This is a genomic window from Anaerosolibacter sp., assembly GCF_029240175.1.
Lineage (GTDB): Bacteria > Bacillota > Clostridia > Peptostreptococcales > Thermotaleaceae > Anaerosolibacter.
On record NZ_JARBTM010000019.1, the window covers coordinates 1 to 52,306 of the forward strand.

Consider the following 52,306-nt stretch of genomic DNA (forward strand, 5'->3'; position numbering starts at 1 on the left):
GTAATACAAAAAAATGAAAAAGGCAGTGAATAAAATGCATTCACAACCTTTTTCTGGAGCCGTACTTGCAATCATCAAGCTAAACTTAATGACATTGCCTTTATCAGTCCGCTATCTTTATATATTATTTTTTGGAATGAAACGCTCTATTTAGAAGGTATAAAAACCCACCTCCATAAAAACCTAAGGTAATTGTCATCATAATAATCGAAGTTGTAGACATTTCCTTACCTCCTTTATTCCATGTCTTCTTCAGAAGCCATGATGTCTCGCCCTTGACCAATTTTATTTGCAAGCCAGTTGTTTGTCAGGAATGCAACGGCGAGGAGAATCGCAAATTGTAATGCGATGGTTCCTACACTGAATACTTCCATTGGATTCCACCAATTGTCTGGATACCATGTGATGGCTTGCCATAACCACCATCCGATAATGGTAATCACGAACACAGGGAACAAGGATATACTGATCGTCCACCATTTATTAATTCTAAAATCTGACCATGGCGTGTTAATATCATTATTTCTAATCTTTTCCAAGCCATTTTTCATAAGGGCAATAGATACAAATAATCCACTAAAGAGCAAGCCTACCCCCCAGACCCAGTCTTGATTATCATTAAAGTTCAAACTATATGCCGATGGTATTCCTAGGAGGAATCCCGCAATAATCACAATCAGCGTTGCTTTTTTTCGATCTATTCCTGCATCCATAAGGTTTCTTACACCAACTTCTACCATTGGGAGTAAAGATGTTAAGGCTGCAATAGACATGGCTAGGAAGAATATTGAAGCCAATATTGAGCCAAATGGCATCGTTGTAAACAATTGAGCCAAATAGATAAAGGTAATACCCGTATTTCCCGCAGATAGCGCCTGTTGTGCTGCTTCTGTACTACCAGAAAGAGCAAAAATCGCTGGCAAAACTGTCATTCCACAGATGAGAGCCCCTACATTGTCACTAAAGCCCATGATCATACAGTTCCCTGCCACATCTTCCCTTTTCTTAGTATAGACCGCATAAGTGATAATAAATCCCCACCCCGCCCCAGTAGACCATGCAGCTTGGGTAAAGGCTTCAAGCCAAATTTTAGGATTCGCTAACATATGGAACTTAGGACTAAATAGATACTCCAATCCTTTTTCTGCCCCCGGCAAGGTTAAAGTTCTTGCTGCCATTAAAAGAATAAGTGCAAACAGCGTCGGTATCATAATTTTAGATGCCTTCTCTATACCTGAAGTTACACCTCTATAGATAATAAATCCTGCAATCGACATGGATACAAAGTGAAAGAATATGGTTTGAGATGGTGCAGTAGTAAACGTCTTCCAAATATTTTCTGTGACTTCAGTGGTTACAGGACTACTGAATGCACCAGTAAGCGATAAAGTAAAGTATTTTACACACCAGCCCATAATTACTGAATAATAGAACATGATTAATAGACATACGGCAGCAATCCAGGTACCCATCCAAGTATACTTCTTCCCTACATAGTCCCGAAATGCTCCAATCGTACCAAGACCTGTTCTTCTTCCCATAACCATCTCTCCCATGAGAAGCGGTATGGACCATACAAACAAAGCAATTGTCCAAGCGATAATAAATGGGCCTCCGCCATTGGCTGCTGCAACCCTTGGAAATCTCCAAACGTTACCTGTTCCTATGGCCATACCAATGGATGCTGCGATAAATCCCCACCGGCTTCCCCACTGTTCATTTTTTCCTGACATCTGAGTTCCTCCTTTACATTGTGTAATATTTTCATCTAGATTATAATCTTTCCCTTTACAAATACAAAAAAACCCTCATCCCTGAAAGGGACGAGAGTTACCCGCGGTACCACCCTAATTAAATCAACTGTGCACATTTGATTCATCTTGTCTCTTCGTAACGGGATGAGTTCCGTGTGGCTTATTCACCACCTGCTCCAGAGCGGGTTTCAAAAAGCTGGTTTGCAAGTCTCTCACCAATGACTTACTCTCTGTAAAACATGACTTTTCTACTTTTCTCTTTCTCTGCAATTCCATATATTTATGTTTATACAATATCATATATAAAAATTACATTTCGGTCAATTCTAAAGTTTATTTTTTATGTAAAAAAATAATATTTTGCACCTGATCGCTTTGATTGGACGTTAATATTCATTGATCGTATCCTTACTTTGGCATTTTTTTCTGCATGCCAGTATGATCAATATAGTATTCCTCTTTTATAATCAGCTGGGAAATAGGTACAATCTCATACCCTTGCTTCTGTAGCCTTTCAATTACAAGGGGAAGATATTCCAGAACATATTTTGCATTGTTATGGAATAATACGATAGAACCTTTCTTGACATTTCTCGTAACCCGATCTACAACCGGCTGAGCTCCTAATTCCTTCCAATCTAAAGAATCCACATCCCACTGAATTGTATAATAACCATTTGCTTTTCCTGTCTCTATGAGTCTATTGTTGTAATCTCCAAAAGGAGGTCTGAACAATGTCGGTTTTTTCCCTGTTATTTTTTCAATCTTATCCCCGGTAGTATTTAATTCCGTCGCGATTTGTTCTTCTGTAAGCTTCGACATATGGGGATGGGTCGTCGAATGATTTTCTACCTCGTGGCCCCTCTCACTGATTTTTTTCACTGCATCGGGATATTTATCAACCCAGAAACCAACCAAGAAAAAGGTAGTTTTTACATTATACTTGTCGAGAATATCTAAAATTCCATCTGTATATTGATCGCCCCATGCTGCATCGAAGCTAATTGCAACCTTTTTCTCCTCCGTATCCACACAATAAATAGGCAAAACTTTATCTCGATTAAAGACGGCCAACAGCTTATTGCCAAACTCTCCTGAATGTATCAATGCTGCTCCTGTAAATAAGATGATTGCGATAAAAACCAAGGCTATCTTTTTATTTACTACAAATATTCTCATTCCTACTCCCCCTTTGTTGGCAACTATGGTTTCTATACTAAATTTATTCCAGCTTTTATGTTATATGCATGAAATTATTTTCTACTTTTAGCATAGGATTTTCGCTCTAGCGATACATATAGTATGAAAGATAAATTTAGGGGGATATCTTATGCTGATTTCAATGTTATTGGGTCTTATCGCAGGTTTGACCATCTTTTTTATTGCAATTATTGTCATGTCCAAAGCTGTCAGTAGAGCGGCCGATTATCAATTTAAAAAGTGGATTTCCATGCTTACCACCAACCCTATTATGGGTATTTTGGTAGGCAGCATCGTTACTGCGATCACCCATAGCAGCAGTGGTACCACGGTGATGGTCGTAAGTTTAGTAAACAGTGGCGTGATGAACCTATATCAAGCCACTGCTGTGATCATGGGTGCTAATATTGGTTCTACCTTTACCGCCCAGCTCATAAGCTTTAACTTTTATGCGTTCGTTCCTCATTTGCTTTTTATTGGTGTTTTGCTTTATTATTTAAATTTTCATCCTGCCATGAAGCAGTTAGGAAAATTCACCATAGGGTTTTGCTTATTGTTTATTGGTATTGAAATCATGAGCAATTCCATGGATCCATTAAAGCATGTACCCAGCTTTCAGCAGCTGATGCTCTCCATCGAAGATCACAGCTTTAAAGGGGTGCTGGTAGGGTTATTCACAACAGCCATTATTCAGAGCAGCAGTACTGGTGTTGCCATCCTTCAAAGCATGGGTTTCCAAGGCCTGATCAATCTTACCCAAGCCCTGCCCATCCTACTGGGACAAAATATAGGTACCTGTATCACTACAATCATAGCATCTTTTGCTGTGGATAAAAATGGAAAAAGAGCTGCCATTATCCACTTGTTCTTCAATATCCTTGGTGTGGTCCTTTTATATCCATTTTTAGATCCATTTGCCCAGTTCATTTCCCAGCTGACACCCTTGAATCCTGTACGGCAGATTGCCAATGCCCATACAGTTTTCAATATCCTAAACACCTTAATATTAATTCCATTTATTCGCCATATGGTATGGATTTCCCAAAAAATAATAAGATAGCCAGAATGGCTATCTTATTATTTTTCTAATATATATGTTTTTACTTCACGATCTCCTACCTTTGATGCCTCTAAGGCTTCCTTAAAATTCTCTGGCACTGTTACAACGTCAGGGTCTCCATCGGATATGAATCGCGTTCGACTTCCCTTTTCAAACTGTTCCAGCCAGTTGTACATCCCCACGTTCTGTACGTATTTCTCCAGCTCACTTCCACGAATCCTATGGATTGCCAGCGGATTAAAATCTTTGTGGTACGGAGATTTATCTGGATCCCATCCTACATTCAGAATAGCAATATTCTTATAGTTTATGCCTTCATGGACACCTTGCTCTAAATAAGTATATAGACTCTTATCCTTTGGTCTAGAACCAAAGGGAAGGGCTAAAGTATTCACCTCATAGTCAGGCAGATGTGTACCCAGCATTTTTACAATACCCGCCAGCTCCTTTTGCATTCTATCAGGATCAGCTTTGGTAAAATCCACATGGGTAGCCGTATGATTTCCAACATCCATTCCCTTCTCTACAATATATTTTAACTTATAGGTTAGATGTTCTTTTTGACCAAATGGAACGTTGTCATTCACAAAGAAGGTTGCTTCCAGTGGGAAATCCGGGTGCTCATTATGGAATTTTTCTAGTATTCCTACGGCACTGTTAGGGTCAACGACCCACTCACCCTTACTGTCTTGAATCAAGCTAAAATTATTTTGCCATCCATCATCAAATGTTAAGACAACCGGTGTATATCCTGCCTCTATTGTGATATTTCCTGCAACATAATCCTTTAAGCTAATGGGTCTATATCCTTTATCATACAGCACCTGTAAATCTTTTCGAAAATTATCCGGCGTCCTTGTCCACTCAGCCTCAGGCTCTGAAATATTGTGGTACATCAATACCATAATCTGTCCGGCTTCATTGGGCTTAACTGCTTGTAAATCAATTTCCTTTTTTTCGACTACCGGTGCTTCTTTCATCTCTTCTTGGCTTGTTTCAGACTTAGCTCCTGGTTTTTCAGTCGTAGGTGCTGGATTCTGAGATGCTGAACTGTTACATCCAGCTGTAAGTATCATAGATGCAATCGCTAGTGCAATGATTTTTTTATTTCTAGCCAAAATAATGTCCCCCTCTTATTCTATCTATATGTCAATTATATATCAGCCTTGTCCCATTTTCCAGTCGACGAATTTTACCAATAGTTTCCTTCTCTAAAACTCTCTGTATTTACATATTTTGAATCGTGAAACTGTGGAAATCTCAACATATTTTTGCCTCAGCAGGCTACAATAATAATGAGTATTGTGATAACAATATTCTTGAACAAAAGCATTTCATGCTCTAAAATCTAAGGAAATGCTTTTGTTCTTCACAGGGAACTAATAGTTCCCTATGACGCTTCGCTGTAACCCTCCAAATATTAGACATAAAGGGGTGAACCCCTTTAAATAGAAGTCAATTCACCACTGTAAAAGGCGAACGAACAGAGTTTGGCAGAAGAACTTTCAAGGTTGAAGAAAGACATTATCATAGGGAAGCAAAATCCCAACATGCTCAATTGGAAAGTGTCCATCAACATGGAACAAGAAAAGATGTCAAAATCAAAATGAATCGCAAGCTAACATAGGGTAGAAATTTCTACCCTATCTTTTTAGCACTTGTTGTCCTTTAGGACATGTTTTGATGCAAATTCCACACACAGAACCTCTGCCGATATGCTGGTAATGCTGATGCATATGGGCACTGCAAGCTCTAGGATCTACAATCTCAGCCCGCGCTATTCCAGGCTCCCAAAGTTTCCCACGCAAAGCTAGGGCAGGGCAGGCTTGTACACATTTTTTACATGCACCGCATCTTGATGCTGTGATAGGCATGGCATAGGGTACATTCATATTTGTTAATACAGTGCCCAGTCTAACTCTGGGACCAAATTCCTCTGTAACCAAGCATCCATTTTTCCCGATCCATCCCAGTCCTGCTCTGGTAGCTGCCGTTCTATGCTGGAAAATGCCCTGATAATAATTACCCTCTTTATTTACTGATTGGGATGCGGCAATGGCCATAGCCAAGTAACCCCATTCTTGCAGCTGCATCGTGATCCTTAAACAAATATGGTCGATCAATGCATTTACACTCCTATAGTGATGAAAATAAGTGTGGGTAGGCGTTGAATCAATTTGGCTGATAACTTCATCCGATAATCGTATCCCTATAGATATCCCAGTTTTCAAATGCTTGTATTCAACGGGCAATAGATCTTCTAGGTCTCCATAACCGACCTTAGAAGCACCCCATTCTACAATCTTATTTTTTAGAATAATATCTTTATCCATTTATACCCCATACTTTCTTCATTATATTTCACTATCTATTTTACCTCGTGTTTCTTGTTTTTAATAGCTAATAATAAGGAAAATTATAGTTATATGTATTTTTTCCAATAATTATACGCTCTAACACAAAGTGCTAACATATTTAATTTCTTTCCTGGTTAAATTAATAGTACAACATCGAAAGGTGTTGTGCAAACCAACACAATATAAGACAACTTAGGAGGGATAATTCATGGCAAACAGTAACAGAAATAGAGTAGTTGTTCCGGAAGCAAGAGCTGCGTTAGATCAAATGAAATTAGAGATTGCTGGAGAACTAGGACTTTCTAATTATGCTACAACTGACAAAGGAAGCTTAACTTCAAGACAAAATGGTTATGTTGGTGGATATATGGTTAAAAGATTAATTGAAACTGCTGAAAGAAGTATGGCAGGTAAACAATTCTAATCATACAAAACGAAAAGGAGAAAGAAATCATTCTTTCTCCTTTTCGTTTTTTGTACACTTTTCTAGGTCATTCTATGCTATAATTTATTATATTAAGCAAATATATTTGATACATGCAAAAGTAGGTGAAATGATGTTCTCCAACAACACACAACAGCAAGCCGAGCAAAAGCTGATTCTGTTGCATATTCTCCATGAGTTTAGTATTCCTCTTACCAATACCCAGATCACTGAATTCGTCATGGAAAAAGACTATATAAATTATTTTTCCCTTCAGCAGTACTTAGGCGAGCTCGTTTCCTCCCATATGCTAGAATATAGTGCAAGCAATAATCAGTATTTTTATCTTCTAACTGAAAAAGGAAAGAATACCCTTCATTATTTTAAAGATCGTCTGTCTTCAGATATGGTTGTATCCATTCAAAAGTCTGTAGACTTGAAGAAACAAATGCTTTTAAAAGAAATGCAAATAACTGCAGAGTATACAAAAAGAAAAGAAAATGAATATATTGTTGATCTGAAAGTGGTAGAGAGTGATATTACCCTGATTGACTTAAAATTAAGCGTCGTTACAAACAAACATGCAAAACAGCTTTGTGAGAAATGGAAAAATGAAGCGCCTAGCCTATATGGTGAGATTATCAACCTTTTGATCCAATGAAAACCCTTTATTTCGAAAAGAAATAAAGGGTTTTATATGCAAAGAATACCACCGGGCTCTATGCCTGTTGTAATTGTTTCTATTACCTTCCATTGCCTCATATCTATTACTGTCAGGGTATTATCTTGAATATTTGAAACAAGGATATACTGATTATGCCGATCCTTCATAATGCTGTTGGGCATTCGACCAACATTAATCCTGCCCACTAATTTCCGATCTTCAATTCTCAATATGTGTACCGCATTGAGATCTGCATCTGTAATAAATAAATGCTTTTCTCCCTCATCCAATACCCCCTCCATGGGCATCCTGCCCAATCGAATCCGCTCCACAATCCTCATATAATGGGTATCAAAAATGGTGACACTTCCACCTTCTATGGCTGAAAAGCTCGTATTTACGATAAATAGGAGATTTCCCTTATCATTAAGAATAAGATGATACGGATTTAGATTTACACGAATAGATTTTTCAATATCATTAGATTCCGTATCAATCACAGTCAAAGCATTGCTATCTAGATTGGTAACATAGATTCTCTGTCCGTCACGACTCAGCTTTACATCATGGGGCATGCCGCCCACGGGAATCTGTGCCTGCAACACTCTGCTTTCCAAGTCAATGACCGATATAGAATTGGAATCCGCATTTGATACATACATGCTTTTATTTTTTTTACAAATCTCCATATGGGTTGGACAACTGCCTACATAAATCTCGTCAACCACTCTGTTAAGAATCAAATCAATGATACTAATGGCTCCCGCATGGGTATTTGTTGTGTACAAATACTTATTATTATAATCAATGGTAATGTGGTGGGGCCCTAGTATCGGTTTTTTGATTGTTCTGAAATAACGTCCATGATTGAGGTAAATCTTATTTTGCTCCTTCATATCATTCAAATCTACAATCGATATGGTGTCTTCTCCCATATTGCTTACAAAAACGATATTTTCAAAACCCATTACCATCCCATCACCCCATAGCAAAGTTGCGCCTTCCTGTTTTTGTCACTTTATATCATAGTATGCTTAAGGCTTGTTGTTGTGAATTGTTTTTATTGACCTTTATGTCCTGTTGTATTAATATATTGAATGAACTACATAAGGGAAAACAGGAGGATTATCATGTATATCTATAAGACAACGGGTGTTTGTTCAAAAGAAATTGAGTTCCACGTAGAAGCGTCTGTTTTGAAAGAAGTGAAATTTTACGCAGGATGTCCTGGCAGCCTTCAAGGAATCAGCAAGCTGATTTCTGGTATGGATGTTGATACAGCTATCGAAAAATTACAAGGGATTACCTGCGGTGGAAAAAACACATCCTGCCCAGACCAGCTGGCAAAGGCATTGATGCTCATGAAAAAAGAGATTGCATAGAAGAAAAGGATTCATATAAATAAGGTACCGATCTGGATCGGTACCTTATTTATATAATATTCTATGATATAGATTTTCTTTGGAACAGCTTATACCTCTAAATTTAGCTTCACGGATTAATTGACTACACCGTTGCAGCGTTTCATCACTATATGCATCCTGAGCACGCATAAAATCAAAAGTATTGTGAATTTCAATAAGCAAATCATAATCCCTCAGTTTTTTATAGGGCCTAAAAGCCAGTATCTTCATGATTTCTCCCCCGCTTCCTATTTCTATTATATTCTGCAAGGGATAAATTATGATTACTATTGTTTATTTCAAGTCCAAGATACCTACGCTATTTCTTCTCTTTTAAAATACTGCGTACATCACCAATCATATACAGAGACCCGCAAAAAACAATCAAATCATCTGGTGTTGAGCAATCTAAAGCTTCTTGTATTGCATGGAAAATACTTATGGACTTCTTGGCTGTCTTTCCATAAACCCCAATCATTTCTGCCAATTTATCTAACGCCATCGCCCTAGGATTATTTGGCTTTGTTAGAATGATGCGGTTTGCTAAAGGGACAATTTCTCCCAGCATTCCTTCCACATCCTTATCCCCCAAAATACCGATCACCAAGGTCATTGATTTTTCAGTATATAGTTTTTTAATAGTCTTTGTTAAGGCTTGCATGCCGTGGACATTGTGGGCACCATCAATAATCGTCGTAGGATTCCTTGTAATGATTTCAAGTCTTCCCGGCCATTTCGCATTCATAAATCCATCATATAAAGCTTTTTTAGAAATGGGAATTTGATGAACCGATGCTAAAATATTTAATGCAGTTAAAGCAACCGCAGCATTTTCAATTTGATGTTCACCTAACATAGAAATTTTTAAATTCTCTATTTTTTCATTTCCATAAAATCCATGAAAACACTGACCTGAATCATCATAGGAAACCAGTTCAATCTGCTTAATTGGTGCTATGTTTAAGGGAGCATTAACTGCCCTGGACACCTCTTCAATAACCTCCATGGCCTCATCTTTTTGAAGATAGGTAACTACAGGGCAATTGGCCTTGATAATGCCTGCTTTTTCAAATGCGATTTTCCCTAGGGTATCCCCTAAGTAATCCATGTGGTCATAGGCGATCGGCGTAATGACAGACACCAAAGGAGCATCGATAACATTGGTAGAATCACCCCTGCCGCCAAGCCCAACTTCTAATACCAGATAATCGATTTTTTGTCGTTTAAAATATTCAAAGCCGATGGCCGTCACCACCTCAAACTCTGTGGGGTGGTTTTTTCCATGGGACAGCATCAGCTCAACCTTTTCTTTTACAAAGGTGGTTATTTCTGCCAGATTTTCCTTGGGAATATTTACACCATTGATTTGTATTCGCTCTGTGAACTCCTCAAGATATGGAGATGTATACAAGCCCACTCTAAATCCTTGTTCCGCCAGTACACTACGGATGTAAGCGCATGTGGAGCCTTTTCCATTGGTACCCGCAACATGGATTACCTTTAATCCTTGCTGGGGATTCCCCATGAGTTGAAGAAGATAGTTTATATTGTCTAACCCAAGCTTGCTCCCAAATTTATAGATGCTGTGGATGTAATCCAATGCCTGTTCATAGTTCATCCTCTTTTTCCTCCGCTTTTCCCTATTTAGAACAGCCGGGTCTTAGACCCGGCTATTTTTACTATATTTTCTTTTTCAGTTGTTCTAATCTCTCCACTACCTTTTCCATCATGTTCTGATAGTTCCTTTGCTTTTCTGTTTCCTCTTGGATTACCTCTTGGGGTGCTTTTGCCAAGAACCCTTGGTTAGAGAGTTTTCCACTTACCCGCTTCAGCTCTCCTTCAAGCTTTGTCTTCTCTTTTTCCAGTCTTTCAATTTCCTTTTCAAAGTCTACAAGGTCATCTAACGGTAAAAAGATTTCTGCACCCTTTGTTACTGCTGATATGGCATCTTCTGGGATATCCTTCTTCTCATTCAAAATCACAACATCAGATGCACTGGCCAAGGTAATAAAATACTCTTTCCCTTTAGATAAGGCCTCAAAAGCTTCACCAGATGCCACTGCAATTACCCTTGCTTTTCTAGAAGGAATAACATTCATCTCTGAACGAATATTACGAATGCTTCGAATCGCCTCCATAATAATTTCCATGTTTTGTACTTCTCCAGGGAAGTTTAACTCTCCTGTATATTGAGGCCATGCCGCAATCATGACACTCTCTTCCTTTGTAGTCGGAAGATGCTGCCATATTTCCTCCGTGATAAATGGCATAAAAGGATGCAACAGCTTTAATATATTCTCTAATACATAAGTTAAGGTATATAAGGCTGCTCTTCTTGTATTTATCTCTTGCCCATAAAGCCTTGGCTTTACTAGCTCAATATACCAGTCACAGTATTCACTCCAAATAAAGTCATAGACTTTCTGAACAGCCATTCCCAACTCAAATTTATCAAGATTCTCCGTTATTTCCCTGGTTACGGTATTCATTCTGGATAAAATCCACTGATCTGCCAAGGTAAAATGGGGCTTGCTTTCCTCCATGCTGAGTCCTTCTTCATTTAAGTTCATCAATACAAATCGTGTTGCATTCCATAGCTTGTTGGCAAAATTTCTGCTGGCCTCTACTCTTTCCATGTAAAAACGCATATCATTTCCCGGGGAATTTCCTGTAGCTAAGGTAAACCGTAACGCATCTGCCCCATATTGATCAATAATGTCTAATGGATCGATTCCATTACCCAAGGATTTACTCATTTTTCTCCCCTGTCCATCTCGAACAAGCCCATGAACAAAGACATATTTAAACGGAATATCTTCCATTTGCTCTAATCCTGAGAATACCATCCTTACAACCCAGAAGAAAATGATATCATATCCAGTTACCAATACATCGGTAGGATAGAAATACTTGAGATCCTGCGTTTCATCCGGCCATCCTAGGGTTGAGAAAGGCCATAGGGCTGAACTAAACCAAGTGTCCAATACATCTTCATCCTGCTTGAATGTCTTACCTTGACATTTATGGCAGTTTTCAGGCATTTCCCTCGATACCATAAGTTCCCCACAATCTTGACAGTAATATGCAGGAATTCTGTGTCCCCACCACAGCTGTCGAGAAATACACCAATCCTTGATATTTTCTAACCAATGAAGGTATATTTTACTGAAACGGTCTGGGACAAACTTTAATCGACCATTATGAATCACTTCGATGGCTGGTTTCGCCAGTTCTTCCATCTTAACAAACCACTGATCAGACAGCCTTGGCTCAACAACAGTATCACAACGGTAACAAATTCCTACATTGTGCTGATGCTCTTTCACTTGCATTAGGAATCCTTGGTCTTCTAAATCCTGTACCAATGCCTTTCTACATGCATAACGATCCATGCCCTCATATTTTCCGGCATGCTCATTCATGGTAGCATTTCCATGCATCACAGTGATCTGCGGTAGGTTATGTCTTAATCCTACTTCGAAGTCATTTGGGTCATGGGCTGGTGTGATCTTTACAGCCCCCGTACCAAATTCCTTGTCTACATATTCATCAGCAATAACAGGTATTTCACGATTTACAATCGGTAATATCAAAGTTCTTCCAATAAGGTGACCATATCTTTCATCCTCTGGGTGAACGGCAACCGCTGTATCTCCCAACATTGTTTCCGGTCTTGTTGTTGCAATTTCAATATATTCATCTGAATCCTTTACTGGGTATTTAATATGCCAAAAATGCCCTTGCTTCTCTTCATGTTCTACCTCTGCATCAGAGAGGGAAGTCATGCAATCTGGACACCAGTTAATTAAGCGATTTCCTCTGTAGATATATCCTTTCTCATAAAGCTTAATGAATACTTCCATAACTGCTTTACTGCAGCCTTCGTCCATGGTGAATCTTTCCCTGGACCAATCACAGGAATTTCCAAGTTTCTTCATCTGATCTACGATTCTGCCGCCGTATTCTTCTTTCCATGCCCATGCACGCTTTAAGAATTCTTCTCTGCCTAAATCTTGCTTACTCAAGCCTTCCTCTTCCTGGATCTTTTCTACTACCTTTACCTCCGTGGCAATACTGGCATGATCTGTACCAGGCAGCCATAGTGCCTCATAACCCTGCATTCTCTTCCAACGAATGAGAATATCCTGTAAACTGTGGTCTAGGGCATGACCCATATGGAGCTGACCCGTGATATTCGGTGGCGGCAACACGATGGTAAATGGCTTCTTATTCTCATTTGCCTCTGCTTTAAAATAGCCTCTTTCCATCCATTCTTCATAAATTCTTTTTTCAAAATCTTGGGGACTATAGGTTTTGTCCAAGTTTCTGATTTCCATAAAAACACTCCCTTTGTCAAATTTTAAAAATTATTCTTGTCCACGTAAATAGATTGGAATATCATTTCTAAAAAGAATTATCGCACCTATCACTGCACAAGTAAGGCCAATCAGTTTAATTTTTATTTCCTGATTCTGTCCCCTGCCAGGGACAAGTCTTGTGATCAGTTTGCTGCCATATACCAAACACGCGCCCACCAATAGCAATATCAATCCCACAATAAACATATCCTTCACCTCAATGGAACAAAATAAAAAAACCCTTCAATCCTCAATTTAAGGACGAAGGGTTACTCGCGGTACCACCTTAATTCCAGAATAAACTCTGGCGCTTTGATGATCTATAACGGGATTACCCGGCTGAACCTAATCAAACGTTTCTCAGTTCAGCAACTCAGAAGCTACCTTCGACTACACTTACCTAAGGAACCTTTCAGCCCATGAATTCCTCTCTCTAAAGGTAGTATATAATCTACTCCTCTTCATCAACGTCATTGATAAAATCCTTATTTCCCACTATTATATATGATGTACTTCAAAAGTCAAGATGGTTAGTGATATTTCATGTATTGATATGTGATAATATCGTTTTCTTTTGATTTAAGATATTAAACTATAAGGGTTTGATTCCTATTTGGTTAGAAGTTAGACGTTAGATGTATCAAGGTCAGTCTAATAGGTCTAAAACTTCTAAAAGCTCAACAGATAGACATGAAAACCTCTAACTTCTAACTCCTAATCCTATGCATCTGCCTAAAGCTTGATAAATAATTATAGAAGGCCAATAGGGTAAAACAAACTGCCAAAACCATGATATAAATAGCAAAGGGAAGATGGAATACCACAGCCAATATTGCTACATACATCATTACCGTTGCCATTTTGCCGTAATGATTGGCTGGTATAACCACTTTGTCTCCATAATAATAGAGTATCAATGCACCAAGGATCATAAACAATTCTTTCATCCCAATCACAACAATGACCCACAGGGGAAGAATTCCTTTATCCGTAAAGGCAAACAGTACCGTTAACTGCATCAGTTTGTCTGCCAAAGGATCCATCGCCTGACCCCATTTAGTAATCATATTATATCTTCGAGCGATATATCCATCTAATACATCTGTAAACCCTGCAAACAAAAAAATTCCGGTGGCTGCCATTATATTTCCTTGTCCATTTCCATACAAAACATATATAAAAGCAGGAATCAATAGAAAACGAATAAAGGTCAATAAATTTGCTATATTCATCTGCCACCCCTTTCTTGCCTATCTTACATATTTTACCTATATTATTATTATACACCAGAATTTACGATTGTGCCTAAAATTCCTCTATTCTATCATGCCTTGTTATGAAAAATTTAATACAAAGCCAAGAAAAAAACTATCCCTGAGAGGATAGTTTTTTTGATTATTGCACGCTTATTGTTAACTCCATAAATTTTCCTGCCTCTTCAGCAGCGTTTATTACTTCTTCGGTAACAATCTGGCCTTCGTAAGCGATGAGCACCTCACCATCAAGGATCGTCTTCACCACTTCTCGACCTAACAAATACTCTTTCTGTTTTCTTTCAATGGCCTCTGCTGTATCTTCTGAATTTTGTTCCCATGCTGATTCCTCTGCTTTACTGCCTTTTAAAACCTCCTCTATGGAGGCCATCAGTTTATCATGGATATCATGTTCCGCGATGGTCACTTCTTTTCCAAAGGTAATAATGGATTCGGAGGATATAAACTTCTTATCCCCATCTTTGCTAATTTCACAACCCAATATTCTTCCATCTTCATCATCGATGAAGATTTCAGTAATCAATCCAAGGTTCTTCCCCTTTTTGGTGAAAATTTTAGAATTGACGACAGCAACGTTTTTGCCTAAAAGCTCCACCACTTTTTGATCCTTTTGGGCATCAACAACCAAATCAGATGTTTCAATCATCAGCGCTTCATCGCCAACACCCATTATTTTGCTCATAGGTACAACCTTTACATTAAACATTGACTGGTCATCCACAAGAAAATATTCTAATCTGCCATTCTTCGGTTCAATGACAACATCCTTAATTTTACCAACCTCTTTGCCCTCAAATACACTGATAATTGGCAAATGAATGATTTCTTTTAAGCTCTTCACTTCCTTTTCCCCCTTATATCCTAGCTTTTCAAAATGTTTGCAATTTCTTCTATTTGCTGACTCTGCATCACTTCTCTATGCTGCTGTACAAAGCAATACAACACATTTTCCGCCTGCTTAGATTGGCCGATTTCTTTGTAAATAGCTGCAATATTTATACAGCTGATATATTCTTGATCAAATGTAGCAGCGCCCTTTAGCAATGTCATAAATCCTTCCAATGCCTTTATGTAATTCCCTTCTTTTTTGAATATAATGGCTTGTTCATAAGGATCTACAACAGCTACAGATACTACTTGTTCTATGCTTGAAACATCCTCAACCTGTTCCTGATTGATTTCTTCCATATAGAGGGAATCGAAATATTCTCCGAACAGCGCCATATCCTCATCTTGAATCTGAGGAATTTCTAAAACTTCTTCCACCAACGATGGTGATTCAATGATAGATGCATACTGAAGTTCAGTCAATAATTCTATAGGGGGCGGCAACATTACACGTTCTTGGAACAAGGACGGCTTCGATGCTAAATTGCCCATTCCTTCGGGCACCAATATAGAATGCCTACTGTTTAGCATAAATACAGCAGTAACGATTACTATAGTATATAGAATTGTAACATTTTTGAAATTGTAATAGATTGCAAGAAAGGGAAATGTAAATCCGGTAGTCGTACCTAATAATGTGCTATTCATAAACAATTTTTTGCTGATTCCCATTCTGAAAAAGATTTTGTCATATGAAAAATAAAGCAATACATTTACTACAGCAATAAACAACACTATCCCATTTATTAACCCTCCTTTTTAGACAGATTTCTCACATTATCACTGTTCATTTCTACATAATACAACAAATTCCTTTGATTATCTGCCAATTCATGAAATATGAGTCCTTGTGCCCATAAAAAAACAAGCCATAGGTCCTATGACTTGTTTTAATAATCTGTGGTTCCCATTTTATCCGACATGATCAAAGGCTTTTTAGCATCATCATAATCAGCGGCCAGCACCTCCGCTATAAAAAGGGTATGATCCCCTGCTGTAAGGCTATCCTTTACACGGCATTCGAGGTTAGCGACAGCACCTTTAATATGAAAACCCTTCACCAACTGAGCTTCCTTCGTCATGATATCCATATCATCGAACTTGTCTATTGTATAAGCTGTCTTTGTGCCGCAAGAAAGGGCCAAACCATCTTGATCTTCAGAAAGCAGTGCTAGGACAAACTCCCCTGTTTCCTGAATCAATGGGTGAATATACCTTTCTGGAGCAATACTAACCATAATCAAGGGCGGCTGATTAGAAACCTTTGATATCCATGCAACTGTAGTTGCATCTCTTTTCTCATCAGTTTTTGCAACAACCAACCCCACAGGATTTACAATTTTCCGAAGTCCTTTTTTAATCTGATCGTCATTCATCTTTTGAACCTCCTCTTACTAAACGAAGTGAATATCTTCTCTCCAAGTAATCTACCAATTGTTTCACCATGCCCACATAATTACTATTCAATACATCCCACTCTCTTTTGTAGTTGGCATAGATGTAACGCTTCACACTGGTAGGCGGTAGATATCGATTTGGCTTTTCCTCTCCAAATTCCTTATATACACATAGCCTCGAAATTCTCCCATTGCCGGTCTGCAGATTCATGGGATTGATCCCATGCTCAATCTCACTTCTGTGGACCAATGCATACCAATAAAAATCTCCTACACTGCCTCTTACATAACCATACTTATATTTACCATCATCAACTTTAATATTATAATTATCCACTTGATGCTCTACCTCCTGCTTTAGACGATATTTCTCTTAGTGTGCTATAGTTATATTCATTATTCTTGCCATTTAGGCATATTTTTTACCATAGCAGCTAAATTTTATCCATCGTCATCAGTGAGGAGTGAATAATATGATGAATCTCTATGCTATCGGACGCAGCTTATTGCTCTACCCCCTAGGAGTTTGTTGTATCTATTATAGTCATATTCTCCTTTCATTGGATTACTTGGTTTGGTTTGATGTTGTAACCGAAAAAAAGAATACCTTCTTTATCTATCTCTTAGCAAACCATGCCATTGGCGGTATAGTAATGGCTATTACAGGCTTCGTTCTCCTATTCTACCTCATCTTTAAGGCAGTATCCACGCTCCTGACTCACCAACATATGCTCCCATGGCTTCAAATGATGATTTTATTATGGATTTCCCTATTATCCATATCATTGATCTATCACTCCATATTTCTTTACGAAATTTCTATTTCCCTGCTTTTTTTCTGCATCAGCATTTTTTTCTTTTTTCTTATTTCTCATTACTTTATGTTTTCATCAAAATAAAGGCAAAAGAGCGTATTTAAAAAGTAAATCCACTGTCATTTTTACAGTGGATTAAAAAGATTATGCGATAGATTTTAAGAATTCCTTTTTCCTACTAGTCATTTCAGTATACTCGGCTTCAGAGATTCTTCCGTTTATCAGCAGATCATCACATAAGCTGATAAATCTCTCAATGATATCCGCAAGTTGTTTTTCTTCCATTTTTTTCCCCCTCACTGTATTTCTAACGTTAATCAACATTAGTAGATTATACGCCAGTGAAAGAGAAAATATACCTTATTCATTGATGATTTTTGATTTTTTTACATTTTTCGCATTTTTAAATGCAGTTTTTATAGCGCTTATTGTATATGCACATCTAAACTTCCTGCACCCATATCCATATCTATATTTATTTTCTTTTCCGCATCTTCATAGTTGGGTGAAAGATAGACCCCCTCTTGGTTGTTCCATCCTAGTTCCTTTAAGTTGCTGTCCTTTAGTGCCCCATCCAGTTTTACCTTCACCCCTACCGTGTCTGGAATCGTCATGTTAATGTTTGCAGCCCCTGCATCTATTTTCACATTTGCCATTTCAATTATATTACCAAAAACCAATTCCAAATCCACCGCTCCTGCATCGATGTCAATATCCTTAACATTTAGCTGACTAAAATCAACTGTCCCATTGGCTGCACCCATGTCCATATCTATATCCCATAACATATCTTCATTTAGGCGAAAGTGGTAATCCCTATCTTTTCTTTGGATTATAAATCTATGTTTTTTTTCTTTGAACTGCACATCCACAGTCTTTCCTCCATCACGGTGGCTCACCTTATTCTGTATATACGCATTGGGAACGTTGGCATCCACTAGAAATTCCTTTGTATTTCCGATAAATACATTACCAGCACCAAAATCCAAATCTAATACACCTCTACTGGCGCCAGTTTCTTTGGTTATCTGAACATTCCCACCATTTATGGGTGACAATTGCCCTAATCTTTGCCCTTGGAAGAATCCATAGCCTATCAATATGAGAAAAAATAATATCCATGTAATCATAGGCACAAAAGCATTCTTTTTAAATATTATATTCACGCCGATGATTACAAAAACTAAGGGCCATAAATCATTGATTCCATCCCATAAAGACCAAGTGATAAACCCTAGATTTTCAAGCATCCAGAATATACCTAATAGGATCAGTATAATCCCTGCGCCTATATTCTTATTTTTCACCTTATTTCTCTCCCTTCCCTCTATAGATGACATAGATACCGCCTCCAATTAATAAAAGCGGCCATAGTCTGCCTATATCTAACCAGTGAAAAAATTGCTTTGAAAAAAAGAACAATCCTAAAACGATCAGTATAGTTCCAGCCAACATTCTATTTTTATGGCTTATTTCCTCCGGTGTACGATTCTCTCCGTGGACAATAAATGTTTTTTCTTGTGTATGACTCGATACGCCTATTTGCTGTGGATTTTCAGGAATGATAATGATACTGACAATATATGCAATAAAGCCAATACCTCCTGGAATTGTGATAAGAACCCACAATAATCTGATAAGGGTTGGATCTAAATCTAAATATTCAGCAATACCACCGCATACGCCGCTAATGACACGATTATGTTTTGAGCGATATAATTGTTTTGACATTTTACTTCCCCTTTCTTCCTTTCACAAGCCCGGGTGGGCGTATTCGTATAAGTTTCTTTCATAATATAGTACGGAGAAAAATCATAAAAGTATGCTGATAATTAATTGTTTAGAAGATAATTTAAATAACGGGCAGGATTACCCTGCCCGTAAGAATCTGTGTTCATCAATAGGGGCGGGGTTTCCCCGCCCGATTTGTATGTGTTACTCGTTTATTTCTGATTGTTTGACCCCTACATTAACAATTTTGGGTGAACTCATATATCTGTCAATATTCATTGTCTTCACTTCCACTACCTTACCACTCTCATATACCTCTTTTATAAGCTTTGACTGATATCCCACATGACCTGGATCTATTACTTTTTTTTCGCCGATAAACATTGTTTCGTCGACAATTTCTTTGATAGGCGCTGGAACTGTGGAAATTGTTTGAGAGATTAGCTTTACTTCTTTATTATCATCTGTACTGAATAATTCAAAAACGACTTGATTTCCTCTCACTTCACCATGAATAAAAATGTTGTAGGGCGTGTTATTTACAAATTTGAAATCCTTCGTTCCCCAAGATACAGCAGCATCACGGCTTAAAGGTACGTAGGGAACTGTAAGACTATGGTTATGTCTTTCTTGAATCTCTAGATCTAATAACAATACCGCATTGTATAATGTAGTTGATACTTGGCATATTCCTCCGCCTAATCCAGTTGAGACTTGACCATTCACATAAATTCCAGCCTCTTGGTAGCCATTTTCGATTGTTCTTTTGCCTACAATCTGATTAAAAGAAAAGACTTGTCCTGGCAGCAATACGGTTCCATCAATCGTACTTACAGCTTGTTTTAAATTGTTTGTTCTTGTCCGATTCTTTGGGTCAAAGGTGGTACTGAAAACAGACACACGTTGTTTTACACCGCCCAGTTCTAACTGACTCTTTGGTATCGCTGGTAGGATTTCTTTTAATGGCATCTCCAGGGTAATATCTTTTTCGATGGAAGAAGGATCTATTATGGGAAATAGCTTCTCTTTATCGAATTTATATCCAGACTCTCCTCCTTTGATAACAACCGTTCCGTTTTCGTATGCATAGTAAGCATTTCGTGGCTCACTCAACGCTATTTGATCAAAGTAACTTAGTGATTCCACAAATTGTTCTTCGTTTTTTGTATACTCTATGCTATAGGCTTTCCCTTGTTTATTGATTTCGTTATATAAAGTAACCTTTTCAAGCCATGTCCCCTTATTCTCAAGGATCTCTCTGATTTCATTCAGTATGTCTAATTTATTGGTTCCATATCCCAACATACTTAATTCATATTCATGTGTATACGTTGTATTGCCATTTTCAAATATAAAAACAATTTTTTTATCCATCATTTCTCTTTCAATTTCATCCAAAACCTCTTGAACTTCATCAATGTCTTTTTTTCCAATGGATATATCATTCACCATCACATTTTGCGGGAGAACCCTATATATCTTTCCAACACTGTTCATACCAAATGTTACAACGGGCATTGCCAATATAATGACGATACTTAAAGTAATAAAAAGCTTTAGCTTTAATATCTTTTTCATAGGTTTCACCTCCAGGAGAATTCAATCTGTGTTTGCTTTTACTCAATAAATAAGTCCATATACCGATTATTAAAGGGGTTGTATCCTGTTCCTTATGTATTAGACTGATTAATTTATGAAAAGTTTCAGAGATATCTGCTCCTCTTATTTGAATATAAACCAATAATACCCATGATCTGATAATTAAAGAAGATCCTTGGCAAACCCAAGGATCTTCTTTAATTATCAGATTTTCTCTATCCTAATGCCACATCCAGTGTCATCATTACAGCAAAACCAAGCATGGCGCCCATGGTAGCGATATCTGTATTTTTCTCCATCTGAGACTCAGGTATCAATTCTTCTACAACCACAAAGATCATAGCCCCGGCTGCAAAGGATAATGCATAGGGTAAAATTGGCTTCATTATTATGACTGCAGCTGCTCCAATAACACCCGCTATGGGTTCTACCATCCCCGACATTTGGCCATACCAAAAGCTTTTCCATCGTGAAAAGCCCTCCCTTCTTAGAGGAACAGATACGGAAGTTCCTTCTGGAAAGTTTTGTAGTCCAATCCCTACAGCCAGCGCAATAGCACCTGCTAAGGATGCAGAAGGAAGTCCTGCTTTCAAAGCACCAAATGCTACGCCTACAGCCAATCCCTCAGGTATGTTATGAAGAGTTATGGCCAAAACCAATAAAATACTTCGATGCCAGCTAGTCTGGATTCCTTCGCTTTCTTCCTTTGGAAATCCAGGATGCAGGTGGGGTAGAAATTTATCTACAATGCGAAGGAATATTCCTCCCAATAAAAAGCCAGTAACAGCAGGAATCCACGGCGCCCCACCAGACTCTTCTGCCATTTCAATGGCAGGAGCCAGTAACGACCAAAAGCTTGCTGCGATCATTACCCCTGCAGCAAACCCTAACATCGCATCTAATACCTTACGATTTACAGTCTTAAATACAAAAACAACTGCAGCTCCTAATGCGGTAACGAACCAAGTGAAGCAAGTTGCTAAGAAAGCTTGGTATATAGGGTCCAGTTGAACAAACCATTCTACAATCAAATAATCGCCTCCCCTGAAGTTAGCCTTAGCTAACGAATCATTCCTCAATCCCATCATATGCCGTACCAAAAAATATGGTCACCTGAAATTACTGTGGTACAATGGTTTTTTGGCATGGGGGGATTCCCGTGGGATTAAGTAACCATTATTTTTTTCCTGAATATAATGGCACTATATACCCAAATTCTAAATCTATGTTATTGGAGGGATTTTTTGTGAAAAACTTTAAAGCAATTGCTTTACTGTTAACCTTGGTGATGCTTCTGTCTGTTGCACTCACAGGCTGTGGCGAGAAGGAATTGATCAAGGTTAGACTATCAGAGGTAACCCACTCTGTATTCTATGCGCCTCAATATGTGGCGATCTCAGAAGGGTTCTTTGGGGAAGAGGGCCTTGAGGTTGAGCTAATTAACGGGCAAGGTGCTGACAAAGTAATGACTGCACTATTATCTGATCAAGTAGAAATCGGTTTTATGGGCCCTGAAGCTTCTGTTTATGTGTACAATCAAGGCAAAGATGACTATGCAGTGAATTTCGCCCAACTTACCCAAAGAGATGGTTCTTTCCTCGTAGCAAGGGAGCCTATGCCTAACTTTAGTTTTGAAGACTTAAGAGGCAAAAATATTATTGGCGGTAGAAAAGGCGGCATGCCTGAAATGACCTTTGAATATGTTCTCAGGCAACATGGCATAGATCCTGTAAAAGATGCAAATGTTCGAACAGACATACAATTTGCAGTGATGGCTGGAGCCTTCACAGGTGGTGAAGGAGATTTCGTTACATTGTTTGAGCCGGTAGCTGCCTCTCTTGAGAAAGAAGGTAAAGGTTATATCGTGGCATCCATCGGTGCAGAAGCTGGGTATATCCCATACACCTGCTACTCAGCAAAGAAAAGCTATATTGAGAAGAACCCAGAAGTGATTCAGAAGTTTACAAATGCTATTTATAATACTATGTAGTACTATTCGTAAAATACATTTTTAAGACATGGCATAAAAATAATGTTGTATTTTCTTATTTCATGGTACTATTACTAGATTTTCTCGATTTATTATTGAAATTTGATATATAATACAATTAATGGTAATATATTCCTAATAATAATAAAGGAGCGTGATTATCACATGGGTGTATTTATCCCTACATTAGTGCTTTTCACTCTATTTTGGTGCTATATATTGTACATGAGAAAAAACAAGTAATGTAGACCCTTTTTTCGGTTAATGCCTTGGTGTTGTATGAAGCATTCATGCTGTGTCAGACTCAATTTCTACTTTTTATTTGGAATATCTTTGCTCTTTAGCATATTATAAAAATAAATGAACTTTGGAGGGCCAATATGGATCATGTAATATCTGGTATAATGCTTACTTTAATCGGTTTTTTCCTTGGATTTATAACATATAAAAGATATAGCTTTTTCTGGGACTTCTTAAATACAAAATTACTACGCAAGCTTTTAGGAGATACTGCCACGGTCATAGCATTATATGTGGTTAGTATCATGTTTATAGCTACAGGTATTCTCGTATCTTCAAGCATTCTTAAATAATATTTCTTAAAGCATAGCAAAATCTTATATTAGCCACACACCCTAGCTTCATTACGTCACAACTTCAATAAAATTCTATTTCATCAATTCTTTCAATTGGACTTTGCTGCTTTTTAGCGGCAGAAAGGCAGCATCATCCACGATAAATACTCAGCTACACCCACTTCCTTGGTCCATTGGTTTTTTGTATCACTACTTGGTCTATTGTTATGAGAAATGTAACTAAATACTCATTGAATCCACAAATTCTATAATTAAAGAGTGCCTAAGCACTCTTATTTTCATTGGCTTGACCCTTTTTCTAAATGATTTATCAAATGTTGATACATCTCCACCTGCTCTGCGTCAGAGAGGTTGTTGTCTCTTGCATATTCGCTTATTCTATTCCTCAGCATGTAAAAAATCTGTTCAGAAAAAAGCTGCGCTACGTACTCCGAATTTTCCATATGAACAATTACTTTCACGAATATGCCCCCCTTCTATTTCTATATCCTATGAAAGTACCGGGATGTACTATTAATAAGTTGATTAAAATAATCAATGCTTCATTACGTTTGATGCATGAAAATTTTGCATTATCTCATACTCGCATATTAGAAATATTTGCAGTATGAGATAATGCAGACACTATAAATAAAGCTGTGGGTCTAGTAAATACTAGACCCACAGCTTTATTTATACTAGCTCATTTTTCTTAAGGAATTTTTTAATATCCTCGCTGCTAGCTGGTTTGCTAAATAAATATCCCTGTACAAAGCTGCAGCAGTTGTCTTTAAGGAATTCACATTGCTCTTCTTTTTCAACGCCCTCTGCCACAATGTCCAGGTTGAGGCTCTTCGCCATGGATATGATCGCTGAAACCAATTTCGTATTATTTGTATCCGTATATATGTCTTGAATGAATGATTTATCAATTTTCAGTTTGCTGATATCTAACCGCTTTAATTGACCTAAAGAAGAATAACCTGTTCCAAAATCATCTATGGAAATCTTTATACCCATCTGATTAATATCTTCCAAGACCTTTAAAATGTTCCCTAAGTTCTCCATATAAACGGTTTCAGTAATTTCTAACTCTAGATATTTTGGTTCTAAACCCGTTTCTTCAAGTATGGTCTTAACAACCTCGGAGAATCCAGGGGATTCTAATTGATGAACAGATATATTAACAGATGTAAAAATTGGACTATAGCCATCTAGCTGCCATTTCTTATTTTGCTTACAAGCTTCCCTTAGTATCCATTCACCGATTGGTATGATCATTCCGTTTTTTTCAGCGATGGGTATGAACTTCAAGGGGGAAATTATTCCTAGTTGGGGGTGTTGCCATCGAACCAGCGTCTCTACACCTACTATCTTCTGCGTAACAGTATCAACGATGGGCTGATAAATAAGAAACAGTTCACTATGCTCCATCGCATGTCTCAAATAGTTTTCCAAGGTAAAATCTTCTTCCAACTGTTTATTTAAGGCTGGTGAATATACTTTTATCCTGCTTCCTTTACTATTTTTTGCTTCATACATCGCTATGTCCGCATGTTTAATAAGCGTCATAGCATCGAGGGCATCATCCGGATACACTGATATTCCAATACTTGCACCTAAATATAATCGTTTGCTTTCATAATCAAATGGTTCCTTAAAACTATCTATAATTCGTTCTCCAATATTCATTACCTTATGTATATCTGTGCCTTTAGAAAACATGATAACGAACTCATCTCCACCGATCCTTGCAATGACATCTGATTCCGTTACACACTTTCTCAGTCTCTGGGAAAAAGACCTTAATATTTCATCCCCCGCAAGATGACCTAGATTATCATTTATTCTTTTAAAGCCATCTAGATCAAGAAACATCAATAGCAAACCTTCACTTTTGGCGCTGCTTTGAGCAATCTCATATTCTAACTTCTGTATAAAATAACTTCTGTTGTATAGTTCCGTCAAGTTGTCTTTAAACGCAAGAAACTCAATCATTTCTTCTTTCTTCTTCTGTTCTGTAATGTCACTGGTAATTGCAACATAGTGTGTCGGTTTACTATTTTGATCATCGATTGTAAAGATATTTAACCATTCAAGATAGAAAGTACCATTTTTCCGTCGGTTCCATATCTCACCTTGCCATTTCCCTGTGTTGTTTAGGGCATACCACATTTCTTCATAGAAAGCTCTATCATGTTTTCCTGATTTTAATATTCTTGGATTATTGCCTTTTAACTCATTCTCCTTAAACCCTGTCATTTTTGTGAAGGCTTTATTTACCCATTCGATACTCCCATCCATATCTGTAATGATGATTCCTTCGGTATTATGATTATATACACCTGCAAAAACCTTTAGCTGCTCTTCATATTGTTTTCTCTCAGTAATATCACTATAGGTTGCATATATCCCTACTGGATTACCATTGCTAGAGATAGGATATGCCAATAATTCTACATGCGTAAGCTTTCCTAGTTTGTTTTTTCGCAACACTTCTTTTTTTACTATTTCATTTTTATTGACTATTTTTAATATATCCAGGAGTTCCTGGTCATCATCCGTAGGGTAAAGAACCTCATTAATCTTTCTGGCTACAATTTCACTTAATTGATACAAAAATAACTCTTCAAAAGACTTATTAATGCCAATGATTCGGGCATGGGTATCTAAGATGGCAATAGCTTCTGGAGAATTTTCAAACAGCTGCTTAAAGTATGTTTTTTGAAGCTTCAGTTCATTCTCGACTGCGATTCGTTGGGATACATCATGTACAACCAAATATAATAATCGGTTTCCATTGATTTCAATTGGGCCGCTATAAACTTCAATATCATGCACTTCCTTGTTGGCCAATCTATGCTTCACATTGAATAAGTTTTCTTCTTTCAAACTCGCTTTCATGATTTTTCTTTCTACGTCTTCTGCTGTGGATATCGTTAAATCTGTTAACTGTAAATTTAATAATTCTTCCCTGCTATAGCCGTAGTATCTAGTAGCCATTTCATTTACATCTAGAATATCTTTCGTTCTTGGATCAATAATTAACATTACTGCATGGTTATTTTCAAACAATATTTTGTATTTTGCTTGGCTTTCCCTTAGTTTAGCATTCATTTCATTTAGTTTTGTTGTATTATGTATAATTGCACATAAACGGGCAGTTGATACTTTATCAATGGTTATTAGGGTAACTTCTACTGGGAATTCCTTGCCAAGACTATTTTTGTGCAGCCATTCAAATCTAACGATTCCATCTATGATAGATGTCTGTAAAATTTCTTTAGATTTTAACTCAGAGTCTACTCCATCCGGTTGTTTCAATGGCGATATATCCAGAGGTGTCATCCCACTCATATCGCTTATTTTTTCGTAATTAAACAATTTAAGTGCCGCTGTATTACAGTTTACAATTTTGAATCCTTCAAATATCAGAACGGCATCGGGTAGTTTAAGAAATACATCCTCACATGCATATTGATATTCGGACATCTTTTCCAAAATTTTATTCCTTTCTTTGTCTGATATTGCTTCTGAACAATATTTTTTCATTCATTCCATCCTTTGTTTTTCTTTTAAGTAAGTTAGCATTAACCACGTTCTAAATAAGTGATATTATAAAAGACACCTTGAATAAAAGTGTCCGCTCAAAATTGCCCTTATGTATGGAAGTATTATGTCGGTTGGCACCTGGCAACATGAAGAATTATTTCATTTAAAGCTATATCTTTTTGACATCATCAATCGATGAGTTGATCTAATTACGATAAGAATTGTTCGTATCAAAATAGATATTTGATTTTTTTCGACATATTTCTACTATATTTTACATTTTTCTTCCTTTTATTGCAAGTGAAATACAATTTTTTTGGTTGGATTTAGATAAATACATTAAAATAATGCAATAGCAATATAGTAGATAGTTTGACGGAAAAAGATAAGTTTGTTAGGTGGAAGATTCCATGGGAAACATATAATATTTTTTAAATCATGATGAATATTTTTTAGGTCCTACAACCTTGTATTTAAGCAGTATCCAGACATTTAATTCGTAAAGTTACTATCTTTAAGAATAACATCATAAACGACAGGTTTCTAGAAAATAATCGGTTCTAATCATAAATTATGGGCCAAATTTCACATTGAGTATCTTTGTTAGTTTTGCTAAAATCTACTTTAGATAGAAAAAATGAGTACATAATATTTCACCCTATGAAGCGCATGAGGGTATTTTTTATTGCTTTTTAATCTATATATAGTACATAATCCACATCAATACACAATATATAGAAGGAAGGAAGTTGAAAATGTTAGATAAGATAAAAAAAAGAGACGGACGAATTATTAACTTTGTTCCTCAGAAAATTACAGCAGCAATTTTTAAAGCAGCTCAGGTTGCAGCGAAGCAAGAAGGCCGAGAAGCAGACTATGAGGTTGCTGAAAAACTAACGGAAGATGTCATGGCCTTGCTAAATAAAAAGTACATAGGTGAAATTCCCACTGTTGAGCAGGTACAGGACGCAGTTGTTAAGATTTTGATCGAAGCAGGACATGCAAAAACCAGTGAAAATTACATCCTTTATCGGGCAGATCGTACAAGAAGCAGAGAGTCAAGGTCTCGTTTGATGAGAACCATAGAAGCCATCACCTTGCAGGATGCCACAGAAAGCAATACGAAAAGGGAAAATGCAAATATCGATGGAAATACTGCTATGGGTACAATGCTTCAGTATGGAAGTGCGGTTTCAAAGGAATTTTGTAAGACCCATATGTTAAAGCCTGCCCATGCCTTTGCCCATGACAATGGAGATATCCATATTCATGATCTTGATTTCTTCAACATGGGCACATTAACCTGTGCACAAATAGATATTCTTAAATTGTTTGAAGGCGGATTCTCTACGGGACATGGGTTTTTAAGGGAACCTCAAGATATCATGAGCTATGCTGCTTTAGCTGCCATAGCCATTCAGTCCAATCAAAATGATCAACACGGCGGGCAAAGCATCCCCTTCTTCGACTACGGCCTCGCACTAGGTGTAAAAAAAACCTATACAAAGCTTTATAAGACCAATATGGCCAAAGCCATTTCTTTATATTGTAGTCTTGAAGATGAAGCACCAGAACAATTCGCTGAAGAGATTATTCATGAATCTCAGCAAATTGCTAATCTTCCATTGATCATGGAAGATACGCCTGCCTATATGGATGTAGAAATTGATCTATTAGTGAAAAAATTGAATATCGATAGGGCTCAAGCTCTAAAAATACATAAATTTGCAAAAAAATATGCTTTCCAAGAGACGGATAGAAGAACCTATCAGGCAATGGAAGCTTTCATACATAATCTTAATACAATGCATTCAAGAGCAGGTGCCCAGGTACCTTTTAGCAGCATCAATTTTGGAACAGATACTTCCACAGAGGGCAGAATGATTTCTAGAAATCTTCTTCTGGCTACAGAATCAGGTCTAGGAAATGGCGAAACAGCCATATTCCCAATACTGATTTTTAAGGTTAAGGAAGGTGTGAACTATACCACTGAAGATCCCAACTATGATTTGTTTAAATTATCCTGTCGGGTATCTGCCAAAAGATTGTTTCCTAACTTTAGCTTCTTAGATGCACCTTTCAATGCTCAATACTATGTTCCAGGCCGTCCTGAAACAGAAGCTACTTATATGGGTTGTCGAACCAGGGTAATCGGGAATGTCTATGACAAGGAAAGAGAAATCGTTACAGGTAGGGGTAATATTTCCTTTACTTCGATTAACCTGCCAAGAATAGCAATCAAACATGGCATTACAACAAAAGCAAGTCCAGATTTTGAAGGTTTTTTCACCGAATTAGATGAAAAAATTGATTTGGTCATTGATCAATTAATGGAGAGAATGAAGGTTCAACAGAATAAGAGAGTAAAGAACTTTCCTTTCTTGATGGGTCAGAGCATTTGGCTGGATTCTGATAAATTAGACTGGAATGACCACTTGAGTGAAGTCATAAAACATGGTACCCTAACCGTTGGATTTATCGGATTGGCAGAAACATTAAAAGCTTTGATTGGAAAGCATCATGGTGAAAGCCAGGAAGCTCAAGAACTTGGACTAAAAATAGTAAAGTTCATGCGAGATAAGTTAGATGCTACGGCAGAGAAGTATAAGCTTAATTTTTCACTGATTGCTACGCCAGCTGAGGGATTATCAGGAAGGTTTACCCGAATCGACCGCAAAGTGTTTGGAGAAATTCCAGGAGTCACTGACAAGGATTATTATACGAACTCATTCCATGTGCCAGTCTATCACAAGGTGAGCGCTTATGAAAAAATACAGTTAGAGGCTCCTTATCATACCATGACAAATGCAGGTCATATCACATACATAGAGTTGGATGGAAAACCCTCTGATAATTTAGAAGCCTTTGAGACAATCGTGCGAGCAATGAAGGAAGCAGGGGTTGGATATGGCAGTATTAATCACCCTGTCGATCGTGATCCTGTTTGTGGCTTTAATGGTGTGATCGATGATATTTGTCCAGGCTGTGGCCGTTCGGAAGAGGACGGAGTAAAATTTGAAAGAATTCGGAGAATAACAGGCTACTTGGTAGGAACAATTGATCGTTTCAATGATGCAAAGCTTGCTGAAGTGAAACAAAGGGTAAAGCATAACTTTAAAGGTATGTAAAGGATGTGGTAGAATGCTCGTCCGTTTGGCGCATAAAATGACGAGGGATAGTATAGTTGATGGACCCGGTCTTCGGGCCGTAATATGGACCCAGGGCTGTAGACATAATTGTAAAGGCTGTCACAATCCTGCCACCCATGATTTCAATGGTGGATTTTTCATGGATATAGATGATATTTCATTAGAATTGGAAACTTTAAAGTTGAATCGCGGTATTACCTTCAGTGGTGGTGAACCCTTTGAACAACCTCTAGAATGTCTTGAAATTGCAAAGAAGGCAAAAGAACTAGGTCTGAATGTCTGGTGCTATACGGGTTATACCTTTGAGGAATTGATCAATACGAAAGGCTTCAGATATAAAGAAGGATGGATCGAATTTCTAAAATCCATCGATGTACTCATTGATGGCCCCTTTATCCTTGAAAAGAAAAATCTATTGCTTCGATTCCGAGGATCAGAAAATCAAAGAATTTTGGATGTACCTAAATCTTTGAAATTGAAGATGCCTGCTTTACATGAGGATTATCATGAAATCCATATAGAAGAAGCAGCTATAGCGAGCCAACCGAATTTTTCTAAGTGCATATAAAAAACATAAACCCATGGAAAGACATATTCCATGGGTTTTGTATTCCCAAATTTACACAAGTATTTACATACATCCCAAGTAAGACTAAAAAACATCCTTTGTTAAATTGCTCATTTTTCATCATTTATTCTGAGAAATTGATCAAATATATAGAAACTCATTTCTTTTATAAATATATGTCTGAGAACTCAATATTTATCTTCTCTACCTTATCTATGGTCATCGGTTTTTCTTGAATGCCAGCACCAAGATTTAAATCTTGGGATTTGTCTGGTAGATATATAATAAATTCACTGCCTTTTTCTTGTATACTCTTAACTTTTATGTTTCCATGATGCATCTCTACTAAAGATTTTACCAGTGATAATCCAATGCCACTACCTTCATGGTTTCTCGTTAGTGATTTGTCCACCTGTCTAAATCGATCAAATATAATTTTCAATTTGTCTTTTGGTATTCCAATTCCAGTATCTTTGACAGATATTTGTATACCTCTCTTCTTTTCATAAATAGAAACAGTAATCTGATCCCCACAGTTGGTAAATTTGATTGCATTAGATAAAAGATTTAATATGATTCTCTCTATGGCATCAGGATCAACGGGGATGACCTTTTCTTCTATCTCTGTATCAAAAACCAATTTTACATCTCGATTTGCTACATAATCAGCTACAGAGAGGGTTATATTTTCAACAACTTGAACAATATCACACTTGCATAGATTTAGATGATAATAATTCGAGTCCATCTTTGTAATATCAATTAAGTTATTGATTAACCGCAGCATTCTATACGCATTTTGTCGTAGTATTTTTGTAAAACGGTGTGTATGAATATTTTCCTGGCTATATAGTTCAATCATCTGGGTGGAGCTAAAAATCAAATTTAATGGTGTTTTCATTTCGTGGGATAGATTAGCAAAAAACTCAACCCGTAAACTCTCGTATTCTTCAGTTTCCTTTCTCTGTCTTTCTTGCTCCTCAATGATGATCTTCAATTTCTCATTTTGCTTTCTAACGGTTATGTCTCTGATAATACTCAGCATCAATTTATTATCTCGTTCCTTATATATTGTAGATGTTACTTCAGCATTTATGACCACGCCATCTCTTCGTACAAATAAAACTTCACGGGTTGGAATCATACTTCCTGTTTCCAATGCATTTACAATCTTTTGATGAAAATTTTCTTGGGATGACTCAGGTATGACTTTGTAGATACACATATCTGTCATATCTTCTGGATTTTCGTAACCAAATATTTTTGCAGCTGCAGCATTAACGTAAGTAAAAGATTGTTCATCATGAACTACAACACCATAGGGTGCAATTTTTATTAGATGACCAAACCGTCTTTCTGCTTCAAGTAGTGTCTTTTCTGCAGCTTTTCTTTGCCTTATGTCTCGGACGGTATTGACAATATACTTCTCCTCATTGATAAAGAATATCTTGCTAGTACCTTCCACAGGAATATCTGTTTGGTCTTTTGTTCTGTAGTTAATTTCAAAAGTGATCTCGTCTTCTCTTAAAAACTGATCTACAATATACCCCTTATCCTTGATTTCAGGATATAACTCAGATGGCTTAAGTTTTAGTATCTCCTCTTTCGTATACCCAAGTATCTTACATGCAGTATTATTTACCTCAATATATTGTATATTGCCATCAGCCATATATTTTTTAACAAATATCATATCCACGGAATTATCAAATATTTGAGTGAATTTTATTTCTCGTTCCTTAAGCTTTTCTTCGTCTTCTTTTCGTTTTGTAATATCATAGCAAGTACCGATATATCCTTCAAAATCACCATTTTGCTCATATAAAGGAGTACCATAATCAATAATCCAGCGGTATACCCCACTGTTGTGAAGAAGCCGATACTCCATCTCAAAAGGTTCTCGTCTATTAAAATGCTCAACAAATATTTGCATACACTGCTCAGCATCATCTGGGTGTACTCCTTTAACCCATCCATATCCTATTTGATCCTCAAAGGTCTTCCCCACAAAATCCAGCCACTGTTCGTTAAAATAGTTACATTCTCCTGCAGTATCAGACCTCCAAATCATACTTCTTAGAGCATCTAACGAAGCTACATTTAACTGCTTCTTCTTAATTTGTATATTTTTCTGATCATTCGATTCTTTTTTTCGCTCTATTGACTCTGTTTTTAAATCGTCAATGTTATCAGCATTGTTTACTTTTCTTAACCCTCTCATTTTTCTCATGATGACCTCCATAATAAGGCATATGAGAAATTTCAATAATTTTCTTGAAATTCCTTCTGGAAATTTATATATTATTATTTTTTTATAGGCATTTAAACCAAAGGGCAGCACAAATTCTGCCTATTCCTGTTCCATTATTAGTAAATTTATTGCAGCTCTTTTAATATAATTAATCTGAGGTGATATCATGAAAGCTGCTATTTATTCGAGAAAATCAAAGTTTACTGGTACTGGAGAGTCCACTCAGAACCAAATCGATTTATGTAAAGAATATGCAACCAATTATTTCAACATAAGTGATTTTATTATCTATGAAGATGAAGGTTTCTCTGGTGGTAATACGGATAGGCCTCAATATCAAAAAATGATTGCTGATGCTATAAAAAAGAAATTTGATGTGCTACTCTGCTATCGCTTAGATAGGATCAGTAGAAATGTATTAGATTTTTCAAAAACCATAGAAATGCTGCAGACTAACCATATTTCTTTTGTCAGCATCAGAGAACAGTTTGATACCTCCACGCCTATGGGTAGAGCGATGATGTATATTTCTTCCGTATTCGCCCAGCTTGAACGTGAGACCATTGCAGAAAGAATCAAAGATAATATGGAGAGACTGGCCCTAACTGGTAGGTGGCTTGGCGGGAAAAGACCTTATGGATATAGAAGTAAACAGATACAAAGTATAGATATTGAAGGAGAAAAAAGAAAGCTCTATCAGCTCTTCCCTATTCAAGAAGAAATAGATGTTGTTAGACTGATTTTTGATAGATATCTGGAGTTAGGTACATTTTCAAAAGTTGAATCCTATCTTATACAGAATAATATCAAACGTACCGGATCATTTTTTAATAAATCTACCCTAAGTTATATTCTCAGAAATCCGGTCTACTGTATAGCAGATAAGCTGTCATATGAATATTTTAAGAGCCGTGGTGCCTCTATTCCTAGCGAAAATGAATTTAATGGCATCAATGGTCTAATGGCATATTCAAAACGCTGTGAGAACACCTGGACTGTTAGAGAGGAAAAGGATTGGATCCTAGGGGTGGGTAAACACGTTGGAGTGATTTCCTCTAAAGATTGGATTCAGGTACAAAATATTGCTGAAGAAAATCATAGCAAAGCAATTAAGACCGGTACCAGTTCCATAAGCCTCATCACTCCTTTGTTAAAGTGCAAGTGTGGAGAAACCATGAAATCTTCTAGTATACAAAAAAATACTGATGGCAGCGTTAAGTACTTCTATTACGTTTGCAGAAGGAAAGAACGAACGAATTCTGGTTTATGTGACAACATAAACTTAAATGGATTTGAATCAGATCAGGAAGTTGTTAAGTCTTTACAAGAACTTGCGCTCAATGCAGAGAGTCTTAAAGGTCTTTTATCCGCTCAAATGAAATCCTTTGATATTCAGAAAGCAGATACTGAGGATAAGAAAAAAAGTATTGCAGGCGAGATGAACAAGAAAAAAGCAATGATTGAAAAGCTCGTTCAATCCATCGCTGATTCTAGCAATACTGCAGCATCAAAATATATACTAGAAAAAATCAATATAGTTGATGCCGAAGTAAAAGAACTAGAAAAGGATCTGGCATCCGTAGAAGATAGAGTTGAGATAAATTTATTACAAAAGCTAAATTTTGAGATTACATTAGATTTATTTGCACGAGTCGTTGATATTGGCAATCTCCCTTTTAAAGATCAACAAACTCTAATACACAGGCTAGTTGATAAAGTTGTTTGGGATGGCGTGAATATCCACGTATATCCTAAAGACGTTCGTTTCACGAATAGCACTACATAGCTAAAGGCATGAAGTGGGTTGAAAGCCATAGTCCAGAAGAAATTGCTCAATCCATCGCTCCACAATTCCCTGATTCTGATATGGAAATTCTCGTAAAGGTAGCTGAGCGATATAAGAGCCAAGATACTTGGAAACCAGACCTTGTATTGACAGAAGATGGTTTGAACCATATGATGGATATCATGGAACAAGCTGGTGAATTAGATAAGAGAGCACCTTATAACGAGATCGTAACCACAAAATTTGCTGAAGAAGCAATGAAAACAATCAAATAATACTAAAAACCAAATATCACGAAGATTTTAAAAGGGTGGTTTTCAGAACCGCCTTTTTTCTCTTTTATATGTGTAAATATTACGCTAAACTGTTTAACACAATGGCATATTTTGATATACTGTTATCATACTAGAGAAAAGAGGATCCCCTCATGCGATTTAACAAGGAATATATTCAAAAATCCAGACTAATTGTATTTATTGTCCTTGGTCTGCTTCTAATTTTAGAAAATATTGATTCAGTCACTTTACCCTGGGTTTTCAAACCACTGATCGTAATGCTCATGGGTATTATGGTAATATTGATTCAGCTAGAGAAGAAAGCAAATTAACTTATGATAAACAGAACAAAGCAGGGTCTATCTTCTGAACAGAAAATAGACCCTGCTTTGTCCATTTGTAAGAATAAGTAGTCCTATAAAAAGTTGATTGTATCTTAATTTTTTCATAAATAATATGATATGCTATAGTTAGAATTTGTTTAGGTGAGGTTATGACAGATGAAAATAGGTGAATTTGCAAAAAAACATCATGTATCCATTGATATGATCCGCCATTATATGGATTTGGAACTCCTGCTGCCACAGAAACTTGGAAGCCATTATTCCTTTAAAAAAGAAGATAGTACGGATCTCTTGGAAATTTTAGAATTCAAGAAAATGAATTTCTCACTAGCAGAGATACAGAAGATATTTGCATACAAGCGGCTTACAGCGATGAAAACCAGTGAAGATCAACTGCATTACAAGAACTTTCTAGAAACAAAGAAGGATGGGCTCCTTCAACAGCAGAAGGAACTAGCACGAGTACTAGGGTATTTGGAAGAGAAAATCAAAGAAATACATTTAGAAGATTCAATTCCCCATCGTTTCCTTGGCATGCCTCTTTCCTTTGTTACATCTATCTATTGTCCTCTATGTGGTAATAGTCTCCCGCTCTTAGGAGGTCACATCGAAAACAACATGCTGATAGAAGGTCTCTTCCAGTGTAACTGTGGTTATTCTGCCGAGGTTTCTAAGGGCATTTTCATATCTCTAGATGATAAAGATCGGGATCGTATTATCCCTATCGATACGACCCACACTACCCTGGATTACGTAATGAATACCTCTACAAAATTTATAAATTTCATGTACAGAGCCATCAATATGGTGAAAGAAACGCTTAAAAATGAAATATTATCAAATGCTGTTATTTTAGAGCTTGGTACAGGGTCCGGTCTCTTAATTCGTCAGCTATTGAGGCAGCTTCCGCTGGATGCTTTCTATATCATCACAGATCATGATCTCAACAGAATACACCATGTGAAAGACTATCTAGAGCGGGAATCTCTCCATAAGAATTTCGTGTTTCTATGTACAGATTTTGAGAAACTTCCACTTGGCAATGCTTCAGTAGATTATATCCTTGATTATTGGGGATCCGTCAACTACAATCTCAAAGCAACGAAGTTTTTACCACAGGTATTATCCTCTAAGATGAAGGAAAATGGAAAGTATCTAGGTGTATTCGTGTATTTTAATAAGTTATCCAAACGGTTAAAACATCTATCAGAGCAAAATCGTCGTTTCTACCATGCTGAATATTTAGAAAAACTATTTGCCAACGATAGCTATAGCACTTTAGAATACAAGGAATTGGGCACGATCGATGAGGCTGGGATGTATGAACCGCTCATCGAAGGCGGCTCTGTTTCTGAAGTTTACTGGCATGGAGAGAAGCGATCTTAGAAACATGGGGCTAACCCCATGTTTCTTTCATATTTATTCTTAATTTCTCCTTCTCGCCTATTGACCTTGTGGAAACACCATCCTTTAGAATGAAAGAAACAACACGTGTTCGTGTAAAAAATCGTAAAGGATGGTTGTAACAATGATATCTATATTGAAAAACAGAAACTTTTTTCTTCTATTATCCGGCAAGCTTGTGTCTCTTTTAGGAAATTCCATTTATCATATCAGCCTCATTTGGTATGTGCTCTCTCTTCCTGGAGAAGAAAACGGGAAAATCCTCACATGGGTTATGGTGGCAGGCCTTGTCCCGGCTGTGGTTCTTGGAGGCTTTATTGGTGGATTTGTTGATCGATACAATAAGAAAAAAATCATTGTTTATTCCGATATTTTATCTGGGATTACGGCATTAGTCCTGGCTTTCCTTCTAAACCAGCAGCTGTTAACACCCATCCATCTCCTCCTAGGCACATGCATTCTATCTATATCGACTTCGGCCCTGTCCATTGCCGTAAGAAGTGTTCTTCCAGAGATATTGGAGGAAGCCGAGCTTCAAGCTGCCAATGCCTCCAATCAGTTTATCGAGCGGCTTACCAGTCTATTGGGCCTTTTGTTTGGTGGTATTCTTGTATCATTTTTAAGCATACAGACGATCTTCCTCTTTAACGGAATATCTTTTTTGGTTTCATCTCTTTGTGAGATGTTCATTCAATATATCCCTACCGCTAAGTCACACCCACTAACTGATCGCAGTTCCCATTTTAGGGATGATTTTCAGCAAATTTTTAAATTCTTATTCCAAAACAAAGATATTCTTACCTTGATGTTCATATTTACCTTTGTAAATCTTTTATGGGATCCCCTTTTTATGATTGTGGTTCCCTATACATTAAAAACTGAGTTTGCGGTAACACCCTTGCAATTTGGTGCCATTGAAGCAGCCTTGGGTTTAGGCTTCTGCCTAGCTGCTATTTATTTTTCAAGACACCCTGCATTTCTTCATCATCATAGTGTATTGTTTTATTCTATCCTGGGTGTAAATTCCCTCATCATTCTTTTTGCTATTCCGATCATGTTTTATCCATTCTTTACTGGGTTGAAGCATACGCCCATATACTTTGTCATTGCACTGATTTTGGCAGGTGTTTTTTCGGCTGCCCTCAACATCGCCGTTGCTACCCATCTGCAAAAGATTATCCCAGCAAACCTACGAGGTAAGTTTTATGGTGTATCAACCAGCATTGCCCAAGGACTGATTCCCCTTTCAGGTGTAGTCATGGGAAGTTTTATCGGCAAGATCCACTCTTATGTATTTTTCGTTATTTCTTGCGGCCTGGTTTATATGGTACTGCTATTTGTTCCTGCAGTCACCAGAATTACCAAGGATTTATACAAAATAAAACAGCAGGACTACGCTTAATTTCTATCATCCATTTATTCATGTGATATTCCATGGACCTGTTTTGAAGCCCACACCTAAATAGGTTCATAAAATTTGAAAAAGGGTGACACTATGTCACCCTTCCTAACTCCACTTCGGTGCTCTGAATTCCCCTTCCTTGATCCGATTACTTTCTTCCTCGGAAACAATGTAGGCAGAAACACCCTGCTGATCATATTCTTTTACCTTCTTAATCGCTTCCTCCCGTGTCATTGGCTGAGAGATTGAAGCATCTGTTCGTATAACATACTTTTTATCCATGAATTACCCTCCTTCAATGATTAAAATACTAAAGAAATTCGCTGGCCTTTCTTTAGTATTCCTCAATCACAGGAAGAAAGATTCATGTTTCCTATTGACCTTTTGCACAAAGTTCTGCAATTTTCACCACTACTTCCACAGCCTTTTCCATGGAGAAAGTAGGAATATATTCGTATCTTCCATGATAATTATGGCCGCCTGTGAAGATATTGGGTGTGGGTAATCCCATGTAGGATAAGCGGGCTCCATCGGTGCCGCCACGGATCGGTACAATGACAGGCTTTACATCAACTTCTTCCATGGCCTGATGGGCAATTTCAACCACGTGTTTTACCTCATCGATCTTTTCCTTCATATTGTAATACTGGTCTTTCATCTCTAAAACTACTGTTCCGTCACCATATTTTTCATTCAATGCGTCAACAACACTTTGTACGGCTGCTTTTCTTTCCTGAAACTTGTTTTTATCAAATTCTCTGATGATATAATTCATTTTTGTTTCTTCTACATTTCCTTCAATGCTATTCAAATGATAAAAGCCTTCATAGCCCTCTGTATGGCCAGGCGTTTCATTTGAAGGCAGCATACCTGCCAGCTCTGCCCCAATAAGGGTTGAATTCTTCATTTTATTTTTTGCAGAACCTGGATGTACATTTCTTCCATGGATAATGATTTTGGCACCCGCTGCATTAAAGTTTTCGTATTCCAACTCACCTATAGGACCTCCATCCACAGTATACGCAAAGGCTGCACCAAATTTTTCTACATCAAATCTATCTGCGCCTCTTCCGATTTCTTCATCGGGTGTAAACCCAACCTTTATGGTCCCATGGGGAATCTCTGGATGTTGTATAAGATATTCCATGGCAGTAATAATCTCTGCAATCCCTGCTTTGTTGTCAGCACCAAGCAGCGTAGTCCCATCGGTTGTAATGAGGGTTCTGCCTACATATTCCTCTAACTCAGGAAAATCCCTAGGGGAAAGAATGATATTCTCCTTTTTATTTAAAACAATGTCTCCACCTTCATACTTTACAAGCTGAGGCTTGACATCGGCACCAGCCATATCAGGACTCGTATCCATATGGGCAATAAACCCTACCACTGGTACATCTTGGTCTATATTAGATGGCAGTGTGGCCATGATGTACCCATTCTCGTCCAATGATACCTCCTTTAACCCGATTTCCTCCATCTCCTTAGCTAAGTCCTTCGCCAATATCATTTGACTGGCAGAGCTCGGGCAAGTAGCCGATGCCTCATCAGCCTTTGTATCATATTTCACATATCTTAAAAACCTTTCAACAACTTTTTCCATATTTATGACTCCCTTCCTTATATTCCCTCTATATTGTAGCACTTTTGCGCTAATTTTAGAAGATTCTACTTTTTAAATTCCCTTTCAATAGAATTCCCTATACATTGAATTTCTATATCTAGGCAATAATAGTTCTAGAACATTGAAAGTCATCAATTTCAATATATTAAATGAAGAAGGAGGCATATTATGCAACAACAATACTTAGATTCATTAAAGGTACTAAACTTTGCTGACTTGTCAGAAGACCAAGAGAAAAACCTAAGAGATTTGGAGCGCAAATTTAATAACGAGTTTGGGAAAGAAGTCTATTTCATGGTTATGGAGAAGTAAGTTTCATGGATACAAATAAAAAGCACCCAGGGTGCTTTTTATTTTAACAAGCTTAAAAACTCCATATTTTTTTTTCGTACATAGGCCATGGTTGCGTGATCTGCATGACCGGGATAGATCACCATATCATCAGGCCATTTAGAGACTTTGTTTACGATAGAACGCTTCATTTCACCCTCTGAACCATCCTCTAAATCGGTTCTGCCCAGGTCATCATCAAAGATCGTGTCCCCTGTGAAAATAATGTTTTCATTAACTACTCTTAGACACATACTGCCATGGGTGTGTCCCGGGGTATGAATAACCTCTAGGATTACCTCTCCTGCCCGTATTTGATCTCCATCGGATACTAGCTTATCAGCGGTAATAGCTACAGGTCTTCGATAACCGCCGATAGAATGATTGATCTCAGGTGTTTTTAAACCAATGGCATCTTTTTTATGTATATAGACAGGACAAACGTATTTTTTTTTGATTTCCTCTACAGCTCCTATATGATCGTAGTGATAATGGGTCAAAACAATGCCCTGTACTTTCAAGGAATTTTTTTGAATATACTTTAGTAATGTTTGACTTTCGTCTCCTGGGTCTATGACCAATGCTTCTAAGGAATGTTCGTCATATATGATATAGCTATTGCTTTCTAACATGCCTACCACAAATCTTTCAAATTTCATAGGATACCACCTTTCTATTCCGCCAAAACTAAAGAAAAGCTCTATTAACAGAGCTATCAAATGGAGCGGGCAACGGGAATCGAACCCGCACAACCGGCTTGGGAAGCCGGGACTCTGCCATTAAGCTATGCCCGCAATTATAATGATAGCTCCATTATAATTTTTTTTCCTAATATTGTCAATATTATAAATATCTTATTATTAGTCTATTGTTCTTTTGCAACCAGTATATTATGATAAGACTAGAACAATAATTGCACATGGGTGAAAGGGGCAGATGTAGCTTGAGCAAGCAATTTCTGGATTTAGAGAAAGATATTCATGAACTCAAACTCAGACAGATGGGTGCTGAGGTTGAGGATATCAGGGGAATTATGCACTATGTATGCTTTAAACTTGATGGTACATCCGTAAAATATGTTTATCACATCAATAAAAAAGGAAAATATTTTCTACAGAGACGTTCCCCATACCCATTAAATGTGGGTACATACGAATCCAAAGAAGATATAATAAATATCATTCAACATGATCTGGCACAAATGAAGAATGCAAAAAAAAGCAAAAAGTTTGACAAATTTATTGAGATTAATCAATCCTTAAGCATCACTATGAGAAACTTTGAAGACTTATTTTTATATTACAATGTTTCCCGTACACAAACAGAGAAACTCGAAGAAGCTTTACAGCAATTTAAAAGTTTAATCCTTGAGACGCGAGATATGAGTGAAAGAGTATATTTTGAAAAGGACCCAGATACCCTATAATGGGTTCTTTTTTTTATAAAAACTTTGTTATTTTTTCGAATATTGATGAAAATAATAGTATAGCTTGCTATTATCCACCTATTCTCCAATAATCATTTTTAAAGCCATTAATCATATGAATATTATTCTATACAAAGTTTTTATATTTCGTCAAAAAGATGTAAAATGAATACATTGTTCTATTTATCTTTGTTAGATAAATGAGGGAGGGATATGTTTGCCAGGTTCTTTACACTTCATTGCTGCAATCATCATTTTTATTTCTATTTATGCCATCATCATCTCAGAAAAAATAAATCGTACCACGATCGCTTTTTTTGGTGCAGTATTAATGATTTTGCTCAAAATCATTGGTCTAGATCAAGCGTTCGAGACCATTGATTTCCATACCATTGGTCTACTCATAGGTATGATGATCATGGTAAATATATTGAAAAGAACAGGCGCTTTTCAATATATTGCCATTAAATCTGCTAAACTTACGAAGGGGGATCCTTGGTATATCTTGGTCATGTTAAGTACCATAACAGCCATATCCTCAGCCCTCTTGGATAACGTAACCACCGTTTTATTGATTGCTCCTGTTACCTTGGTGATTACAGAAGCCTTAGAAATAAACCCAATACCTTTTATGGTAGCCGAAATTCTTTCAGCCAACATTGGCGGTACAGCCACTTTAATTGGTGATCCTCCCAATATTATGATCGGAAGTGAAACAGGCTTAGGTTTTATGGATTTTCTTATAAACTTAGCCCCGGCAGCCTTTGTAATCTATCTAGTAACTCTCTTTATATTGAAATTCATCTATAAGTCTCAACTTAAGGTTCAGGAGGAACTCAAGGCTAAAATCATGCAGTTCAATGAAAATCTAGCCATTACGGATAAAGTTTTGTTGAAAAAATCTCTGATTGTCTTAGCCTTCACCATTTTAGGTTTCGGACTTCACCAATTTGTTGGCCTTGAAACTGCCACGGTTGCCCTTACGGGTGCTTCAGTATTGCTGTTAATCAGCAAAACAGATCCAGAAGAAATTTTCCATGAGATTGAATGGCTTACAATTTTCTTCTTTATCTTTTTATTTGTTTTGGTGGGGACCTTGGAGGAAGTTGGCGCTATCGAAATGATTGCAAAAGGTGTAGTTGATATTACCCAAGGCAATCTATTAATGACGGCTTTGCTTGTTCTATGGATTTCTGGAATTGCCTCTGCATTCTTAGACAATATACCTTTTGTAGCTACCATGATTCCATTGATTCAAAGTATCGGTGCGCTTACTTCTATTAATATTACACCATTATGGTGGGCTTTAGCCCTTGGAGCGTGTTTGGGAGGAAATGGTACATTGGTTGGTGCATCCGCCAACGTGGTCGTCGCAGGTATTCTAGAAAAACATAAACACCGAATTTCTTTCGTTGAGTATATGAAAATCGGTTTTCCACTGATGATTGTATCCATTATCATTTCTACAGTATATTTATATGTCTTTTATTTGATGTAATCTGAGAATGATTAAGGCCTGAGGGTATATCCCTCAGGCCTTTCAAAATTACGATAAGCTGTTATAGCCCATGCTTTGGTTGCCGCTATTCTGTACTTTTTGTTTTACTTTTTGCACTTCCTGCTGTCCTATGGCTGTTGAATTCATTAAACCTGCTGCTCCGCCAACTGTAACATTGGATGTCATTCCCTGTACCATCATGTTCGAGTTATTCATTTTCTGCTTTACTTTCTGAATCTCGCCTTGATTTACAGCACTGGAATTGTTCAAGCTAGGTCTGTTTCCCATAAGATCGCTCATATTTGGCATACCTCCACAAGTAATTTTGGCAAGCTCATTGGCTTACAAAGTTATTTTGTGCAAAAACTATCTTTGCATACTATGAAGATAAATCATTCTCTGGTACAAATTTGAACAGCGATACAATATTATCCTTTTGTATCAAATCGTTGAGTTCATACGTATTTTTCTAAATAACCTTGGAATAATAATAAGTGAATTCAATTAAAAAAGGAGATGAAATCATGGATAGATTAGCACTTTTATTGGTAGTGATAGGTGCGCTAAACTGGGGACTTATTGGTTTATTTCAATTCGATTTAGTAGCATCACTCCTCGGCGGACAAGGGTCTATACTTAGCAGAATTGTATATTCACTGGTTGGTCTTGCAGGCGCCTACTCTATTAGCTTTTTATTTAGAGAAAGAGAACGTACTAGACAATAAAAATAGAGGGTAGTTACCCTCTATTTTTATTATTCTATCGTTACGATAGCCTCTGATCTCTTGATTCTTAATAGCAATGTTTCAAACACCCTTAAACGGTGATTCATCTGTTCTGGTCCTAAGTATGCTGTAACAAGATCTTGGCCGATAACTAAATCCATATTTTCTGCACCCCTAGCTAGAAGTACAGCTTTATTTTCACCTAAAACAGGTGTTTTATAAATCTTTCCTCCAACTAACTCTTTTACCCGATCTAATTCTAAAATGCCAGTTCCTTGTTGTAATCGCTGCATCTGCACATATAGATCGGGGCTTACAACCAACACATAAGGTCCATAAAAGCCTTTTCTGACCAGCTTCTCTATTCCTTCTGCCACATCCCTGAAGGCATTTTCACCCTCACGCCAGTCTCCTTTGCTGAGTGTCTGTCGACCCTCCACATTGGTCAAGCCTGGATACTCGTAAGCTGGGTTTCCGTTGAAAATAATATTATCCTCTTTCTGACAACAAGCGGTAGCTGCAATGGCAAAAGGAGATAATTCTATAGGAAGTCCTGTTTGTTTGCTTCTCTCAACATCTCTCCAAGCAATAGACAGGTCTTTATATAACATAGGAATTGCAACATACTTCCTATTGCTGATTTTGATTGGTGCATCCTCTTCTTCTCCGTTAAAATCCACTTTTGTATCCATATCTACGTCCAATGCATCCACATGAATACTATCTATCCCTGCGCCTAGAGGACCGAATATTGGTATAAATCTTCTTCCAATCAATTGTTGGGTAGCTACATTTACTACCACACCATCCACGCGCTCCCATAATTCTCCACTGAATGGTGCATCATCTCTAAATAAATGATCCATTTCCATCCCTCCTATTCTTCCAATAAGCTTCCAACGGTTTTCGCTGGAACAGCCTTAACATCCAGGGTTTTTTCTTGAATGCCTAAATCCTCAAGCATTTCTCTTACCTCTTCTTCTCCCTCTGCAAACAATTCACCTTCACGAGGATCTAGGACTCTTAAAAGCGCCATGAGTTCACCCACATGGGCTTTTTCTTCGTCTCGAATATCTGCAAGCACTTTCTTAGCAATAGGGTTATCTGTCGCTTGAACATGTGCATCATAAACATAGATAGCTTCCAACTCTCCAGCAATATCTAGCCTTATTGCTTGAACTAATTCTTCATTGCTTATTTTTCTGTTCACATTCCCTGCAAAGGGATTTGCAAAGCTTGGCATATGTATAACCTCCTTGTAATGTTTTTCCATTAAATTATACCCCTTATCATTATATACAATCAACAATTATTTAAATATTCAGTTTTGTGCGTAAATAAATAAGTAGAGGAAGGGGGTCCTCTACTTATTTTATTATCTGGATAATAATTCTATGAATTTATCTACCTTTTTTCTTTGCTCAGCGTCAAGCAATCCAGACATCTGTCTTAACATATGAAGCTTTTGTATCATATCCTTCTTCTCTTTTTCTGAAAAACCTTGAATCAGTTTATTCATTTCCTTTTCCACTTGTTCAGGATTCATTCCACCATACTGATTTGCTAGTTTTGCAAACTGCTTCATTTGGTCGTCTGTCGGCTGAATATTCCCCGCAGCCTGTGCCAGCTTTTTATTCATTTGATTTAAATTTTTTCTCATTACTTGGACACCCTCCTTCCCATTTATGGTCAATGCTAAAAAACATACTATAATATGCATCATATGCAGCTCCTTATAAAAAGGAACCCATTGAATATAAAGGCTCTGCAAAACACCTGTCCTTTTACACTACTATAATATGAAGTAAGCTCAAAATGGTTACTGGTTGTCTTTTTTTAGAAAAGAAAAAATACAACCCCTCAAGGCTGTATTCCGATACCCGTAAATCTTTATTCGCTTTGGTGAGATAATTCTCTGTTCAACAAAATCAAGAAAAGCAATACCATTATTAAGAATAAGATAATCATGCTGAAACCCACAGCTTCGTTGAATACATCATTTACCCTTCCAATCACCCAATTTGCCATCATATTGATGCCGCTTGAGGCTGTCATTACTACACCCAAAATACTATTTAAACCTTTCTTAAAGGATTTTATCAATACCACCATCATCGTTGGATAGACAATCGAAAAGAAAAATCCCCCGATAGAAATAACAATCGTTAAATTCTGATCGCCGAATACACCAATGATGAGGCAGACCAATGCTAGAGATACGAATAAGAATACACTTCGCATATACCCTAGTTTCTCCGCGATGAAGCCGCCCACCAGCCTACCCACAGTAAATATCATAAAGAAAATAGATAGATAAGATGCGCTGCTTAATTCCGTCATGCCCTTTGCATGTTGTAGATATGTGGCGAACCAGTTGGCCAATCCTACCTCTGAAGCAACATAGAATCCCAATAAAAGTGAGAACAAAATGACTCTTCTATTCTTAAGTATTTCCAGCAAAGAAATTTTTTCTTCCTTCTCGCTTTCTTCGATCTTTGGAAACTTACATAGAAGAAAATAAATCAAGACCGCACCCACAGGAATAAGTCCATAACGATAAATGTTTTGCCATGTAACACCTGTATTCAGTAATCCCCCGGCAAATCGCGGTCCTATGGTAGCACCGATTCCATAAAAGAAATGCATAAGATTCATCATAACACCCTGATTTTTTACAAAAATGATAGGGGCCAAGGTACTGGCCCCTATGGTAAGCAGGCCTATGCCATATCCAAGTACAAACATAGCCAATACAAACAAATAATACACGCCAGCCGTTGATATACCGAATATTGCTGCCAGTACAAAAGCAAATCCTATAAGTATTACCTTCTTCTGCCCAACTCGGTCTGTCATCATTCCGCCAGTGAAAGTTGCCATGATATATCCAAAGGTTGATACCAATATCATGGTAGCTATGCTGGTATAGCTTACCATGAATGCTTCTTTAATAGAAGGTATCAATACCCCTCTTATATTATCTATACACCCCTGTACCAACATCAATCCAAAGGTTAGTACAATTAGCATTTTTCGTGTTCTACTCTCCATTGTGATCCCCCCGTTGCTATAATCCAGTATTTAATTATACGCCTCCTCCCAGCTATTGTAAATGTTTTTTAATTAAACAAAAGCTGATCCTTTGATCAGCTTTTATAGCATTAATACGCCTTCATCCTTGACAATCATTTGAAGAATTTTCTGTTCATCTCCATTGTTGGCATTGATATAGATCAAAAAGGTATCTTGTTTATATTTGGCTCTAAATTCATAACAAAGCACTTCACTACCGCCTTCAGTTGGAATCATCGCCAACCTAGGCTCTGACACCTCTGCTGTCATACTGATTTTTTCTCTGGCTTCCTCCACTGTAATCTTAGGTGGATCAATATTTCTTTGGTAGTTGTTTGACAAGAATCCCTCAGCTTCAAAACCAACAACCTTTCCCACATCCAAAGCAACCTTCACCTTGATCAAATCTGGGTATATGATGATATCATTCTGCTGATAGGCAAAGTTGATGACCATTTGTCCATCATATTTTATGGAATATGTAGGGATCATTCCTTGATAACCCTGTTTTTTCAAAAATTTTTGAGCAGTTTGGATACCTTGTTCCTCCGTGAGTTTAGGTTCGCCTATATTACCAGAATCAAGCATCCATACTACTTTACCTCCAGTCTTTGTCACAGCCATAGAAAGCTCGTGGCTTGCTTCTCCCGACGTCGGTGTTAAACTCACAACGTAGGCGGGCATCATGGTATCATTCAAATCCCCTAAAACATCTGCCTTATATTTTGTCCCATCATTTACAAAGTCCTCAGCAATTCGTTCAATCTCGTTCTGGCTTATTTGTTTGCCCTGTAATCTTGGTTTCTTGCGCTTTAAATGCTCTGAGAAGGGTCCATCATAGATCAGCTCTGGATATTCCCTTATTTTCTCCTCCATGTTTACAAAGCTGGTGGTGAGCATATGTTCATTTACCTCTTCTAATTCCCTGTTTGCCTTTCTCGCCAACTCGCCTATTTTCGTACCCCCATCGGCAATCTGAGCTTGAAGCTCGATCAGCTGTTGAGACAAATGGTTTGAATAGTTGTGCAGCTGTTCGAGGGTATCCATTTCGCTTTGTTCTAAAGGTTTCCCATCAAGATTTTTCCTTGCCAGAGACATACTAAGATCGCCTACCTGAGTAAGGAATTTTTGTGTTTTACTCACGTTGCCATGATCTATAGGCAGCTGACTTAGCTTTTCTTGCGCATCATAGCTAAGATGGGCGATGTCAGCAAATAGTATGACATTCTGTTTAGGTGTCCCTGTTATCATAATCTTTGCTAAGGATACCTGGATGTTTTCTACATCCACGATCATATCATAAAACATACGTTGAAATTGATTTTCTAAATAGATATTATGCTCCATATTTTGCTGATACTGCTGATAGCCCCATACACTGGATCCGATCAATGCTGCTGCTAAAGCAACGATTATTCCTTTACGCATCCCATCACCTCTTTTCTATTTATGAGCAAACCAATGTTTTCCAATCTTTACAGTCGGTGTTCTTGTCCAAATCCATTTACTGGTGGCCGTAGCTGGATTCCAATAATAAATGGCACCGCCTGTTGGATCCCAACCATTTAATGCATCCCTTGCTGCCTTAAATGATGTATCATTTGGTGAAAGATAGATTTGTCCATCATCGACAGCTGTAAAAGCAAGGGGTTGATAAACAACACCAGCAATAGAATTGGGGAAGGATGGATGTCGTACACGATTTAGGATGACAGCGCCTACTGCTACCTGACCTGTGTAAGGCTCTCCTCTTGCTTCTCCATGAATGGCCATGGCCAATAGTCTCACATCATCATTTCTTGATACCCCTCTGCTGGTTGGCGCATAGGCAGTAGTAGATCCTCCTGTCGGTAGTCCTAGTGCCTTTTTCGTTTGGGCACCTATAATACCATCTGCGGTCAGCCCATTTTTACGCTGAAATCTTTTTATGGCATCTCCAGTCTTTGATCCATAGATTCCATCGACAAAACCATCATAGTAACCCCACTGTTTCAGTTTTTGCTGGGCTGCACGAACGGTTTGGTCAGCCTTCACAGATGTAGCTGCTGCAGAAATTCCCAGGGCGCGTCTGGTAGCAGGACCCACCTTACCATCAGCTGTCAGTCCGTTTTTTCTCTGAAACTGTACCACAGCACGATAAGTTCCTGCCCCAAAAACCCCATCTACTACCCCTGTATAATAACCCCATTGTTTGAGCTTCGTCTGCACTTGTCGCACTTCAGTTCCCCTTGAACCCCAAGAAAGGCTTCCTGCAAAAATTGTTTCAATAAATATCACGCCAAACACCAATGTAATCATTAAAGCAATGCAAACAATCTTTGCTATTTTTTTCATCTTCTGTCCTCCTTCCATCAACTTATTTTATTTTTCCTTATTCAACTGTCATTTATTCTTACCTTATTTCAGCATAAAAAGAGAGCGAGCCATTCTTATATGGCTCACTCTCTTTTATATAAGCTTTCCAATTTCCTTGCCATAGTCATAACACATCTTTAAGTCTTCTTCAGTAGGCACATATTTGATTTGCAGCCCTTCCTTCACCAACTGAATCCCCGTTTCCTTTAACTTCTTCTCAATATTGGCCACAGCACCTTTTCCCCATCCATAGGATCCAAAGGATGCACCAAGCTTATTTTTAGGTTTTAGACCCATGAGTTCCTCTAGGAAGTACGCCATATTGGGAATCATTGTATTGTTAATGGTAGAGGATGCAACTAACACCGCCTTGGCGTCCAATACATCTGTAATGATGTCATTCACATCAGAAATAGATACCCTATAGAGTCTTGTGGCAACCCCTTCACTGACAAGCCCATCCAATATGGCCCTAGCCATTTTCTCCGTACTGTTCCACATGGTATCATAGACAATAACTGCTTTCCTTTCACCTTCAGCCCTTGCCCACTCCATATACTTTTCAATGATTTTCTCTGGATGGCTTCTCCAGATCATCCCATGACTAGGCGCAATCATATCAATCTTTAAGCCCATATTTACGATTTCCTCAATTTTCTTTATGATCAACGGACTAAAAGGCATAAGAATATTGGCAAAATATTTTTTGCCTTCCATCATGATCTCCCACAAATCATTCTCATCATCAAAAATTTTGGAAGAAGCTAAATGCTGACCAAAGGCATCATTTGGCAGAAGCAGTGACTCTTCTTCTATATAGGAGAACATGCTATCCGGCCAGTGGAGCATAGGCGCCTCAATAAATCTAATGGTATTTTTGCCAAGGGAAATCACGTCTCCAGTTTTTACAACCTCATAACTATAGTCACCAAAATAATGATGGCCCATGGCATCTTTCCCATTTTTCGAGCAAAACACCTTTGCATTTGGTGCATACTCCATTAGTTTTGGAAAACCGCCAGAATGGTCAGGTTCCACATGGTTTACGATGACATACTCAATCTTTGATGGATCAATAATCTCCTTGATATTTTCCAACATAACACCGACAAAGTCCGCATCTACAATATCAACCAAAGTCACTTTTTCATCTATAATCAAATAAGCATTATATGTAGTTCCCTTTGGCGTATGGTAGGAAGGTCCGTGAAAATGCCTTATATCCCAGTCTATAGCTCCAACCCAATATACACCTTTCTTTATTTCTACTGCGCCCAAAACAATCACCTCTCATAACCAATATTTTCTCATTTTCATTATTCCAATATCCGCCGCAATTTAAACAAATATTCCATGGAAAAAATCTGGGTTTTTCTCAATAAAAAAATAATGGCTCGCGCCATTATTTTTTTATTGTACTAGTAATTTGCTTATGTTGGTGATTCCAGCTGTAAAGCCAGAAATTAATACGAAAAACATAAAACCAACAATCAATGTTTTAACTTTATTCATCTCCATTGCCTTTCTCCTTCTTACCAAAATAATGTATCATGACTTTTGTATTATTTACAGAAAAACATCCCGTTATTCTTTTAGAACAAAATCTTCCGTCTGAAGATTATTTTCATCCTATTCAATCTGTACAAATAGACCCTTCAATTTCCTTACCCCTATGATATATATACCATATTAGACAACCTTTAATCAATTACAATTGTATTACAAATTCTATGATAAAACGTCATAAAGCTAGTCAACGGCTTTATTTTATGCGACTTATAGGTAATTTTACCCAAAAATAATCAGCATGATCGAAAATATATCTAGTGTTTATATCAAGCAAAAAAGACCCGATTGCTCGAGTCTAATGATTGTTTGGTACTATAAACCTGCTGCTTTTTTGATAGCCTGCTGGTGCTGAGGATCAGCTTTATCGTCCTTGTGCCTTAAGCTATTTTTAAAATGTAAATCAATATGCCCATCCATGGCATTACCTTTTACAAAGTCAAAGTTATAGCCTCTGCCATATCCACCGCTTCTACCAGAGACCGTCGTACCTCCAGGTGCCGATTCTACACCTGCATGGGGCATTGAAGTCATGGAACCAGCAATAACCTGATCACCGGTATAAACAAGTACAGGTCGTCTTTCCCAGCTGAACCCACCCCAAATTTCTTTGATGACAGCTGTATCTTCCTTCGTAAGTGCTTCCACATCGGCATGGTTCGTTCCTGCAGTTACCTGAACCTTGAAGGTTTTTCCTGTATCCAAATCTTCAATGGTCAGTACATCATTCTTATCAATCATTTTTGATACTTGGCTCCACCAATCTAAAGCAGCAACACCGCTTCTACTGGAACCTCTACTCACAGCCTGCGTAGTTTTCACTTCTCCCAGCAGTCCTAAAGATTGCATCTTAGAGATGGTACCTTTTCCTACAATTCCGTCTGCTGTCAAGCCATATTTTTTTTGAAAATCCTCTACAGCTTTTTTTGTTATTGACCCAAAATATGTAGTCGTCTTACTGTGGTTAAATACACCATCCTTTTTTAGTGCTGTTTGTATAAGCTGTACATCTCCATGGGTCATACCTAGCTTGTATACATTCTGAGAAAGGCTTGTCCCCTCCGCAGCCCACACATTTGCGCTAAACCCAACAAACATCACCATTAAAACAAAAACCCTTAAAACCATTTTCATTAGTCTTTCCTCCTTACTCCCGTGTAGCTGAACCCACATGCTACGCGAAAAATAATTTGTTAGTACCTAACACCTAAAACCTACTATATCATTTTTGGTTAACATAAATCAAGTATTTTTCTCTTTTGGCTACATTTTCCTGAAACTTTTCCCGCCCTTTTACGTCTTTTATGTTAACCACTGCCTATAGTATACGAAGTATGAAATATATTTGGGGCCTACTATTAAAAAAGTTTTTTGAAAACAGTTATTGCGTAATAGATAAATGATGCGACATAAATGTCGCATAGGCTAAGGTTGAGGTTAAGGTTAAACCCGTAGCGGCGAACAGTGTTCGCCTAATATTTGTAGGAATACCG

The 52,306-nt window shown here is 37.5% G+C and carries 51 protein-coding genes, 1 tRNA gene and 2 other annotated features; of the genes, 17 read left to right on the forward strand and 35 right to left on the reverse strand.

The features are described from left to right. Nucleotides 1-236 precede the first annotated feature (236 nt). Both K0R93_RS14140 and K0R93_RS14145 read right to left on the reverse strand, forming a co-directional pair. Nucleotides 237-1,733 carry a sodium-dependent transporter gene (locus K0R93_RS14140; RefSeq protein ID WP_300302538.1) on the reverse strand — a complete coding sequence of 499 codons (1,497 nt, stop codon included), beginning with the start codon at nucleotides 1,731-1,733 and terminating at the stop codon, nucleotides 237-239. Nucleotides 1,734-1,816: 83 nt separating this feature from the next. Next, nucleotides 1,817-2,028 (reverse strand) — a binding site (T-box leader). A gap of 134 nt (nucleotides 2,029-2,162) precedes the next feature. Further along, a complete protein-coding gene (locus K0R93_RS14145) occupies nucleotides 2,163-2,933 on the reverse strand; it encodes a polysaccharide deacetylase family protein (RefSeq protein ID WP_300302539.1) in 771 nt (256 codons plus the stop codon). 151 nt (nucleotides 2,934-3,084) lie between these two features. On the opposite strand from K0R93_RS14145, the gene K0R93_RS14150 reads away from it, so the two are divergent. Continuing rightward, nucleotides 3,085-4,014: a Na/Pi cotransporter family protein gene (locus K0R93_RS14150; protein ID WP_300302541.1), complete on the forward strand. Its 930-nt coding sequence runs from the start codon at nucleotides 3,085-3,087 to the stop codon at nucleotides 4,012-4,014. A 17-nt stretch (nucleotides 4,015-4,031) separates the two neighbouring features. On the opposite strand, the gene K0R93_RS14155 is transcribed toward K0R93_RS14150, so the two are convergent. Both K0R93_RS14155 and K0R93_RS14160 read right to left on the reverse strand, forming a co-directional pair. Next, nucleotides 4,032-5,132 carry a polysaccharide deacetylase family protein gene (locus K0R93_RS14155; protein ID WP_300302543.1) on the reverse strand — a complete coding sequence of 367 codons (1,101 nt, stop codon included), beginning with the start codon at nucleotides 5,130-5,132 and terminating at the stop codon, nucleotides 4,032-4,034. 525 nt (nucleotides 5,133-5,657) lie between these two features. After that, on the reverse strand, nucleotides 5,658-6,347 hold the full coding sequence (locus K0R93_RS14160; RefSeq protein ID WP_300302545.1) for a 4Fe-4S double cluster binding domain-containing protein: 690 nt from the start codon (nucleotides 6,345-6,347) through the stop codon (nucleotides 5,658-5,660). A 232-nt stretch (nucleotides 6,348-6,579) separates the two neighbouring features. On the opposite strand from K0R93_RS14160, the gene K0R93_RS14165 reads away from it, so the two are divergent. Both K0R93_RS14165 and K0R93_RS14170 read left to right on the forward strand, forming a co-directional pair. Then, nucleotides 6,580-6,795, forward strand: a complete 216-nt coding sequence (locus tag K0R93_RS14165) for an alpha/beta-type small acid-soluble spore protein (protein WP_300302547.1) — start codon at nucleotides 6,580-6,582, stop codon at nucleotides 6,793-6,795. Nucleotides 6,796-6,928: 133 nt separating this feature from the next. Further along, on the forward strand, nucleotides 6,929-7,456 hold the full coding sequence (locus K0R93_RS14170; protein ID WP_300302549.1) for a DUF4364 family protein: 528 nt from the start codon (nucleotides 6,929-6,931) through the stop codon (nucleotides 7,454-7,456). Nucleotides 7,457-7,488: 32 nt separating this feature from the next. Here K0R93_RS14170 and K0R93_RS14175 read toward each other — a convergent pair whose 3' ends face one another. Next, complete coding sequence (locus tag K0R93_RS14175; RefSeq protein ID WP_300302551.1) at nucleotides 7,489-8,433, reverse strand: YVTN family beta-propeller repeat protein; 945 nt, start codon at nucleotides 8,431-8,433, stop codon at nucleotides 7,489-7,491. 156 nt (nucleotides 8,434-8,589) lie between these two features. Between K0R93_RS14175 and K0R93_RS14180 the strand changes: the two genes are divergently transcribed. Continuing rightward, complete coding sequence (locus tag K0R93_RS14180; RefSeq protein WP_300302553.1) at nucleotides 8,590-8,841, forward strand: TIGR03905 family TSCPD domain-containing protein; 252 nt, start codon at nucleotides 8,590-8,592, stop codon at nucleotides 8,839-8,841. Between the two features lie 45 nt (nucleotides 8,842-8,886). Here K0R93_RS14180 and K0R93_RS14185 read toward each other — a convergent pair whose 3' ends face one another. The 14 genes from K0R93_RS14185 to K0R93_RS14250 form a co-directional block, all read right to left on the reverse strand. Then, nucleotides 8,887-9,093, reverse strand: a complete 207-nt coding sequence (locus K0R93_RS14185) for a hypothetical protein (RefSeq protein ID WP_300302555.1) — start codon at nucleotides 9,091-9,093, stop codon at nucleotides 8,887-8,889. Nucleotides 9,094-9,181: 88 nt separating this feature from the next. Next, nucleotides 9,182-10,480: a bifunctional folylpolyglutamate synthase/dihydrofolate synthase gene (locus K0R93_RS14190; protein WP_300302557.1), complete on the reverse strand. Its 1,299-nt coding sequence runs from the start codon at nucleotides 10,478-10,480 to the stop codon at nucleotides 9,182-9,184. Nucleotides 10,481-10,541: 61 nt separating this feature from the next. After that, the gene (locus K0R93_RS14195; protein WP_300302559.1) at nucleotides 10,542-13,199 is read right to left on the reverse strand and encodes a valine--tRNA ligase; all 2,658 of its coding nucleotides are present in this window, start codon (nucleotides 13,197-13,199) and stop codon (nucleotides 10,542-10,544) included. Between the two features lie 30 nt (nucleotides 13,200-13,229). Then, the gene (locus tag K0R93_RS14200) at nucleotides 13,230-13,427 is read right to left on the reverse strand and encodes a hypothetical protein (protein ID WP_300302562.1); all 198 of its coding nucleotides are present in this window, start codon (nucleotides 13,425-13,427) and stop codon (nucleotides 13,230-13,232) included. Between the two features lie 47 nt (nucleotides 13,428-13,474). Beyond that, nucleotides 13,475-13,697, reverse strand: a binding site (T-box leader). 230 nt (nucleotides 13,698-13,927) lie between these two features. Then, complete coding sequence (pgsA, locus tag K0R93_RS14205) at nucleotides 13,928-14,452, reverse strand: CDP-diacylglycerol--glycerol-3-phosphate 3-phosphatidyltransferase (protein ID WP_300302564.1); 525 nt, start codon at nucleotides 14,450-14,452, stop codon at nucleotides 13,928-13,930. A 163-nt stretch (nucleotides 14,453-14,615) separates the two neighbouring features. Next, on the reverse strand, nucleotides 14,616-15,335 hold the full coding sequence (locus tag K0R93_RS14210) for a PRC-barrel domain-containing protein (protein WP_300302565.1): 720 nt from the start codon (nucleotides 15,333-15,335) through the stop codon (nucleotides 14,616-14,618). 20 nt (nucleotides 15,336-15,355) lie between these two features. Next, complete coding sequence (locus K0R93_RS14215) at nucleotides 15,356-16,030, reverse strand: hypothetical protein (protein ID WP_300302566.1); 675 nt, start codon at nucleotides 16,028-16,030, stop codon at nucleotides 15,356-15,358. A 242-nt stretch (nucleotides 16,031-16,272) separates the two neighbouring features. After that, complete coding sequence (locus K0R93_RS14220; RefSeq protein ID WP_300302568.1) at nucleotides 16,273-16,758, reverse strand: flavin reductase family protein; 486 nt, start codon at nucleotides 16,756-16,758, stop codon at nucleotides 16,273-16,275. Then, nucleotides 16,751-17,116: a hypothetical protein gene (locus K0R93_RS14225; RefSeq protein WP_300302570.1), complete on the reverse strand. Its 366-nt coding sequence runs from the start codon at nucleotides 17,114-17,116 to the stop codon at nucleotides 16,751-16,753. The genes K0R93_RS14220 and K0R93_RS14225 overlap by 8 nt, the downstream gene beginning before the upstream one ends. Before the next feature lie 622 nt (nucleotides 17,117-17,738). After that, entirely contained in the window at nucleotides 17,739-17,879 is a 141-nt protein-coding gene (locus K0R93_RS14230; protein ID WP_300302572.1) for a hypothetical protein, read from the reverse strand. A gap of 140 nt (nucleotides 17,880-18,019) precedes the next feature. After that, nucleotides 18,020-18,934, reverse strand: coding sequence for a LiaI-LiaF-like domain-containing protein (locus K0R93_RS14235; RefSeq protein ID WP_300302574.1), 915 nt, complete (start codon nucleotides 18,932-18,934; stop codon nucleotides 18,020-18,022). Beyond that, a complete protein-coding gene (locus K0R93_RS14240; protein ID WP_300302576.1) occupies nucleotides 18,903-19,325 on the reverse strand; it encodes a PspC domain-containing protein in 423 nt (140 codons plus the stop codon). The genes K0R93_RS14235 and K0R93_RS14240 overlap by 32 nt, the downstream gene beginning before the upstream one ends. A 204-nt stretch (nucleotides 19,326-19,529) precedes the next feature. Next, nucleotides 19,530-20,903 carry a VanW family protein gene (locus tag K0R93_RS14245; RefSeq protein ID WP_300302578.1) on the reverse strand — a complete coding sequence of 458 codons (1,374 nt, stop codon included), beginning with the start codon at nucleotides 20,901-20,903 and terminating at the stop codon, nucleotides 19,530-19,532. 236 nt (nucleotides 20,904-21,139) lie between these two features. After that, the gene (locus K0R93_RS14250) at nucleotides 21,140-21,955 is read right to left on the reverse strand and encodes a ZIP family metal transporter (RefSeq protein WP_330685171.1); all 816 of its coding nucleotides are present in this window, start codon (nucleotides 21,953-21,955) and stop codon (nucleotides 21,140-21,142) included. A 215-nt stretch (nucleotides 21,956-22,170) separates the two neighbouring features. Here K0R93_RS14250 and K0R93_RS14255 point away from each other — a divergent pair, with 215 nt between their 5' ends. Next, a complete protein-coding gene (locus tag K0R93_RS14255; RefSeq protein ID WP_330685172.1) occupies nucleotides 22,171-22,914 on the forward strand; it encodes an ABC transporter substrate-binding protein in 744 nt (247 codons plus the stop codon). Between the two features lie 380 nt (nucleotides 22,915-23,294). Beyond that, entirely contained in the window at nucleotides 23,295-23,507 is a 213-nt protein-coding gene (locus tag K0R93_RS14260; RefSeq protein ID WP_300302580.1) for a hypothetical protein, read from the forward strand. Nucleotides 23,508-23,788: 281 nt separating this feature from the next. Here K0R93_RS14260 and K0R93_RS14265 read toward each other — a convergent pair whose 3' ends face one another. Together K0R93_RS14265 and K0R93_RS14270 are read right to left on the reverse strand one after the other, a co-directional pair. Next, the gene (locus K0R93_RS14265; RefSeq protein WP_300302582.1) at nucleotides 23,789-23,971 is read right to left on the reverse strand and encodes a hypothetical protein; all 183 of its coding nucleotides are present in this window, start codon (nucleotides 23,969-23,971) and stop codon (nucleotides 23,789-23,791) included. Between the two features lie 211 nt (nucleotides 23,972-24,182). After that, on the reverse strand, nucleotides 24,183-27,041 hold the full coding sequence (locus K0R93_RS14270) for a bifunctional diguanylate cyclase/phosphodiesterase (protein ID WP_300302584.1): 2,859 nt from the start codon (nucleotides 27,039-27,041) through the stop codon (nucleotides 24,183-24,185). Between the two features lie 755 nt (nucleotides 27,042-27,796). Here K0R93_RS14270 and K0R93_RS14275 point away from each other — a divergent pair. Further along, nucleotides 27,797-30,169 carry an anaerobic ribonucleoside triphosphate reductase gene (locus K0R93_RS14275; protein WP_300302586.1) on the forward strand — a complete coding sequence of 791 codons (2,373 nt, stop codon included), beginning with the start codon at nucleotides 27,797-27,799 and terminating at the stop codon, nucleotides 30,167-30,169. A gap of 13 nt (nucleotides 30,170-30,182) precedes the next feature. Beyond that, nucleotides 30,183-30,758, forward strand: a complete 576-nt coding sequence (gene nrdG / locus K0R93_RS14280; protein ID WP_300302588.1) for an anaerobic ribonucleoside-triphosphate reductase activating protein — start codon at nucleotides 30,183-30,185, stop codon at nucleotides 30,756-30,758. Nucleotides 30,759-30,924: 166 nt separating this feature from the next. On the opposite strand, the gene K0R93_RS14285 is transcribed toward nrdG, so the two are convergent. Continuing rightward, nucleotides 30,925-32,988 (reverse strand): sensor histidine kinase, encoded by a 2,064-nt coding sequence (locus tag K0R93_RS14285; protein ID WP_300302590.1) that lies wholly within the window; start codon nucleotides 32,986-32,988, stop codon nucleotides 30,925-30,927. Nucleotides 32,989-33,175: 187 nt separating this feature from the next. Here K0R93_RS14285 and K0R93_RS14290 point away from each other — a divergent pair, with 187 nt between their 5' ends. The 5 genes from K0R93_RS14290 to K0R93_RS14310 all read left to right on the forward strand — a co-directional run bounded on the left by K0R93_RS14290 (nucleotide 33,176) and on the right by K0R93_RS14310 (nucleotide 38,220). Further along, on the forward strand, nucleotides 33,176-34,795 hold the full coding sequence (locus K0R93_RS14290; protein WP_300302592.1) for a recombinase family protein: 1,620 nt from the start codon (nucleotides 33,176-33,178) through the stop codon (nucleotides 34,793-34,795). 8 nt (nucleotides 34,796-34,803) lie between these two features. Next, nucleotides 34,804-35,070, forward strand: a complete 267-nt coding sequence (locus tag K0R93_RS14295; RefSeq protein WP_300302594.1) for an ABC transporter substrate-binding protein — start codon at nucleotides 34,804-34,806, stop codon at nucleotides 35,068-35,070. A 152-nt stretch (nucleotides 35,071-35,222) separates the two neighbouring features. Beyond that, nucleotides 35,223-35,402, forward strand: coding sequence for a hypothetical protein (locus K0R93_RS14300; RefSeq protein WP_300302596.1), 180 nt, complete (start codon nucleotides 35,223-35,225; stop codon nucleotides 35,400-35,402). 168 nt (nucleotides 35,403-35,570) lie between these two features. Next, nucleotides 35,571-36,800, forward strand: coding sequence for a MerR family transcriptional regulator (locus K0R93_RS14305; RefSeq protein WP_300302598.1), 1,230 nt, complete (start codon nucleotides 35,571-35,573; stop codon nucleotides 36,798-36,800). Nucleotides 36,801-36,942: 142 nt separating this feature from the next. Further along, entirely contained in the window at nucleotides 36,943-38,220 is a 1,278-nt protein-coding gene (locus K0R93_RS14310; RefSeq protein WP_300302600.1) for an MFS transporter, read from the forward strand. Nucleotides 38,221-38,325: 105 nt separating this feature from the next. Here the strand turns inward: K0R93_RS14310 and K0R93_RS14315 are convergent, their stop codons facing one another. Both K0R93_RS14315 and pepT read right to left on the reverse strand, forming a co-directional pair. Beyond that, complete coding sequence (locus K0R93_RS14315) at nucleotides 38,326-38,502, reverse strand: hypothetical protein (RefSeq protein WP_300302602.1); 177 nt, start codon at nucleotides 38,500-38,502, stop codon at nucleotides 38,326-38,328. Between the two features lie 91 nt (nucleotides 38,503-38,593). Continuing rightward, nucleotides 38,594-39,820, reverse strand: coding sequence for a peptidase T (gene pepT, locus K0R93_RS14320; RefSeq protein WP_300302604.1), 1,227 nt, complete (start codon nucleotides 39,818-39,820; stop codon nucleotides 38,594-38,596). A 189-nt stretch (nucleotides 39,821-40,009) separates the two neighbouring features. On the opposite strand from pepT, the gene K0R93_RS14325 reads away from it, so the two are divergent. After that, on the forward strand, nucleotides 40,010-40,153 hold the full coding sequence (locus K0R93_RS14325) for a polynucleotide phosphorylase (protein ID WP_300302606.1): 144 nt from the start codon (nucleotides 40,010-40,012) through the stop codon (nucleotides 40,151-40,153). 38 nt (nucleotides 40,154-40,191) lie between these two features. Here the strand turns inward: K0R93_RS14325 and K0R93_RS14330 are convergent, their stop codons facing one another. Both K0R93_RS14330 and K0R93_RS14335 read right to left on the reverse strand, forming a co-directional pair. Beyond that, nucleotides 40,192-40,830, reverse strand: a complete 639-nt coding sequence (locus tag K0R93_RS14330; RefSeq protein ID WP_300302608.1) for an MBL fold metallo-hydrolase — start codon at nucleotides 40,828-40,830, stop codon at nucleotides 40,192-40,194. Between the two features lie 61 nt (nucleotides 40,831-40,891). Further along, nucleotides 40,892-40,965 (reverse strand) — tRNA-Gly (locus tag K0R93_RS14335). A gap of 149 nt (nucleotides 40,966-41,114) precedes the next feature. On the opposite strand from K0R93_RS14335, the gene K0R93_RS14340 reads away from it, so the two are divergent. Together K0R93_RS14340 and K0R93_RS14345 are read left to right on the forward strand one after the other, a co-directional pair. Further along, entirely contained in the window at nucleotides 41,115-41,597 is a 483-nt protein-coding gene (locus K0R93_RS14340) for a hypothetical protein (RefSeq protein WP_300302610.1), read from the forward strand. Nucleotides 41,598-41,814: 217 nt separating this feature from the next. Beyond that, entirely contained in the window at nucleotides 41,815-43,095 is a 1,281-nt protein-coding gene (locus K0R93_RS14345) for an ArsB/NhaD family transporter (protein ID WP_300302612.1), read from the forward strand. Nucleotides 43,096-43,143: 48 nt separating this feature from the next. On the opposite strand, the gene K0R93_RS14350 is transcribed toward K0R93_RS14345, so the two are convergent. Then, the gene (locus K0R93_RS14350) at nucleotides 43,144-43,395 is read right to left on the reverse strand and encodes a hypothetical protein (protein ID WP_300302614.1); all 252 of its coding nucleotides are present in this window, start codon (nucleotides 43,393-43,395) and stop codon (nucleotides 43,144-43,146) included. A 224-nt stretch (nucleotides 43,396-43,619) separates the two neighbouring features. On the opposite strand from K0R93_RS14350, the gene K0R93_RS14355 reads away from it, so the two are divergent. Then, nucleotides 43,620-43,820, forward strand: a complete 201-nt coding sequence (locus K0R93_RS14355) for a DUF378 domain-containing protein (RefSeq protein WP_300302616.1) — start codon at nucleotides 43,620-43,622, stop codon at nucleotides 43,818-43,820. Nucleotides 43,821-43,849: 29 nt separating this feature from the next. Here K0R93_RS14355 and K0R93_RS14360 read toward each other — a convergent pair whose 3' ends face one another. The 8 genes from K0R93_RS14360 to K0R93_RS14400 form a co-directional block, all read right to left on the reverse strand. Continuing rightward, entirely contained in the window at nucleotides 43,850-44,686 is an 837-nt protein-coding gene (locus K0R93_RS14360) for a family 1 encapsulin nanocompartment shell protein (protein ID WP_300302618.1), read from the reverse strand. An 11-nt stretch (nucleotides 44,687-44,697) separates the two neighbouring features. Further along, a complete protein-coding gene (locus tag K0R93_RS14365; protein WP_300302620.1) occupies nucleotides 44,698-45,063 on the reverse strand; it encodes a demethoxyubiquinone hydroxylase family protein in 366 nt (121 codons plus the stop codon). A 132-nt stretch (nucleotides 45,064-45,195) separates the two neighbouring features. Next, the gene (locus K0R93_RS14370) at nucleotides 45,196-45,480 is read right to left on the reverse strand and encodes a hypothetical protein (RefSeq protein ID WP_300302622.1); all 285 of its coding nucleotides are present in this window, start codon (nucleotides 45,478-45,480) and stop codon (nucleotides 45,196-45,198) included. Between the two features lie 230 nt (nucleotides 45,481-45,710). After that, the gene (locus K0R93_RS14375; protein ID WP_300302624.1) at nucleotides 45,711-46,871 is read right to left on the reverse strand and encodes an MFS transporter; all 1,161 of its coding nucleotides are present in this window, start codon (nucleotides 46,869-46,871) and stop codon (nucleotides 45,711-45,713) included. A gap of 102 nt (nucleotides 46,872-46,973) precedes the next feature. Next, nucleotides 46,974-48,320: a germination protein YpeB gene (gene ypeB / locus K0R93_RS14380; protein WP_300302626.1), complete on the reverse strand. Its 1,347-nt coding sequence runs from the start codon at nucleotides 48,318-48,320 to the stop codon at nucleotides 46,974-46,976. A gap of 15 nt (nucleotides 48,321-48,335) precedes the next feature. Beyond that, complete coding sequence (sleB, locus tag K0R93_RS14385; protein ID WP_330685173.1) at nucleotides 48,336-49,226, reverse strand: spore cortex-lytic enzyme; 891 nt, start codon at nucleotides 49,224-49,226, stop codon at nucleotides 48,336-48,338. A 114-nt stretch (nucleotides 49,227-49,340) separates the two neighbouring features. Further along, a complete protein-coding gene (locus tag K0R93_RS14395; protein ID WP_300302628.1) occupies nucleotides 49,341-50,534 on the reverse strand; it encodes an FprA family A-type flavoprotein in 1,194 nt (397 codons plus the stop codon). Nucleotides 50,535-51,128: 594 nt separating this feature from the next. Beyond that, a complete protein-coding gene (locus K0R93_RS14400; protein ID WP_300302630.1) occupies nucleotides 51,129-51,947 on the reverse strand; it encodes a peptidoglycan-binding domain-containing protein in 819 nt (272 codons plus the stop codon). Nucleotides 51,948-52,306: the final 359 nt, after the last annotated feature.

Coding starts and splice junctions, on each gene's coding strand:
- K0R93_RS14325 (WP_300302606.1), top strand. CDS start 40,010: ATGCAACAACAATACTTAGATTCATTAAAGGTACTAAACTTTGCTGAC.
- K0R93_RS14235 (WP_300302574.1), bottom strand. CDS start 18,934: ATGTCATCTATAGAGGGAAGGGAGAGAAATAAGGTGAAAAATAAGAAT.
- K0R93_RS14245 (WP_300302578.1), bottom strand. CDS start 20,903: ATGAAAAAGATATTAAAGCTAAAGCTTTTTATTACTTTAAGTATCGTC.
- K0R93_RS14275 (WP_300302586.1), top strand. CDS start 27,797: ATGTTAGATAAGATAAAAAAAAGAGACGGACGAATTATTAACTTTGTT.
- K0R93_RS14400 (WP_300302630.1), bottom strand. CDS start 51,947: ATGAAAATGGTTTTAAGGGTTTTTGTTTTAATGGTGATGTTTGTTGGG.
- K0R93_RS14300 (WP_300302596.1), top strand. CDS start 35,223: ATGCGATTTAACAAGGAATATATTCAAAAATCCAGACTAATTGTATTT.
- K0R93_RS14370 (WP_300302622.1), bottom strand. CDS start 45,480: ATGAGAAAAAATTTAAATCAAATGAATAAAAAGCTGGCACAGGCTGCG.
- K0R93_RS14310 (WP_300302600.1), top strand. CDS start 36,943: ATGATATCTATATTGAAAAACAGAAACTTTTTTCTTCTATTATCCGGC.
- K0R93_RS14230 (WP_300302572.1), bottom strand. CDS start 17,879: ATGGAAGAAAAACAACTTGCGGATATCATTGAGAGATTTATCAGCTTA.
- pgsA (WP_300302564.1), bottom strand. CDS start 14,452: ATGAATATAGCAAATTTATTGACCTTTATTCGTTTTCTATTGATTCCT.
- K0R93_RS14290 (WP_300302592.1), top strand. CDS start 33,176: ATGAAAGCTGCTATTTATTCGAGAAAATCAAAGTTTACTGGTACTGGA.
- K0R93_RS14295 (WP_300302594.1), top strand. CDS start 34,804: ATGAAGTGGGTTGAAAGCCATAGTCCAGAAGAAATTGCTCAATCCATC.
- sleB (WP_330685173.1), bottom strand. CDS start 49,226: ATGAAAAAAATAGCAAAGATTGTTTGCATTGCTTTAATGATTACATTG.
- K0R93_RS14200 (WP_300302562.1), bottom strand. CDS start 13,427: ATGTTTATTGTGGGATTGATATTGCTATTGGTGGGCGCGTGTTTGGTA.
- K0R93_RS14150 (WP_300302541.1), top strand. CDS start 3,085: ATGCTGATTTCAATGTTATTGGGTCTTATCGCAGGTTTGACCATCTTT.
- K0R93_RS14240 (WP_300302576.1), bottom strand. CDS start 19,325: ATGTCAAAACAATTATATCGCTCAAAACATAATCGTGTCATTAGCGGC.
- K0R93_RS14140 (WP_300302538.1), bottom strand. CDS start 1,733: ATGTCAGGAAAAAATGAACAGTGGGGAAGCCGGTGGGGATTTATCGCA.
- K0R93_RS14170 (WP_300302549.1), top strand. CDS start 6,929: ATGTTCTCCAACAACACACAACAGCAAGCCGAGCAAAAGCTGATTCTG.
- K0R93_RS14315 (WP_300302602.1), bottom strand. CDS start 38,502: ATGGATAAAAAGTATGTTATACGAACAGATGCTTCAATCTCTCAGCCA.
- K0R93_RS14215 (WP_300302566.1), bottom strand. CDS start 16,030: ATGAATAGCACATTATTAGGTACGACTACCGGATTTACATTTCCCTTT.
- K0R93_RS14180 (WP_300302553.1), top strand. CDS start 8,590: ATGTATATCTATAAGACAACGGGTGTTTGTTCAAAAGAAATTGAGTTC.
- K0R93_RS14375 (WP_300302624.1), bottom strand. CDS start 46,871: ATGGAGAGTAGAACACGAAAAATGCTAATTGTACTAACCTTTGGATTG.
- K0R93_RS14165 (WP_300302547.1), top strand. CDS start 6,580: ATGGCAAACAGTAACAGAAATAGAGTAGTTGTTCCGGAAGCAAGAGCT.
- K0R93_RS14190 (WP_300302557.1), bottom strand. CDS start 10,480: ATGAACTATGAACAGGCATTGGATTACATCCACAGCATCTATAAATTT.
- K0R93_RS14305 (WP_300302598.1), top strand. CDS start 35,571: ATGAAAATAGGTGAATTTGCAAAAAAACATCATGTATCCATTGATATG.
- K0R93_RS14195 (WP_300302559.1), bottom strand. CDS start 13,199: ATGGAAATCAGAAACTTGGACAAAACCTATAGTCCCCAAGATTTTGAA.
- pepT (WP_300302604.1), bottom strand. CDS start 39,820: ATGGAAAAAGTTGTTGAAAGGTTTTTAAGATATGTGAAATATGATACA.
- K0R93_RS14330 (WP_300302608.1), bottom strand. CDS start 40,830: ATGAAATTTGAAAGATTTGTGGTAGGCATGTTAGAAAGCAATAGCTAT.
- K0R93_RS14175 (WP_300302551.1), bottom strand. CDS start 8,433: ATGGTAATGGGTTTTGAAAATATCGTTTTTGTAAGCAATATGGGAGAA.
- nrdG (WP_300302588.1), top strand. CDS start 30,183: ATGCTCGTCCGTTTGGCGCATAAAATGACGAGGGATAGTATAGTTGAT.
- K0R93_RS14350 (WP_300302614.1), bottom strand. CDS start 43,395: ATGAGCGATCTTATGGGAAACAGACCTAGCTTGAACAATTCCAGTGCT.
- K0R93_RS14285 (WP_300302590.1), bottom strand. CDS start 32,988: ATGAGAAAAATGAGAGGGTTAAGAAAAGTAAACAATGCTGATAACATT.
- K0R93_RS14360 (WP_300302618.1), bottom strand. CDS start 44,686: ATGGATCATTTATTTAGAGATGATGCACCATTCAGTGGAGAATTATGG.
- K0R93_RS14160 (WP_300302545.1), bottom strand. CDS start 6,347: ATGGATAAAGATATTATTCTAAAAAATAAGATTGTAGAATGGGGTGCT.
- ypeB (WP_300302626.1), bottom strand. CDS start 48,320: ATGCGTAAAGGAATAATCGTTGCTTTAGCAGCAGCATTGATCGGATCC.
- K0R93_RS14355 (WP_300302616.1), top strand. CDS start 43,620: ATGGATAGATTAGCACTTTTATTGGTAGTGATAGGTGCGCTAAACTGG.
- K0R93_RS14270 (WP_300302584.1), bottom strand. CDS start 27,041: ATGAAAAAATATTGTTCAGAAGCAATATCAGACAAAGAAAGGAATAAA.
- K0R93_RS14220 (WP_300302568.1), bottom strand. CDS start 16,758: ATGAATGACGATCAGATTAAAAAAGGACTTCGGAAAATTGTAAATCCT.
- K0R93_RS14365 (WP_300302620.1), bottom strand. CDS start 45,063: ATGCCAAGCTTTGCAAATCCCTTTGCAGGGAATGTGAACAGAAAAATA.
- K0R93_RS14260 (WP_300302580.1), top strand. CDS start 23,295: ATGGATCATGTAATATCTGGTATAATGCTTACTTTAATCGGTTTTTTC.
- K0R93_RS14185 (WP_300302555.1), bottom strand. CDS start 9,093: ATGAAGATACTGGCTTTTAGGCCCTATAAAAAACTGAGGGATTATGAT.
- K0R93_RS14145 (WP_300302539.1), bottom strand. CDS start 2,933: ATGAGAATATTTGTAGTAAATAAAAAGATAGCCTTGGTTTTTATCGCA.